The organism is Pseudomonas sp. SW-3 (assembly GCF_016615645.1).
Lineage (GTDB): Bacteria > Pseudomonadota > Gammaproteobacteria > Pseudomonadales > Pseudomonadaceae > Aquipseudomonas > Aquipseudomonas mandelii.
In genome coordinates, this window is the sequence record NZ_CP067098.1 from 3,488,782 (window position 1) to 3,545,173 (window position 56,392).

54 protein-coding genes and 3 pseudogenes (1 of these 57 cut by a window edge) are annotated in these 56,392 nt (G+C 58.4%); 38 read left to right on the plus strand and 19 right to left on the minus strand.

Features of this window, described 5'->3' with window-relative positions; genetic code table 11:
• Nucleotides 1-141: 141 nt before the first annotated feature.
• The gene (locus JIO00_RS15555; RefSeq protein ID WP_200666213.1) at nt 142-1,194 is read left to right on the plus strand and encodes a phosphotransferase; all 1,053 of its coding nucleotides are present in this window, start codon (nt 142-144) and stop codon (nt 1,192-1,194) included.
• Between the two features lie 20 nt (nt 1,195-1,214).
• Here JIO00_RS15555 and groL read toward each other — a convergent pair whose 3' ends face one another.
• Nucleotides 1,215-2,831 (minus strand): chaperonin GroEL, encoded by a 1,617-nt coding sequence (groL, locus tag JIO00_RS15560; RefSeq protein ID WP_145307753.1) that lies wholly within the window; start codon nt 2,829-2,831, stop codon nt 1,215-1,217.
• Between the two features lie 318 nt (nt 2,832-3,149).
• Between groL and JIO00_RS15565 the strand changes: the two genes are divergently transcribed.
• The 3 genes and pseudogenes from JIO00_RS15565 to JIO00_RS15575 form a co-directional block, all read left to right on the plus strand.
• Complete coding sequence (locus tag JIO00_RS15565) at nt 3,150-3,647, plus strand: BCAM0308 family protein (protein ID WP_010460640.1); 498 nt, start codon at nt 3,150-3,152, stop codon at nt 3,645-3,647.
• Between the two features lie 88 nt (nt 3,648-3,735).
• Nucleotides 3,736-3,969 carry a hypothetical protein gene (locus tag JIO00_RS15570; protein ID WP_200666215.1) on the plus strand — a complete coding sequence of 78 codons (234 nt, stop codon included), beginning with the start codon at nt 3,736-3,738 and terminating at the stop codon, nt 3,967-3,969.
• 44 nt (nt 3,970-4,013) lie between these two features.
• Nucleotides 4,014-4,259, plus strand: a pseudogene (locus JIO00_RS15575) (LEA type 2 family protein); the annotation flags it as partial.
• 124 nt (nt 4,260-4,383) lie between these two features.
• Here JIO00_RS15575 and JIO00_RS15580 read toward each other — a convergent pair.
• Complete coding sequence (locus JIO00_RS15580) at nt 4,384-5,307, minus strand: carbon-nitrogen hydrolase family protein (RefSeq protein WP_145307757.1); 924 nt, start codon at nt 5,305-5,307, stop codon at nt 4,384-4,386.
• Nucleotides 5,308-5,392: 85 nt separating this feature from the next.
• On the opposite strand from JIO00_RS15580, the gene JIO00_RS15585 reads away from it, so the two are divergent.
• The gene (locus JIO00_RS15585) at nt 5,393-6,301 is read left to right on the plus strand and encodes a LysR family transcriptional regulator (protein ID WP_077747761.1); all 909 of its coding nucleotides are present in this window, start codon (nt 5,393-5,395) and stop codon (nt 6,299-6,301) included.
• A gap of 9 nt (nt 6,302-6,310) precedes the next feature.
• Here the strand turns inward: JIO00_RS15585 and JIO00_RS15590 are convergent, their stop codons facing one another.
• Complete coding sequence (locus tag JIO00_RS15590; protein ID WP_010460650.1) at nt 6,311-6,562, minus strand: hypothetical protein; 252 nt, start codon at nt 6,560-6,562, stop codon at nt 6,311-6,313.
• Between the two features lie 164 nt (nt 6,563-6,726).
• Between JIO00_RS15590 and JIO00_RS15595 the strand changes: the two genes are divergently transcribed.
• Nucleotides 6,727-7,044, plus strand: coding sequence for a DUF883 family protein (locus JIO00_RS15595; protein WP_010460652.1), 318 nt, complete (start codon nt 6,727-6,729; stop codon nt 7,042-7,044).
• A gap of 96 nt (nt 7,045-7,140) precedes the next feature.
• On the opposite strand, the gene JIO00_RS15600 is transcribed toward JIO00_RS15595, so the two are convergent.
• Complete coding sequence (locus JIO00_RS15600; protein ID WP_200666217.1) at nt 7,141-8,181, minus strand: Ldh family oxidoreductase; 1,041 nt, start codon at nt 8,179-8,181, stop codon at nt 7,141-7,143.
• Between the two features lie 227 nt (nt 8,182-8,408).
• Between JIO00_RS15600 and JIO00_RS15605 the strand changes: the two genes are divergently transcribed.
• On the plus strand, nt 8,409-13,247 hold the full coding sequence (locus JIO00_RS15605) for a dermonecrotic toxin domain-containing protein (RefSeq protein WP_200666219.1): 4,839 nt from the start codon (nt 8,409-8,411) through the stop codon (nt 13,245-13,247).
• A 96-nt stretch (nt 13,248-13,343) separates the two neighbouring features.
• Nucleotides 13,344-14,345 (plus strand): FecR family protein, encoded by a 1,002-nt coding sequence (locus tag JIO00_RS15610; protein ID WP_169857689.1) that lies wholly within the window; start codon nt 13,344-13,346, stop codon nt 14,343-14,345.
• 54 nt (nt 14,346-14,399) lie between these two features.
• Here JIO00_RS15610 and pvdQ read toward each other — a convergent pair whose 3' ends face one another.
• Nucleotides 14,400-16,745, minus strand: a complete 2,346-nt coding sequence (pvdQ, locus tag JIO00_RS15615) for a bifunctional acylase PvdQ (protein WP_200666221.1) — start codon at nt 16,743-16,745, stop codon at nt 14,400-14,402.
• A 244-nt stretch (nt 16,746-16,989) separates the two neighbouring features.
• On the opposite strand from pvdQ, the gene JIO00_RS15620 reads away from it, so the two are divergent.
• On the plus strand, nt 16,990-17,361 hold the full coding sequence (locus JIO00_RS15620) for a hypothetical protein (RefSeq protein WP_010460662.1): 372 nt from the start codon (nt 16,990-16,992) through the stop codon (nt 17,359-17,361).
• Nucleotides 17,362-17,380: 19 nt separating this feature from the next.
• On the opposite strand, the gene JIO00_RS15625 is transcribed toward JIO00_RS15620, so the two are convergent.
• On the minus strand, nt 17,381-17,569 hold the full coding sequence (locus tag JIO00_RS15625; RefSeq protein WP_010460665.1) for a hypothetical protein: 189 nt from the start codon (nt 17,567-17,569) through the stop codon (nt 17,381-17,383).
• A gap of 157 nt (nt 17,570-17,726) precedes the next feature.
• On the opposite strand from JIO00_RS15625, the gene JIO00_RS15630 reads away from it, so the two are divergent.
• The 6 genes from JIO00_RS15630 to JIO00_RS15655 all read left to right on the plus strand — a co-directional run bounded on the left by JIO00_RS15630 (nt 17,727) and on the right by JIO00_RS15655 (nt 25,207).
• Nucleotides 17,727-17,864, plus strand: a complete 138-nt coding sequence (locus JIO00_RS15630) for a hypothetical protein (protein WP_010460667.1) — start codon at nt 17,727-17,729, stop codon at nt 17,862-17,864.
• 267 nt (nt 17,865-18,131) lie between these two features.
• The gene (locus JIO00_RS15635; protein ID WP_200666223.1) at nt 18,132-19,373 is read left to right on the plus strand and encodes an MFS transporter; all 1,242 of its coding nucleotides are present in this window, start codon (nt 18,132-18,134) and stop codon (nt 19,371-19,373) included.
• Between the two features lie 21 nt (nt 19,374-19,394).
• A complete protein-coding gene (locus tag JIO00_RS15640) occupies nt 19,395-20,525 on the plus strand; it encodes a LuxE/PaaK family acyltransferase (RefSeq protein WP_200666225.1) in 1,131 nt (376 codons plus the stop codon).
• Between the two features lies 1 nt (nt 20,526).
• A complete protein-coding gene (locus JIO00_RS15645) occupies nt 20,527-22,929 on the plus strand; it encodes an aldehyde dehydrogenase family protein (RefSeq protein ID WP_200666227.1) in 2,403 nt (800 codons plus the stop codon).
• Nucleotides 22,930-22,982: 53 nt separating this feature from the next.
• Nucleotides 22,983-24,272, plus strand: a complete 1,290-nt coding sequence (locus JIO00_RS15650; RefSeq protein ID WP_083376644.1) for an AMP-binding protein — start codon at nt 22,983-22,985, stop codon at nt 24,270-24,272.
• Complete coding sequence (locus JIO00_RS15655; RefSeq protein WP_200666229.1) at nt 24,272-25,207, plus strand: GNAT family N-acetyltransferase; 936 nt, start codon at nt 24,272-24,274, stop codon at nt 25,205-25,207. The genes JIO00_RS15650 and JIO00_RS15655 overlap by 1 nt, the downstream gene beginning before the upstream one ends.
• Here JIO00_RS15655 and JIO00_RS15660 read toward each other — a convergent pair.
• The gene (locus tag JIO00_RS15660) at nt 25,196-26,122 is read right to left on the minus strand and encodes a LysR family transcriptional regulator (protein WP_200666231.1); all 927 of its coding nucleotides are present in this window, start codon (nt 26,120-26,122) and stop codon (nt 25,196-25,198) included. The two genes, JIO00_RS15655 and JIO00_RS15660, sit on opposite strands and share 12 nt — an antisense overlap.
• A gap of 117 nt (nt 26,123-26,239) precedes the next feature.
• On the opposite strand from JIO00_RS15660, the gene JIO00_RS15665 reads away from it, so the two are divergent.
• Nucleotides 26,240-27,235, plus strand: a complete 996-nt coding sequence (locus JIO00_RS15665; RefSeq protein WP_077747752.1) for an aldo/keto reductase — start codon at nt 26,240-26,242, stop codon at nt 27,233-27,235.
• Between the two features lie 45 nt (nt 27,236-27,280).
• Here the strand turns inward: JIO00_RS15665 and JIO00_RS15670 are convergent, their stop codons facing one another.
• A complete protein-coding gene (locus JIO00_RS15670; RefSeq protein ID WP_010460681.1) occupies nt 27,281-27,814 on the minus strand; it encodes a hypothetical protein in 534 nt (177 codons plus the stop codon).
• Nucleotides 27,815-28,204: 390 nt separating this feature from the next.
• Here JIO00_RS15670 and JIO00_RS30170 point away from each other — a divergent pair.
• The 7 genes and pseudogenes from JIO00_RS30170 to rarD all read left to right on the plus strand — a co-directional run.
• Nucleotides 28,205-29,284, plus strand: a pseudogene (locus tag JIO00_RS30170) (cache domain-containing protein); the annotation flags it as partial.
• A gap of 387 nt (nt 29,285-29,671) precedes the next feature.
• Nucleotides 29,672-30,196 (plus strand): annotated as a pseudogene (locus tag JIO00_RS30175) (methyl-accepting chemotaxis protein); the annotation flags it as partial.
• 192 nt (nt 30,197-30,388) lie between these two features.
• Nucleotides 30,389-30,835: a DUF411 domain-containing protein gene (locus JIO00_RS15680; protein WP_010460685.1), complete on the plus strand. Its 447-nt coding sequence runs from the start codon at nt 30,389-30,391 to the stop codon at nt 30,833-30,835.
• Nucleotides 30,835-31,269 (plus strand): YqaA family protein, encoded by a 435-nt coding sequence (locus JIO00_RS15685; RefSeq protein ID WP_200666232.1) that lies wholly within the window; start codon nt 30,835-30,837, stop codon nt 31,267-31,269. Before JIO00_RS15680 ends, JIO00_RS15685 begins: the two co-directional genes overlap by 1 nt.
• Nucleotides 31,270-31,354: 85 nt before the next feature.
• Nucleotides 31,355-32,380 carry an alpha/beta fold hydrolase gene (locus JIO00_RS15690; RefSeq protein ID WP_083376640.1) on the plus strand — a complete coding sequence of 342 codons (1,026 nt, stop codon included), beginning with the start codon at nt 31,355-31,357 and terminating at the stop codon, nt 32,378-32,380.
• A 13-nt stretch (nt 32,381-32,393) separates the two neighbouring features.
• Nucleotides 32,394-33,347: a D-2-hydroxyacid dehydrogenase family protein gene (locus tag JIO00_RS15695; protein ID WP_200666234.1), complete on the plus strand. Its 954-nt coding sequence runs from the start codon at nt 32,394-32,396 to the stop codon at nt 33,345-33,347.
• Nucleotides 33,348-33,449: 102 nt separating this feature from the next.
• Nucleotides 33,450-34,331 carry an EamA family transporter RarD gene (rarD, locus tag JIO00_RS15700; RefSeq protein WP_010460694.1) on the plus strand — a complete coding sequence of 294 codons (882 nt, stop codon included), beginning with the start codon at nt 33,450-33,452 and terminating at the stop codon, nt 34,329-34,331.
• A 127-nt stretch (nt 34,332-34,458) separates the two neighbouring features.
• On the opposite strand, the gene hppD is transcribed toward rarD, so the two are convergent.
• Nucleotides 34,459-35,535 carry a 4-hydroxyphenylpyruvate dioxygenase gene (gene hppD / locus JIO00_RS15705; protein WP_010460695.1) on the minus strand — a complete coding sequence of 359 codons (1,077 nt, stop codon included), beginning with the start codon at nt 35,533-35,535 and terminating at the stop codon, nt 34,459-34,461.
• A gap of 249 nt (nt 35,536-35,784) precedes the next feature.
• Complete coding sequence (locus JIO00_RS15710) at nt 35,785-36,723, minus strand: DMT family transporter (RefSeq protein ID WP_154912163.1); 939 nt, start codon at nt 36,721-36,723, stop codon at nt 35,785-35,787.
• Nucleotides 36,724-36,801: 78 nt separating this feature from the next.
• On the opposite strand from JIO00_RS15710, the gene JIO00_RS15715 reads away from it, so the two are divergent.
• The 3 genes from JIO00_RS15715 to JIO00_RS15725 all read left to right on the plus strand — a co-directional run bounded on the left by JIO00_RS15715 (nt 36,802) and on the right by JIO00_RS15725 (nt 39,918).
• A complete protein-coding gene (locus JIO00_RS15715; protein ID WP_010460697.1) occupies nt 36,802-37,674 on the plus strand; it encodes a LysR family transcriptional regulator in 873 nt (290 codons plus the stop codon).
• Nucleotides 37,675-37,790: 116 nt separating this feature from the next.
• Nucleotides 37,791-39,323, plus strand: coding sequence for an EAL domain-containing protein (locus JIO00_RS15720; RefSeq protein WP_200666236.1), 1,533 nt, complete (start codon nt 37,791-37,793; stop codon nt 39,321-39,323).
• 232 nt (nt 39,324-39,555) lie between these two features.
• Nucleotides 39,556-39,918, plus strand: a complete 363-nt coding sequence (locus JIO00_RS15725) for a histone-like nucleoid-structuring protein, MvaT/MvaU family (RefSeq protein ID WP_077747869.1) — start codon at nt 39,556-39,558, stop codon at nt 39,916-39,918.
• 176 nt (nt 39,919-40,094) lie between these two features.
• Here JIO00_RS15725 and JIO00_RS15730 read toward each other — a convergent pair whose 3' ends face one another.
• Complete coding sequence (locus JIO00_RS15730) at nt 40,095-40,619, minus strand: DUF4946 domain-containing protein (protein ID WP_077747746.1); 525 nt, start codon at nt 40,617-40,619, stop codon at nt 40,095-40,097.
• A 145-nt stretch (nt 40,620-40,764) separates the two neighbouring features.
• Between JIO00_RS15730 and gloA the strand changes: the two genes are divergently transcribed.
• The gene (gene gloA / locus JIO00_RS15735) at nt 40,765-41,286 is read left to right on the plus strand and encodes a lactoylglutathione lyase (RefSeq protein WP_010460703.1); all 522 of its coding nucleotides are present in this window, start codon (nt 40,765-40,767) and stop codon (nt 41,284-41,286) included.
• A 130-nt stretch (nt 41,287-41,416) separates the two neighbouring features.
• Here the strand turns inward: gloA and ahpF are convergent, their stop codons facing one another.
• The 3 genes from ahpF to JIO00_RS15750 form a co-directional block, all read right to left on the minus strand.
• Entirely contained in the window at nt 41,417-42,979 is a 1,563-nt protein-coding gene (gene ahpF, locus JIO00_RS15740; RefSeq protein ID WP_010460705.1) for an alkyl hydroperoxide reductase subunit F, read from the minus strand.
• A 123-nt stretch (nt 42,980-43,102) separates the two neighbouring features.
• Nucleotides 43,103-43,666 carry an alkyl hydroperoxide reductase subunit C gene (gene ahpC, locus JIO00_RS15745; RefSeq protein WP_010460707.1) on the minus strand — a complete coding sequence of 188 codons (564 nt, stop codon included), beginning with the start codon at nt 43,664-43,666 and terminating at the stop codon, nt 43,103-43,105.
• 150 nt (nt 43,667-43,816) lie between these two features.
• On the minus strand, nt 43,817-44,755 hold the full coding sequence (locus JIO00_RS15750) for a site-specific integrase (RefSeq protein ID WP_154504837.1): 939 nt from the start codon (nt 44,753-44,755) through the stop codon (nt 43,817-43,819).
• Nucleotides 44,756-44,932: 177 nt separating this feature from the next.
• Here JIO00_RS15750 and JIO00_RS15755 point away from each other — a divergent pair, with 177 nt between their 5' ends.
• Nucleotides 44,933-45,952, plus strand: a complete 1,020-nt coding sequence (locus JIO00_RS15755; protein ID WP_200666238.1) for a DNA-binding protein — start codon at nt 44,933-44,935, stop codon at nt 45,950-45,952.
• Here JIO00_RS15755 and gorA read toward each other — a convergent pair.
• Nucleotides 45,949-47,307, minus strand: coding sequence for a glutathione-disulfide reductase (gene gorA, locus JIO00_RS15760; RefSeq protein WP_102594163.1), 1,359 nt, complete (start codon nt 47,305-47,307; stop codon nt 45,949-45,951). The two genes, JIO00_RS15755 and gorA, sit on opposite strands and share 4 nt — an antisense overlap.
• 132 nt (nt 47,308-47,439) lie before the next feature.
• Nucleotides 47,440-48,279 (minus strand): UTP--glucose-1-phosphate uridylyltransferase GalU, encoded by an 840-nt coding sequence (galU, locus tag JIO00_RS15765; RefSeq protein WP_010460715.1) that lies wholly within the window; start codon nt 48,277-48,279, stop codon nt 47,440-47,442.
• 258 nt (nt 48,280-48,537) lie between these two features.
• On the opposite strand from galU, the gene JIO00_RS15770 reads away from it, so the two are divergent.
• Nucleotides 48,538-48,726 carry a hypothetical protein gene (locus JIO00_RS15770; protein WP_102594162.1) on the plus strand — a complete coding sequence of 63 codons (189 nt, stop codon included), beginning with the start codon at nt 48,538-48,540 and terminating at the stop codon, nt 48,724-48,726.
• A 139-nt stretch (nt 48,727-48,865) separates the two neighbouring features.
• On the plus strand, nt 48,866-49,147 hold the full coding sequence (locus JIO00_RS15775; RefSeq protein WP_010460719.1) for a hypothetical protein: 282 nt from the start codon (nt 48,866-48,868) through the stop codon (nt 49,145-49,147).
• An 11-nt stretch (nt 49,148-49,158) separates the two neighbouring features.
• On the opposite strand, the gene JIO00_RS15780 is transcribed toward JIO00_RS15775, so the two are convergent.
• Nucleotides 49,159-49,389 (minus strand): hypothetical protein, encoded by a 231-nt coding sequence (locus JIO00_RS15780; RefSeq protein ID WP_010460721.1) that lies wholly within the window; start codon nt 49,387-49,389, stop codon nt 49,159-49,161.
• Between the two features lie 72 nt (nt 49,390-49,461).
• Nucleotides 49,462-49,818 carry a hypothetical protein gene (locus JIO00_RS15785; RefSeq protein WP_083376633.1) on the minus strand — a complete coding sequence of 119 codons (357 nt, stop codon included), beginning with the start codon at nt 49,816-49,818 and terminating at the stop codon, nt 49,462-49,464.
• A gap of 212 nt (nt 49,819-50,030) precedes the next feature.
• Here JIO00_RS15785 and JIO00_RS15790 point away from each other — a divergent pair, with 212 nt between their 5' ends.
• The 6 genes from JIO00_RS15790 to ada all read left to right on the plus strand — a co-directional run bounded on the left by JIO00_RS15790 (nt 50,031) and on the right by ada (nt 53,706).
• The gene (locus tag JIO00_RS15790) at nt 50,031-50,333 is read left to right on the plus strand and encodes a DUF1883 domain-containing protein (protein ID WP_007946189.1); all 303 of its coding nucleotides are present in this window, start codon (nt 50,031-50,033) and stop codon (nt 50,331-50,333) included.
• A 29-nt stretch (nt 50,334-50,362) separates the two neighbouring features.
• Nucleotides 50,363-50,539: a hypothetical protein gene (locus tag JIO00_RS15795; RefSeq protein ID WP_010460725.1), complete on the plus strand. Its 177-nt coding sequence runs from the start codon at nt 50,363-50,365 to the stop codon at nt 50,537-50,539.
• A gap of 137 nt (nt 50,540-50,676) precedes the next feature.
• Nucleotides 50,677-51,183 carry a methylated-DNA--[protein]-cysteine S-methyltransferase gene (locus JIO00_RS15800; protein ID WP_077747740.1) on the plus strand — a complete coding sequence of 169 codons (507 nt, stop codon included), beginning with the start codon at nt 50,677-50,679 and terminating at the stop codon, nt 51,181-51,183.
• Nucleotides 51,180-51,884, plus strand: coding sequence for a 2OG-Fe(II) oxygenase (locus JIO00_RS15805; RefSeq protein ID WP_077747739.1), 705 nt, complete (start codon nt 51,180-51,182; stop codon nt 51,882-51,884). The genes JIO00_RS15800 and JIO00_RS15805 overlap by 4 nt, the downstream gene beginning before the upstream one ends.
• Nucleotides 51,874-52,554: a DNA oxidative demethylase AlkB gene (alkB, locus tag JIO00_RS15810; protein WP_077747738.1), complete on the plus strand. Its 681-nt coding sequence runs from the start codon at nt 51,874-51,876 to the stop codon at nt 52,552-52,554. The genes JIO00_RS15805 and alkB overlap by 11 nt, the downstream gene beginning before the upstream one ends.
• An 87-nt stretch (nt 52,555-52,641) precedes the next feature.
• Nucleotides 52,642-53,706 (plus strand): bifunctional DNA-binding transcriptional regulator/O6-methylguanine-DNA methyltransferase Ada, encoded by a 1,065-nt coding sequence (ada, locus tag JIO00_RS15815; RefSeq protein ID WP_083376632.1) that lies wholly within the window; start codon nt 52,642-52,644, stop codon nt 53,704-53,706.
• Here the strand turns inward: ada and acuI are convergent, their stop codons facing one another.
• Nucleotides 53,707-54,690 carry an acrylyl-CoA reductase (NADPH) gene (gene acuI, locus JIO00_RS15820; protein WP_200666240.1) on the minus strand — a complete coding sequence of 328 codons (984 nt, stop codon included), beginning with the start codon at nt 54,688-54,690 and terminating at the stop codon, nt 53,707-53,709.
• 237 nt (nt 54,691-54,927) lie between these two features.
• Here acuI and JIO00_RS15825 point away from each other — a divergent pair, with 237 nt between their 5' ends.
• Together JIO00_RS15825 and modA are read left to right on the plus strand one after the other, a co-directional pair.
• The gene (locus JIO00_RS15825; RefSeq protein ID WP_083376631.1) at nt 54,928-55,992 is read left to right on the plus strand and encodes an NAD(P)H-dependent flavin oxidoreductase; all 1,065 of its coding nucleotides are present in this window, start codon (nt 54,928-54,930) and stop codon (nt 55,990-55,992) included.
• A 145-nt stretch (nt 55,993-56,137) separates the two neighbouring features.
• Nucleotides 56,138-56,392 carry the beginning of a molybdate ABC transporter substrate-binding protein gene (modA, locus tag JIO00_RS15830; RefSeq protein ID WP_234452890.1) on the plus strand. Its footprint extends 513 nt past the window's final position, so only the first 255 of its 768 coding nucleotides appear in the window; the start codon lies at nt 56,138-56,140; its stop codon lies beyond the right edge, outside the window.

A 56,392-nucleotide genomic window follows, 5' to 3' on the forward strand; every position in this document is an offset into this window, starting at 1 on the left:
ACGTTGATAAATATCAACTACCGGCGTGAGCCCCCATAAGAGGAGCAGCCTTTCATTCCACCGTACTTGATCAATATCAATCGGAGCGGGCCTTCCCTTCTTCACACTGCCGAAAAGTCCGCAGGCGACGTGGAGGCGAGAATGCACACCCTGCAAGACGAGGTCATAGCCTTTCTCTCCAGGCCGTCCAGCTACGGCACGTCAAACCAGCCCGTGGAGCGTATCGAGACCCATGGTTCGGTGATTTTTCTGCATGCCAACCGCGCCTACAAACTCAAACGCGCCGTGGCGTTTGCCGAGCTGGATTTCCTCAGCCTGGAAAGCCGCAAAAACGCCTGTGAGGCAGAGTTACTGCTCAATCGACGGACTGCGCCGACGCTGTATTTGAGCCTGTGTCCGATCAATCGCCAGGCGAATGGCCAGTTGGCGCTCAACGGTTGCGGACCAGCGGTTGACTGGCTCGTGGTGATGCGCCGCTTCGCTCAGGATCGGCTGTTTGACCGTATGGCCGTTGAAGGACGTCTGACTGAACCGATGATGGAACAGTTGGGGGCTGAGATCGCCCGCTTTCATGCCAATGCACCCATCACTCCTTCTTACGGTCACATCCCGGACCTGTATGAAGAAATCGAGAAAAACCATCGGGAAATGTCTCGCTACCCACCCATCCTCGATTTCGCGACAGTCACCGCGATTGCTCATACCTCCCGGACCCTGTTGGAGTCGTTGACCGGCTGCCTCGAAGATCGCCGCCGTGAGGGCCGCGTTCGCCGTTGCCATGGTGATATGCGCTTGGCCAATATCTGCCTGCTCGACGGTCAGCCCACCCTCTTCGATGGCATCGAGTTCAGTGACCGGCTTTCCTGCATCGATGTGCTCTACGACCTGGCTTTTGTGCTGATGGACCTGCAACACCATGGCCTGAACAGGTTAGGTGCTCGGCTGTTGTCCAGTTACCTCAACCACAGTGATGTGCAGGAGGACTGCAAACCCTTGGCGTTTTTCCTTTCTTTGCGGGCCGCCACGCGCAGCTTCTCCCTTGCGGGTGCAGCGCTACGTCATGCCGATCCGGCCAAGCGATACGAGAAAAAAGAAAAAGCTGTCCAGTTGATGCACCAGGCACTGAGTTACTTGCACGGCGAAAACCCGATTCTCAATCACCTGGCGATGTCTGAGGCGGCCTCCTATACATGACGTTATCCACGATGGGCGTTTCACTCAGGGAAAGGAGCCTGGGCCGGTGATTCCTTTTCCGGAATATCCGTCATGGTCGCCTCGGTCAGCAGCAAGATACTGGCGACTGAAACAGCATTTTCGAGGGCAATACGCACCACCTTGGTCGGGTCAATGATGCCGGCTTCGTACATGTCGACATAGCAATTGGCAGACGCATCGAAGCCAATGTTCCCAGGTTCGGCGAGCATGCGCGCAACCACGACGCCGGCATCCACTGCCGAATTTTCAGCGATGAGTCTGGCCGGAGCTTCCAGCGCCCGGCGAAGAATCTGCAAGCCGGTCCTGGCATCGCCCTCATATCGGGCCTCTTCGGCCGCGATAATCGGGACGGCCTTGAGCAACGCAAGACCACCCCCCGGCACAATGCCTTCGGCGATCGCCGCCCGGGTCGCTGAGATGGCATCATCCAGCGCATCCTTGCGCGCCTTCATTTCTGCTTCGGAAGGCGCCCCGACCCGGATCACCGCAACACCGCCAGACAGCCTTGCCAGTCGTTCCTGAAGCTTTTCACGGTCGTAATCGCTGGTGGTACTGTCTAGTTGCGCACGGATCTGCTGCAAACGCGCCTCGATGGCCTCGCGCGTACCGGCGCCCCCTATCAGCGCCGTGCTGTCTTTTTGCACCACGACTCGATGTGCACGTCCCAACTGGTTCAGTTCCACCTGTTCCAGAGTGACGCCCAGTTCGCTGGAAACCACCGTTGCCCCCGTCAGAACGGCCATGTCCTGCAGCATTTCCTTGCGCCGATCACCAAAGCCCGGAGCCTTGATCGCCACCGCTCGCAGAACACCGCGTATCTGGTTGACGACTAGCGTGGTCAACGCCTCACCCTCGATATCATCCGCGATCAAAACCAGTGGTTGCCCGCTTTTAGCCACGAGTTCAAGCAAGGGCAGCAAGTCTTTGAGTGCACCGATCTTATGGTCACAGAGCAGCAAGTAGGCATCATCGAGTTCGACCTGCATCTTCTCGGCATCGGTGACGAAATAGGGTGAGACATAACCCCGGTCAAACCGCATGCCTTCCATGACTTCGACCACTGTTTCGGTGGTCTTGGATTCCTCGACACTGACGACGCCTTCAACGCCGACCTTTTCCAGGGCGTCTGCCACCAGCTGACCGATGACGGCATCGTTATGCGCCGACAGCGTGGCGACCTGGGCCTTTTCCTTGGGGGTGCTGACCGGACGCGACTGGGCGGCCAGGGATTCGACGACCAACAACAGCCCGCGATCCAGGCCGCGCTTGAGGTCGATTGCACTGGCGCCCGCGACGACGTTACGGATGCCATCGGCCAGGATTGCATGGGCCAGCACCGTTGACGTACTGGTTCCGTCCCCTACCGCATCGCCTGTGCGTTCGGCCGCCTGACGCAGCATTTGCGCGCCCAGGTTTTCCTCGGGGTCGAGCAAGTCAATGCGTTTGGCGATCGTGACGCCATCATTGCAGACCGTCGGATTGCCCCATTTACTCTGGATCAGTACCGATTTTGATTTTGGCCCCAACGTCACTCGCACGGCGTCTGCCAACTGTGTGGCGCCACTCAGGATTTTCTCGCGGGCTGCAGCACGAAACACGATTTTAGTGTGAGCCATCAGGGTGTTCTCCTGGCCAGTTTTACAACAAGTGCGTTTTGGCAGCTTCTATGAACTGGCCCGGGCGACGTTGACTTTTATCAACAAACTCACAACGCCACCGCGCCCCAGACGGCCCGAACAATGCGCGCACCGTCGGGATGACCGACTGTCAGTTCACGTCCCGGAATTGACAAAGATCAATTCGCGCAGCAAGAAACAGAGTCCAAATGAAGGTGTGTGTTCAGCAGGCTGAAAGGAGAAGGGATCTGTTTTTCGGTCACGGTTTCACGGTTACAGGTGAGATCTTTTCCCATTTTATGCGCGAGGAGAAAAGCCATGGACAAGTTTCAGCAGAGTCAAAAAAGCAAGCTGTTCAAAACATCCACTCATGACCCCTATTGCTCGCAGCGGGTTGAAGGTTCAGCCATCTGCCCGCAGTGTGACGCGGTCTATCAAGCCGGGAACTGGACTTGGAAACACCCTGAAAACACGGTCATTCATGATGCGCAAACAGTGACGTGCCCAGCCTGCCGACGCATCGATGACAACATGCCAGCGGGGACGCTCACGTTATCGGGCAGCTTCTTGCTCAAGCATCGAAATGAAATCATCAACCTGATCAAAAACACCGAAAAAAAGGAAAAAGCCGAGCATGCCCTGGAGCGCATCATCGGCCTTACCGACTCAGCGGCTGCTCTAATCGTGACCACGACCGGCATCCATCTCGCGAATCGCCTGGGCCATGCACTGGAAGCCGCGTTCAAAGGGAACTCTGATTACCGGTACGGCGATGATAAGTATGGCTTGAGCGTCAACTGGACACGTGACGAATAGAACCGGGCGCGGTTGTCTCAATATGGAAAGTTGAGGGGGGATCAGGACATCGAGCTCACCTTCTTGTGCTTCCAGAAGGAGTACGACCATGGCCATCAATGAATCAGCCTCGCCGCATGCAACCAACCTTAAATCGATCAGCCATAGCAGGGCGTTGTTTTTTGAAGCCGACCGTTTGAACGATCAAGCCTACGCATTTTTGAACGAGCCCGTTTCGGCGCAGACCATCCATAAATTTTCTGACGCAAAAAAACGGGCGGATGAAAAATACCGACAAGCCTGGCAGGAATGGTTGCATACCAGGGACAAGAACAACCGATGACAGCACGTGAATGCTGTTGGGTCAGCAGCGTGGCCAGCCATGGCATGGCGTCCGGCGTCAGCGATCAATCGGGCTCGATTGCACGCTTTTCCGAAACCGTGCTGAGCGTTTCGGCGTTCTCGGTGTTGCGCCAGACGTTGGGGCTGAGCCAGACGCAGACACTGAATAATCTTCCCTACGTGTTACGCGGCAAACTGGCGGGCGGCTTGTTTGGAACGGTGCGCTTCGTCGACACCGGAAAACTGAGCTTGCCGGGGTCGACAGCCGGAACTCGGTCATACCGACAATGAATATCCCCTGTGGGAGCGAGCCTGCTCGCGAATGCGGAGTGTCAGTCAATACACGGTTTTCCGACACACTGCCTTCGCGAGCAGGCTCGCTCCTACAGGGATGATGCTGTTCAACCAGTGACGGTTATGCGGTGAAACGGACGCCGGGCCTGGCGCGCTCGTCGACGCTCAATTCGAACACATCCGGGCGCGCGTAGTGACCGACCACGTCGTAGTCATAACGCGCGCGGACCAGGTCGTCGGTGTCGATTTCGGCGGTGAGCAACCCGGCCCCGTCACGCAACGGCCCCGCCAGAATGTCGCCCATGGGCCCGACGATCACACTGCCGCCCGCAATCAGCGGCCGATCCGCCGGCCAGTTGGCAATCTCCACGCCCAGGGCTTGCGGTGAATCCTGAACCTGGCAAGCGCTGACCACAAAACAACGGCCTTCATGAGCGATGTGGCGCATGCTGACCTGCCACATCTCGCGCTCATCCACGGTCGGCGCGCACCAGACCTCGATGCCTTTGGCGTACATCGCCGTGCGCAGCAGCGGCATCATGTTTTCCCAGCACACCACCGCGCCGATTCGCCCGACCTGGCTGTCGATCACCGGCAACGTCGAGCCATCGCCCTTGCCCCAGATCAATCGCTCAATGCCCGTGGGCATCAGTTTGCGGTGCTTGGCGACCAGGCCGGCCTGCGGATCGAAATACAGCGCCGTGCAATGCAACGTGCTCCCGGCGCGCTCGATCACGCCAATGACCAGGTTGGCCCCGGTGCGCGCCGACAACCCGGCCAGGGCGTCGGTTTCGGCCCCGGGCACGTCGATGGCGTTGGCAAAATAGCGGGCAAACGCTTCGCGACCTTCCGGCAGTCGGTAGCCCAGCTGAGTGCCGAACGTCTCGCCTTTGGGATAACCCCCGAGCAACGCTTCGGGCATCACCACCAGCGCGGCGCCGGATTCGATAATCGCGTTTTCCCAGGCAAGAATCTGTTCCAGGGTCTCGGTCTTGCCGCCGGGCAAGGCGCCGATTTGCAACGCTGCGACAATGGATTTTGGCATGGCGATATCTCCGAAAGCGTTGAGGTGTTGCCCATTCTCATGCGCCACGGGATCATGAATAAAGCCCGACTCACTGCTTAATGATATGAGCCAAATGAATATCGCCACTGTTGACCTCAATCTGCTCAAAGTTTTCGAAGCGCTGCATGAAGAGTCCAGCGCCAGCCGAGCGGCGTTGCGCCTGGGCGTGACGCAATCGGCCGTCAGCGCGGCGTTGCGGCGACTGCGCGAGCTGTATGGCGATCAATTGTTCGTGCGCACCGGCCGTGGCCTGGCACCGACGCTCAAGGCCAATCAGTTAAAACCGGTGGTGAGCGATGCGCTGAACAAATGCCGTCAGAGCCTGGCAATGGTCGATCCGGCAGCCAATCATTACGACGGGCGCTCGGTCACGGTGGGGTTATCGGATGATTTCGAGGTGGCCTACGGCCGGCGATTGATCGAGGCCATTGCGCGCAGCGCGCCGAAGTTGCGCCTGATTTTTCGGCAAACCCACAGCCAGATCGTCGCCCAGGCATTGATGGAGCGCAGCATTGATCTGGCGATCACCGCGGGCGGGTTCAGCGAGCGGTTGCTCAGTCGTCAGGTGCTGGGTGAAGGCAGTTATTCGTGCCTGGTGGATCCGCTCAGCCTGGCCCCGGGGCAACAGACTCTCACGCTTGAGGAGTTCGTCGCCCGCGAGCACATTCTGGTGTCGTCCGGCGGCTTTATCGGGATCACCGATGAGGGGTTGGCGGCGCTGGGGCTGAGTCGGCGGGTATGCGCCTCGACCACCCACTTTGCGGCGTTGCCACACTTGCTCAAGGGCAGTCAGGCGGTGGCGACCATTCCGGCCCACGCCGCTCAAAGCATCGCGACGCTCTGCGGTCTGGCGCTGCTGCCCTGCCCTTTGGCGTTACCGCGCTACCCGATTGAACTGGGCTGGCGCACCAGCACGCAGCTCGATCCGGTGGTGTTGAAAGTGCGCGAGGCCATTGTCGCGAGTTTTGCGTGAAGGCAGGCCTTACTTGGCGGCCATCAAGCGATTCACTTCACTGCGCACCATATTGGCGAATTCCGGGGGCGACATGGCGTCAAGTTCGGCACGAACCCATTCAGCCCATTTGCCTTTGCGCTTGGCGCGTTCGCCAAACAACCGCGCGGCCTCGCCCTTGGATTTGCCAAGGTTGCTTTGCCAGAGGTCGAACAGACGGGATTTCTCATCTTCAAGCGCTGCGCGCTCAGCCAGGGGTTTGTCGGCCAGATTGAAGCTCATGGGAGTTACCTGCTGCGTAAAATAGGCGACATCTTACACTGTAGGACGAAATATCCGACTCGGGATTTTTCCTTGGCGTACAGTCAATACGCAAAGTCGCTGCAACTTTTTCAGTTGCCGCAGACTCCATTGTTCACTGCCCATTTACCTGCAAGGAGTACCCAATGGCCCGGAAAACCGCCGCACAAACCGCCGAAGACCAGATCAAGGATCAGGCATTCAGCGAACTTCAGGCACTGATCGAAGAATCGGAAAAACTGCTCAAAAGCAGCGCTTCTCTGGTGGGTGAGGAAGCCGAGACCCTTCGCGGGCAAATCTCTCAGAAACTCCAGCAGGCCCGGGACTCGGTCACCAGTGTTCGTGACCGCACCAAACCGGTGGTCGACGCGACAGAGACCTACATCGGTGGCCATCCATGGCAAACCGTGGCCATCTCCGCCGGGTTCGGCCTGGTGGTCGGGTTGCTGCTGGGCCGCCGTTAAACAGAAACACATCGAACCTGTAGGAGCCAGGCTTGCTGGCGAAGGCGATTTCAAATGCGCCTTCGCCGGCAAGCCTGGCTCCTACAAAAAAAAGTTTCAGAGCCCTGCCAGTTCTCGCAGGTTTGCCAACGTCTGAGCGTTCAGCTGAATGCCTTGAGCGTTGGACTGAGCTCGCTGGTGGTGACGTCGATCACCCGGCAGGCGCTTGAGCCCTACGCTGTGCATCTGACGCACCAGTTCCTGGCTGCGTTCGGCGAAATTCTGCCCGGCGGCCTTGCTCGGATCGATCACGATCAGCAGTTGGCCGGTCCATGGAGTTTTGGCTCCCGGATGGTTCTTCCAGTCAAACTCGAAGGAGAAATTGCCGCCGGTCAGGGCCGCCGCCAACAATTCGACCATCATCGACAGCGCTGAACCCTTGTGGCCACCAAACGGCAGCAGCGCGCCCCCCTCCAGAATCGCCTTCGGATCCTCAGTCGGCTGGCCAAGGCTGTCCACGCCCATGCCTGCCGGCAAGCGTTCACCTTTTTGTGCGGCAATCTGCACATCGCCATGGGCGATGGCGCTGGTGGCCAGGTCAAAGACAATCGGCTCACCGTCAGCCCGGGGTGCGGCGAAGGCGATCGGGTTGGTGCCGAACAGCGGCCGGTCGGCGCCGTGGGGCACCACGCACGTCATGCTGTTCACTACGCTCAGCGCCACCAGCCCTTCATAGGCAAACGGCTCGACATCCGGCCACAGTGCCGCGAAATGATGGGAGTTGCGGATCGCCAACACCGCAATCCCGGCGCTGCGGGCCTTTTCCACCAGCAGAGCCCGGGCGGCCGCCAGCGCGGGTTGGGCAAAACCGTTAGCCGCGTCGACCCGGACAAACCCCGAGGCGACGTCCTCGACCACGGGCACGGCCTGGCCGTTGACCCAGCCGCTCTTGAGTGTCGAGACATAACCTGGAATACGAAACACGCCATGGCTGTGGGCGCCACCGCGTTCAGCGCCGGCGCAGTTCAACGCCAGGGTCTTGGCGACATCGGCGGAGGTGCCATGGCGCAGGAAAATTTGCTCAAGCAATACAACAAGCGCGTCGAAATCGAGCGATGGGGTGGTCGAACTGACGGCCACTTCGGGCGTTGCGGTCATCTGAAGCTCCAGTTTTATTATTGAATACGGGCACCAGGGGAAACGAGGTTGCTCGGCAACCAACAGCAGACGTCGATTAAGCGCTGTTGTACCGGCGTCCTGTCAAGTCTCGAGCACCTGATCGGCTCAAGCAATATGTACCGCACCGAAGCACTCCGCTGACCTTAATGTTTTTCCTCAACCAATAGCCTGCGATGGCCACTGATCGCAGCCAATGAGGAACATCCATGACCACCCCCGCTGAGCCCTATTTTTTCGACGAGGCTGAACGCGCATCCAATGCCAGACAACCCGGTGAGCGCGAAAACACGCTGAACTTCACCCTCGACGACCTGAAATGGCTGAAGCACGTGTATTTGGCCACCCACGCTGCTCGCGTCGCGCAAAAAGAGCCCATGCAAGCCTGCCAACTGTTGTTGAAAGTAACCGGCAAAACAGACATTCCATTGGCCGGAGCCTTTGCCCTGAGCCGGTCCGAAAATGGAGAGGTCATCCTTTACACACCGTGGAAAGGCTTGATCAAGTTTGCCGATATGGCCGACCTCAAAAGCAAACTCAAGGAGTGGCTGACGCAGGCCGAAGGCAAACGCGAGCTGTTGCGCTTTCTCTCCATCGAACAACGCAGCGCTTTACCCGTCGCCACCGTTCCCGACATTGCCACGAAAGACATCGAAGGCGCGGTGTTCCAGGACCAGCAACTGACCCTCGATCACAATCAGGAACAGAACATCAAAGCGATGAAGGCTGAGCTGCTGAAGACGCCAACCCTGCAATCGATGCTCGATGACACCCTCAAGCACGCGTTGCACAAGGCATTTCCCGCGCTGGACCAGCGTCTGACCCGGCTCAAGAGTTTCGTGAAGACCGTTTCAGCCTTCGACGGCAACGAAGACCTGCACACAATTTCCTCGATCCCTTTGAGCGATGCACTTCTGCACTTCTATCTGACCAACCAGTGGCCCACCGGCGATTCAAGAGTCTTCGCCAATCCCGAGCACAGCGTCAGCAACGACGCGGATAACCTGACGTGGGAAAGCGCGGTGAAAGAAATCGCGCAGAGCTTCACGCCGCACTTGCACAGCCTGCTCGCCTTGTTCTGGAACACATCCATGAGCACAGGCCTTTCACGCTTGGCGTTTTTCACCGAGGGCCTGCGTGACACCTTTCACCTGAAACTGCTGCACCAGCGCCAGAACGGTGGTTTGACCACGCAGGAATACCTGCGACTGATGAACGTCAGCCTCCCGCCTGACGCGCACGACCCTCTTCGCATCGAGAAAATACGAGTGACCGCACCCTTCAGGCATTTTGCGGAGCTGGCCTCGACCTTGATGATCGGAGGCACCAACACCCTGGGTTTTCTGTACTCCCCTTCCCGAGGCATCGAAGCGACGAACAATCTGCCGGCAGTCAAAAATATCGTGCTGGAGATGATGAAAACCGAAGGGCATGAAGACACCTTGCTCAACTTCATGTCGCTGGACGAACGCGCCACCTTTCTTGCTTTGGAGCCGGTTGAGCGCGTGATTGAGGGCAAACCGATCGTTGGTCCGGTGTTCAATCACTTGATGGCCGACATCCTCGGCAAGCAACGGGACAACCTGTCTCATGCGCTGAGCCGCTTGCGCGAAAGTGAAGGTACGCTCGACCCCCATGCCTTGCTCGACAGCGCACTGGATGTCCGGGGGTTGATCGATGACCGTCTGCTGGCCTCCGACCCTTCAGGACGCTGGAGTACACGCGTGGATCGGCGTCTTGGCGCGCAACCGGCCACCGTCCGCGCCGAGTCGGCCAGGGAGGAGTTGGCGCGGCTCGATTCCGTCGAACAGGCGCTCGATCAGCTTCTGGATAAACACCCGGCTATCTCCACGGCAACCCGCTCGATCACTGACGCTGAGCGCGTCCTGAGTGACTCCGTGGCCAGCTTGCAATCGACGTTTTCTCATACGTTGTCAACGGCATTGCGCAGTGAACTGAAGCTGCGTGCCGTCACCCGCACCTTGAGTACAACGGAGCAGGCAATCATCAAAACCGTGCTCGACAGCCCGATACACCTGCAGCGAGCGGCATTGAACGGCTTTCTGCCGGACGTGTTTTCCCTGGCGCTCAAGGCCGGCGATGCAGCGGATCCGTTGAAGCTGGCCAGCTGTTTTGTCCTGACTGAACGAGGCGGCCAGGATCCGGTGCATTCGGGCAAGGCGATTGTGTGGACACCTGCGTTGGGGTTTGAAGCGTTCAAAGGGCTGACGCCGTTGCTGACCGAACTCGGTCGACGCCTCGCCGACGTCAACCATCGCTCAATGCTGCTGGAGAACCTTGGTCGCAGCGAGCGTTTGCCTGGCCAGACTTACACGTTGGCGCCTCTGCAGCGGGTCTATGGGCATTTTCTTGATTATCTGCAAAAACCTTATGTGCACCTCGATGAGCCGTGCCTGACCGATGCGCTGGCAACAAAACTCTCCGCAACGCCACTTACCCATCTCCTGGATCTTGTCTCGCTGCGTAAACCGATGACAGGGCTTGACCGTCCGATGGACATTGCACAATCCCTGACCACCCGGCAAAAACTGCCGGCATGGCTGGCCCAGGCATCCGTCAAAGAGCTGATTGTGCATGCCGAGCTGCTTCAGCAATACGTCGATAATGTGAAAGACGACCAGGATTACCTGACCGGCCTGCGGTCACTGCAACGCACGGCGCACCATGGCCTTGAGAAACAACTCAAGGCGGACGGCTTCAACATCGACCCTGACACTGTCCGGGTGCAAATCAACGCCCGCCCGACATCGACGGCCCACACCCAAACCCTGACCGACTTTGCCTTGACTCATCTCAAGTCGCTGGACCCACTCCATTTCAAACTGGTATCGCTTGATAGCACCGTGATTCCCGAGGGGATGAACGAGCGCTACATCAAAGAGCTGATCCGCAACCTGAAACCGGGCGACCATCAACAGAAAATAGTGAACGACGCCCTGGCCGACACCCCGGCAAACGCAGAGCGCCGCAAGCGCTTCTACACACAATTGCCCTGGCAATTAATGCATTACGCCCACGCGGAAAAACTTCAGGAGCGCCTGAGCGAGACCGGGTTTGATCTGATCCGGCAAGTCATGGACATGCCCGACGCCCTCGCCCGCGCGGCGGTCGACGGTGCCCACGCAATCATCCGTCCGCTTGAGTTCCTGGGTATCAGGCAGGCCCAATCGATCAAAGTGCCCGGTGTCTATCTGATCGGCTCGACGGCGGATCGCACTGGACCGCAGGTGCTGATTGCGCCTCACAGCCCTGGGCACGGAGTGAAGGAATATGAAAACGAAGCCCAGCTGCTGACAGAACTGGAGACCCGCGGACCGCTGCTCGACTGGCTACTCCTGAATCTGCAGAACCCTGACCGGACGTTACTGGAAACCCGGATGGCGACCCCCCATCACCGCGTTGCCAGAGCCGCGTCGTCGAACATCACCACGCTGGCTTCCCATCCGATCAAGGGGAACCTGTTCAAACACCTGCTCAATGACAACGTCGCCTTGCTGGGCCGATTGCTCGGTTGCCAGTCCGATGAGCGAAAACAAGGCGAATGGGCAACCATCAAGCATGTGCTGGGCGAAGACCTGCACGAGGCCTATACATTTTTCATGGGCAAGCTCGCCTACCCGGAGACGGTGTGGCGCAGTTACCGCGACATCAAGCAATCTGCCGAAGACCTGCAAACCCATCGGTGGGGAGCCGCCGTAAAAGCGTTCATCAGCGGCGTGGCCGAACTTTCCACGCTGCGCCAGACACTGGGGGATTCAACGCTGCTGTCGTCGGCACCGGCCCTACCGGCACCGGAAAAACCCGATACCCGGCTCAAATGGCAGGACATCGATGTCACGGGACCCGAACGCACGAAACTCGCGCGCCACGAAAGCATGAACGTTGATCTGGGTTCGCTGACTTCAGACGCCACGCTTGGGCTCTACACCCACCCAACGACAAAACAACACTACGGGCCGGTTGAAGGAAAGGTGTATCCGGTCATCAAGCGCGGCAGCCGCTGGCGCATCGGCGACACACGCGAGCTGGGCCCTCATCTGCGCCAGAACGAATCGAAGCAATGGTTGCTTGATGGACGAGAGTCGGCGCCTCGCTTCAGTCTGTTCGGACGCCTGGAGACTGCGAGATCGGTGTTTGATGGCATGAACGTCGATGCCTCGGGCATGTCCCGTATCCGACGATTGTTTCCACAGAAGGCCCGTCAGATTGACGAAGCGATGGACCTGGCAACGACCTACGCCTGGAACAGCTACCGAAACCTGCAACAACTCAAATCCTCCGACGACACCGTCACGCCCGTGCATCAGCTCATCATGGATTTCCTCGGTGTGCAGCATGTGCTGCCCGCGCATGTCGAGCAGCTTGAAAAAGTCATTGGCGACGTTTTCGCAGCGCTGCTGGAGCCATCACTGAGAAAACCGAAGTCCAGTCGTTTTGCCGTCGGCAGGCTGACCGAAGACGCCCAAAACACGTTTGCCTTCATTGTCGCCAAAGACAAAAACCGCAGAATTCACCTTGCAGAAAGATTCTTCGACCTTAGATTCGATCACTACCGTCAACACCTGACCGACGCGGCCTTCCCGATCGACACCCATGCACGGGCGGTGACGTTGATACATGAGTTGTCGCACATGGCCTGTCAAACCGAGGACATTTCCTATCTCGATCCCGGCAGGCCGTTCACCGACCTGATTGGAACAGCCACCCCGCTGGCCACAGAGCTCAAACGTGCGTTGACCCACGTGCAGAAAACGGCGCTTTCGATCCAGACCCCTTATACCCGGCTGTTCATGACCCAGGATCCTGATACCGGTGTGTGGGAAGATCTGGGCAGTAACTCCGACAAGGAATCCGATCGGGTGAAGGACCATATCCTGGCGTTGACTGGCGCAGAGAACCTCAGCGGAGCCCGCGAAACGTTCAAGAAAAACCCGCTGGTCAGGCTGACCGTACAGTTGGGCAACGCCGACAGTGTGGCCTGGCTGGTCAGTCATCTGGGTCGTGAACTGCACGTCAGTACGCCCTGATGTCAAAAATAATTCTCATTTGATGGTTAATTGCCATGACGGCTGTTCTCGCAGACTTCCCCTCAAGGTTAGAATGCACGAAATCAGGATGAGTCAATGACCGACAATTCTCTCTCGCAAGCCGAATATGACGCCATCACCGATGCCGCTGCGCACTGGTGCATGCGTCTGCACGCCGTCGACTGCACCGCCGAAGAGCGGATCGCCTTCGAACATTGGCGTGATGTTCATCCGCTGCATGCGTTCGAGTACGAAGCCATGCTCGAGATCTGGGAAGTCGCGGGGGATTTGCCGCGTCCCGAAGCCGTTACATCGGTACCTCGCTTCAAACAGGCCGCACCTTGGCGCACGGTCGGCATCGCCGCCGCCGTGTGCGCCTTGGCGTTGCCGCTGGCGGCGTACAGCGGCTGGAACATGGGCTGGCTACCGAATTCGTATCAGCATTTCGAAGCGAGTGACACGGTCCGTCAGGTCACCCTGAGCGATGGCAGCCAGGTGGAGCTGAACCTCGGCAGCGAACTGATCTTCAGCAACTACAAGGATCAGCGCCGGGTCACGCTGGAAAAAGGCGAGGCCTTCTTCAGCGTCAGCCACGATCTGGCCCACCCTTTTGTTGTCAGGGCAGCGGACGGCAGGATTCGCGTCACCGGGACCAAGTTCAACGTCTGGATGTACGAGGATCAGGTACGCGTGAACCTGATTGAAGGCTCGGTGCTGGTGAGCAGTAACGATGACCTTCCAGGGGATGGCTTGCGCCTGGGGCCGGCGATGCAGGCGCGTTATAAACACGGCGACTTCACGCCGCAGATCAATCAGACCTACCCCAACGACAATTCCCTGGCGTGGCGCAGTGGCAAACTGGTGATCGATGATCTGGCGCTGAACGATGCCCTGCCGTTGATCAACCGTTACCTGAGCAAACCGGTCATGGTCGCTGACCACAGCACCGGCACGATTCGCCTGGGTGGCATCTACAACATCAAGGAATTGAACAACCTGGTGGCGTCCCTGCCCAAGGTGCTGCCGGTCTACCTGACCCGTAACAAGGAAGGTAATCCGGTACTCAATTCGATCCCGCAACAAACCCCTAAAAGCTGAAAAGGCCGCAACCCTCAAGGGGGTGCGGCCTTTTTTACTGCTTGAATCGCCCTCTTACTGAGCGGCGACCTTCCCGGCTTTTTCATCCTGCTCGCGGATCGTCTGCGCCTGATACTGCGGATCTGAGGTTATCTGTTGCTCGGTAAACGGCAGCGTGCTCAACTGCTTCTTCGAAAAGGCAACGGTCTGATCCCGTGAGTACTTCGACGTCGGGTCGCTGGACAACGAGAAAGCCAGCAGGCCTTGGGCGTGCGGCCCCTTGTCATCAAAGGTCACCACTTGCAAATAGCTGGTGCCGCTGATGACTTCAAGTTTGCCGTCGGTTCTCGGAACACTCTGGATGGCGTTGTACACGCCAAGCGTGCCTGGTCCGCCGTGGATCGGTGTCTGTTGCCCACCGCTGCTGACCACCTGAATATCACCCCAACGGCTGTCATCCTTGAGTCCCAGTTTTTCCACCTGTTCCACCGACGCCAGCATCGCCTCGCGAATCGCCTGGGTGACCTGCGAATTATCGAGCGCCAGGCCACGGGGCGTGTGCTGCGGATCTTTCGGATCGAACGCCACTCGCCAGATGTCCGGGACCTGCTGCAACGGTTCCATGACATTCTGGAAGTGTACAAAGCCGAGTCCGCTGTCCAGATTCGCACTGCGGTCCCAGGTCTTCAGGCTCGCGCACATCGGAGCGAGCGTTGCTGCATCGGCACCCAGATCGTTGGCGCAAAATTGCAGCAGGTCCGGCATCACTTGCCCGGCCTGGTACACCTGATCGTCCATCACCATCCGTTGCAGATCCGCCGCCGAGACCGGACCGGCCTTGCTCAGCGTGCTCAACCGGTCCAGAGCGAACCGCGAGCGCAGCCCCAGCGGCTGGCCTTCCTGACTGATCAGGGGCGAGAAGCCGGTGAGCGGTTGCGCCGGATTGGCCATCCACGCCGAATCGTTGGAGTGTTGGACGTAGTCCCTGCGTTGCAGTTGCGGCAACTTGTCCGCCGCATAAATGCCTTTTTGCGCGGCGTTCGGGTCGATGTCCCAGGCACAGGCGCTGTTTGAACCATCGAGCACGATCAACTGCAACCCGACGCGCGGGTCGCTGCACTTGGCGAGTTTGTCTGCACTGACGTTCGGCACCACCGACAGGTTCATGTACAGCGTCTGCCCCTGATCATCCACCGCCAGGGTATTGACCCACGGGATACCCTGAATCTTGTGGACCGAGGCCTGTAGATCCTTGAGGCTGGAGGCCTGGTTCATGGCGTACCACTGCTGCAACACCCGGTCGTTTTCCAGGTTGGCGTCGCGCAGGCTGTAGGCGTACTGATTGTCCCAGTCGAGTTTTCCGGGCCACTGCACGATCGGACCGAACTGCGAGCTGTAGACCACATGGGACACCGCTTTGGTCTGGCCGTCGGGCTGTTTCACGTTTACCGTCACGGTCTGCTTGTTCATCGGCAGCGACTGGCCGTCGAGCAGATAACGGGTCGAATCCTTGGGATCAAGTTGCAGGCGATACAGGGTGAAGTGCTTGGACGTGTCCACCGTATGGGTCCACGCCAGGTGTTGGTTGAAACCGATATTGATCATCGGCAACCCCGGCAACGCCGCGCCCATCACGTCCAGCTTGCCGGGAATGGTCAGGTGCATCTGGTAGAAGCGCATCCCGCCAATCCACGGGAAATGCGGGTTGGCCAGCAACATCCCACGGCCGTTGAACGAACGTTCGCTGCCGACCGCCACCGCGTTGCTGCCGCGATCCAGCGCGAACCGCTGCATGCGCGTGGCCGCCAGCTGAAATGACGACCCTTCGCCCGCGGCCTGAGCAACGGCCTTGGGTGGCGTCGCCCCCGCCAACGCTTCGGCGAACTGCCCTACGCCACCTTCGACCAACAGGCGGCGGGTCAACTTGACCAGGTCCTGCGAGGTGATGTCGCGCACCCATTCGCCCTGGCACTGCTGCGGCAAACCCTGTGCACGACGCTCGGTCAGCGAGCGGTTGTATCCGGCCACATAACCCTCGACCAGATCACGCACTGCCTGAGTTTGCGCCTTCCAGAACCCGGCGACGGCTTCAGGGGTATTGAGCCAGGCGAAGAACAGGTCGCTGACCTGGTTCTCGCGCTCCTCGACCGTCAGCTGATCCGGGCCGAAGTAGCGTGAGCGCTCGCCATTGACGGTGACAATCTCATTGGCCAGCAAGCACAGGTTGTCCTGCGCATAGGCGTAACCGATGCCATAACCGAGTCCACGCTCGTTTTCGGCACGAATATGCGGCACACCAAAACTGGTGCGGCGAATGTCGGCGCTGGCCTGCTCCGGCGCATTGCGTGCATTTGCCGCAAGACTCAGCCCTACCAACATGCCCGCAAGGCTCAACCTGGTAAATTGCCTGGAAATAATCACGCTCGCTCCTGATCGAAAAGACAAACACCCTGCGTCAAACACGCATCGCGCCTTCCCCTAGGAACGAAACCCACGACAAAAATTTAGGCCCTGAAAGGCGCTTTAACCAGCCTGCTCACAGGACGCTGACGTGATGGTGACGAATTTTCTACATTCGATCCTTCATTATTTGCCGTGCTCATACGTCTTATTGAATGAGAGCACCCATCACATTTCCTGGCCGGCTCGGAAAAGGAGTTTTTGCATGTACAACTCGCAACTGCCAACGGACGGTAGTCACGCGCCCAAGCGTTCAGCCATGGACTCCGGGGTCTTCAGTCAACGAGGCGAGCGTAATGGTAACGAGCGGATCAGATTGCTGCTCAAAAGCTTCGGCCTGCGAACCAGCCTGATTCGCCTCAAGGTCATCGACGCCTTGCTGACCGCCGCCGAAAGCGAGCGCAGCCTGGGCGTGCGAGGCGTGCACGGCCATTTGCTGGACCTGGATATTCCCCTGTCCTTTCTGAGTGTGCGAGAAGTGTTGAAACGCTTGTGCAGCGAAGGCGTGATCACCCTCAATGCCGACAAAAGCTACAGCCTGCATCCGCACGCTGTAGCCATGCTCCATCGCGACTGATCAGGTCAAGGTGCGTCGCTCAAGGCTTGACCTTGCGACGCATCACACCATTGACCACCACCACGATCACCGCGACGCCGATGGCGATGTACTGAAACAGCTTCTCACTGATGACGCCTGCGTTTTGCAGATACGAAAGGCCGAACATGATCCCCAACACCACCAGGGAGATCAGAATCGAGTATTTCAAACGTTGCGACTGAGTCATTGCGAATTCCTGAACCTGAAAAATGTGTCCGGTATGTATCCGAAAGCATGCCAAGCCCCTACCTTTGTGCAGGAATGGGACGCTGCAAACGGGGTCTCATGTTACAGCCGATGAAGAGATTTGGCTTTATTACGGCGATAACCATGAGGATTTTCAAATGTTCCGTCGAATCACACGGCTGATTCCCCTGCTCGCGCTGCTGATGCTGAGCGGCTGCATCGTTTTCCCCCACGGTGGCCGGCACGGCGACCACCATTACGATCGCGGTGGACCGGGTTATTACCAGCATCGATAACGTATGACGCGTAAGTAATTGAACACCCGCTTGTAAGAAAAGTGGATATTCCGTGATTGCTGAACCAATGCCCGCCCCGTTGCGGGCATTTTTCGTACATACACTTTCCCTTCTTTTTTTACTGCCCTCCCCCCATCGAAACCTGGCGAAAACTATTGAAGCTTTCAGTCTTAATAGTCCGTTTGAGGTATTCATACCCGCTTGATTAATCTTGGCGCATCGCAATAAGACCCACTATTTAACTTCACGAAGAAGAACAGGGATGCCATGCACAAACCGCTCATAAATATTAGCCCCTATCAGGTGTTCGGCTTTTGCCTTGCCATTACTTTTTTTGAACTTCTGACGTATATGGCCAGCGACATGATCATGCCCGCCATGTTGACCGTCACTCATGATCTGAATGCCAGCGGGAGACATGTCCCCTACGCCTTCAATCTTTATCTGGCGGGCGGCATTCTTCTGCAATGGCTTATTGGTCCGCTGTCGGATCAGTTCGGTCGCCGACCGATGTTGCTCATCGGTTGCGGTTTATTCGCCCTGTCCTGTGCCGCCGCGTTCAGCGTGCACAGCATTTATGCGTTCAACGGCTTGCGGGTGATTCAGGGCATGGGGCTGGGATTTGTCATCGCGGTCAGCTATCCAGCCTTGCAAGAAGTTTTCTGCGAAGCCGACGCGGTAAAAATCATGGCGTTGCTGGGCAACGTTGCATTGCTCTCTCCGCTGCTGGGGCCGTTGCTCGGTAGCCTGCTGCTGGAGTGGTTGTCCTGGCGGCAGCTGTTTTTACTGCTGGGTATCGGCGGCCTGTTGGTCTGGCTCGGGCTTTACCTGTTCATGCCGGAAACCGTGGGTACCTCGCGTCATGACGGTCAGCGACTGGCGGCGGTGCCGTTCGAATGGCGCGGCACCGTGCGCCGTTATGCCGCGTTGCTCGGCAACCCGCGATTCCTCAGCGCCTCGGTCGCGCTGGGGGTCATGAGCCTGCCCTTGATTGCGTGGATCGGGCTGGCTCCGCTCCTGCTGATTCACAATCAGGGACTTTCACCCTTGCAGTACGGCCTGTGGCAGATCCCGGTGTTTGCGGCCGTCATTCTCGGCAACCTGATACTCAATCGATTGATCGCCGACACTGAATTGCCGCAACTGATTCGATACGCGTTGTGGCCGTTTTGCGGCGGACTCCTCACCTTGCTCGCCAGCAGTTTCTACGGGGCGTCTACGCCTTTGCTCATCAGCGCCCTGGCCGTTTACGCCATAGGCCTTGGCATGAGCAACGCCGCCCTGTACCGGCTCGCGCTGTTTTCAAGCGACGACAGCAAAGGCCTGGTCTCGGCCATGATCGGCATGATCTCGATCGCCGTCATGGGCGGCGGCGGCTCGCTGATTGCGGCGGCCGGTGCCGGTGAAAACCACGAATCCTTCGCCCTGATGGCGGCTATTGCAGGGCTCATGTGCCTGCTGCCCTTGCGCCTTTTTCTGCGGCGTTCTCACCTCCCGCTTGCTGCCTGACTCCACCCGAAAGGTCCTTTGATGATCCATTTACCCCACACCGATGCGCTTTGCGCGTTAACGCAACCCTATTGCCTGGATTCCGTGCCTGAAGGCCTGTTCGACCGGGCCATGGGGGAAATCAGCCTGTTTCATTGTCACCACACGCCTGGCTATGAGCGCTGGCTCAACAGCAACGGGCTGGTCGCTCAAGACCTGGCGACACTGGATGACTGGTCAAGACTACCGCCGATTTTCGCTCACTATTTCAAACGTCACCTGTTGTTCGGCCCTACGGGCGAAGGCGCGCTGGAGCTGACATCGTCCGGTACCAGCGGCCAGAAAAGTCGCCTGCGCTATGACCAGCGCAGCATGGCGGCCGCCCAGGGCATGGTGAGCCACATTTTTCGCCATTACGGCTGGGACACTCCGGACAGTCCCTGCAACTACTTGCTGCTGAGCTATGAACCCAAGGCTGCGATCACCTTGGGCACTGCGTACACCGACCAGTTTCTGTGCAGCTATGCGCCGGTCAACCGCATCGCTTATGGATTGCGCCTGACGGGCAACGGTCACGCGTTCGATGTTTTTGGGGTGATCCGCGCCTTGCAGGAATTCGCCGAAGAAGGATTGCCGGTGCGCATTCTCGGCTTCCCGGCGTTCCTCTCCCACGCGTTGCAGCACATGGAAGACACCGGCGTCTCGGATCTGAAGCTACCGGCCGAGTCCCTGGTGTTTCTCGGGGGGGGTTGGAAAACCCAGGCCGCACAGGAAATTCCTTTGTCGCAGTTGTATCAACGCATCCACCGCCAATTGGGCATCGACCTGTCCCGCTGCCGGGACGGTTACGGCGCTGTCGAGCATGCCGTGCCCTACATCCAGTGTGCTCGGCAGCATTTCCATGTGCCGGTTTATTCGAAGGTCTTCGTGCGCAACCCAACCAGTTTCACTGTTCAACCCTACGGTCAGCGCGGCTTGTTGGAGTTCGTGTCGCCGTACATTTCGTCCAGCCCCGCGCACGCCGTTGTCATGGGCGACCTGGCGACGCTGCACTCTGGTGCCAGCTGCGGATGCGGCTTGCAGACCGACTGGTTTGAACTGCACGGACGCGCCGGAACGACCGCCAGCCGAAGCTGCGCAATGGCCGCGTCTGAACTGATTGAAGGAGCCTGACATGTACTTGATCAATGGTGAACTGCGGGACGATATCACCCTCGAGACAGCCCTCGAGCAACTGCATCCACAATTGCCACAGCGGTTGAATGCACCGATCGACAGCGACACCGTCATCGACGCAGCGGCTCGATTTGCCCTGCAATTGCAAGCTGGCCGACTGGATGTGCCCCTCGACAACGATCAACGATTGGGGCTTGTCGACTTCTGCCAACGCAGCCACCTCACCACCAAACTTGAACGTGAGTTGGGTGTGCAACCGCGTTCGTTACGGCGTATTGATTACCGGCAAGCCTGTTTTGAAAGCTGGCATCCGCTGGGGCTGGTGGTGCACATCACGCCGGGCAATGCGCCGATGCTGGCATTCTGCGCGGTCCTGGAAAGCCTGTTGGCCGGCAACATCAACTGGCTGCGCCCCAGCTCCAGCGATCAAGGATTGACCGCCCGGTTACTCGCCGCGCTGGTGCATTGCGACACCAGTGGCCAGTTGGCTGATTTCATCGCGGTGCTGCCGGTCAGCACGGCTCAGATAGCGCAACTCTGCACCCGCGCCGATGGCGTCGCCGCCTGGGGTGGTGAAAACGCGCTAAAAGCGATTCGTCAGCAGATCCCGGCCGGGTGTCGCTGGATCGATTGGGGCCACAGGATCAGCTTCGCTTATCTGTCGCCCGAGGCGGCGAGCGATTCGGCGCTGGACGCGCTGGTGGATGAAGTGTGCAGTCTGGATCAGCAAGCTTGCTCCAGCCCGCAATGGCTGCTGGTAGACAGCAACGATCCGGCGGTTTTGCTGGACCTGGGTGAACGTCTGGCCAAAGCCTTTACACGTCGTTCCTCACATTGGCCGGCGCTGGTTCCTACTGACCAGGAGGCTTCGGAAGTCACCACCCGTACCGCGATGGCGAGGCTGGAACACTGCTTTGCGCAGCAGACTGGTCAGGTCTGGACCGGCCCGGGATGGAGGGTCATCTGGGATCACCATCAGACGCTCGCGCCCTCGCCGCTGTTTCGTACACTGCTGCTCAAACCGGTGCCGCAACACTTGATCGCCGAGACGCTATTGCCTTGGCGCACCGTCCTGCAAAGCTGCGGGCTGATGTGTTCTGCGGTGCAGACGCCCGGGTTGGTGCGCTCGCTGGTCAATGCCGGCGTTACGCGTATTGCCCCGTGCGGGCTGATTCATGACGGCTACCCTGGGGAACCCCATGACGGCGTCTACGCGCTGTCGCGCTTCAGTCGCCGCCTCTCGGTGAGTCTGTCGCCTGAGGCCGTGCCTGGCCGGGCAACACTCGACGCGCTGCCAACCGCTGCGGATACACGTCATGAGCCGATCATGGACAAAAACACATTCATGACCCAGCCGATCAACGCCATGGCCCAGCTGTTTTTCCGCTCTGGGGGCAGCAGCGGCACGCCAGCCCTGGCCGGGTTCAGCTATCAGGACTTTCAACGGCAGATGCGCGCGGCGGCAGACGGCCTGTTCGCCGCCGGTCTCGACCCGTCAACGGATCGGGTGATGAACCTGTTTTACGGCGGGAGCCTGTATGGGGGATTCTCCAGCTTCACCAAGGTTCTGGAATTGATGGGCGTTACACATTTCCCCATGGGGGCGCCGCACGATGATGACTTCAGCGAAATGGCCCGAATGATCGTGGATCATCGCATCACCGTGCTGATCGGCATGCCGAGTACGTTACATCGCTTGTTTTTCAACGAACAAAGCCAGCTTCGCGCGTACTCGGGCATCAGCAAAGTGTTCCTCGGCGGCGAGCACCCTGGCCAGGCCAGCCTGCGCCTGATGGAAAGCTGCGGAGTCTCGACGATTCGCTCCGCGATTTATGGCTCGGTCGATGCCGGTCCGCTGGGGCATGCCTGCTCGGCAACGGCAGACGGCGTCTTTCATTTGATGTGCGATACCCAGCATCTGGAAATCGTGCATCTCGAACACGATTCTCCGGTGCAAGCCGATGAGATCGGCCGGCTGCTGTTCACCTCTCGGGCCCGGCAAGGCCAGGCCGTGCGCCGGTATGACGTGGGGGACACCGGTCGCTGGATATCCGGAGCCTGCCCTTGCGGGCTCGACTCACCGCGATTCGAATTGCTGCAGCGCCACGGCAAGCTGATACGGATGGGCACGGAATTCATTTCACCGTCGGCGCTGCAGGACAGCCTCGGCCTGCCCGTTCAACTTGTGCTGGACCACGCCTGCGATGGCAGCGAGCGGCTGAAGGTTTTAGTGAACCTGGAGGCCGAAAAGGCGTATGAAAAGTTATTGACCCACGCCGCACTGACCAATGCCGTGAATGCCGCGCTGATCACGATAGAAGTTCACGAGTGTGCTGAATCCGAATTCACCAAAAACAAACACAGCGGAAAAACACCGTTGGTTATCGACAACAGACATTAAACATCTCGTTTGTCTTTTAATCTCACAACGCCTGATAAAAAAAAGAGAACCCAGTGAAAACAACTTATTCGCTTGAACAACTCTTGCCTTATATAAGGCAACACTCAAACTTCTATCGCAAACACCTGCAACACTTACCGGCAGAAGGTATTACTTTAAAAGACCTGCCGCTGACCAATGTGGCCGACTATTGGGCTGACAGTAACGACCTGAATCATTGGCCTGTGCTGACCGGCAACATCGAAGACGCGCTGGTGTTTAAAACCGGCGGATCCACCAGTCAGGGCAAACTGACGGTTTACTCGACCCGCGAGTGGCAAGCCTTGGTCAGTACGTTTGGAAACAGTGTTTCCTCTCAACTGAAGGACGGTGACAGGGTCGCCAACCTGTTCTTTTCCGGCGATCTCTACGCCAGTTTTCTGTTCATCCACGACTCGCTGGCGCACGTCAAAAGGTCCATCTGTGAGTTTCCGTTCACCGGCGAAGTCAGCATGGATGTCCTGGCGGATGCGCTGGATCAGCACCGGATCAACGTGCTGGTGGGTGTGCCGGCGCAGTTGTTGAAATTCGCCGCGTACCTGAATCAGCATCAGCGGGTGCTGTGTGGGGTTGATACGTTGCTGTACGGCGGCGAAAGCCTGTTCGGCCCGCAATTGGCCATCCTCACCCAGGTATTTCCCAATGTGCGCATCGCCTCAATCGGCTACGCCAGTGTCGATGCGGGCCTGATCGGCGCGACAAGCCGCGACTGCGCCTTGGGCGAGCATCGGGTATTTGAACCCCAGACCCTGCTGGAAATCGTCGACGAACTGACCGGTGAAGTCATTGAACAATGCGACCACACCGGATTATTGCTGGTGACCAACCTGACCCGCCAACTCATGCCGCTGCTGCGTTATCCGGTAGGCGACCGTGCCTGCTGGCGTGAGCCCGCCAACACCCCGATGCGCAAATTCGCCCTCAAGGGGCGTAGCGCCCATAGTCAGCGGGTTCGTGTGGGGTCGGCGTCGTTGTTGATCGACGAAATGCGACAGATCGTCCAGCGCGTTGCTGGCACCGACCAATGGCAATTGCGCATCGAACATGACGGCTACAAGGACATCGTCAGTGTGACATGGGTGCCTGACGCAAACGCCGTGGCCACCGCCCCACGATGCCTGGCATTGTATGAAGCGCTTATGGCCCATTACCCCGCGCTCGATCATCTGAATCGCGAAGGGCTGCTGGAGTTGCGAGTGCTGTCCTGCAACGTCACCGACCTGAAGCTTCACCCTCGTTCCGGCAAACAGATGCGGGTCCTGGATTTGCGCCCCTATGACGCGCCATCGCTGGAGACTGCGTGATGTCTCATCTGATTTTTCGACGCTACCGCCCTTCCGACGCCCGCGCCGTGAGCCAGTTGTTTCGCGAGGTATATGGCGATCATTACGTTCAACCGGATGTTTACCTGCCGCACATGATCAGCCAGCACACCGCCGAGGGTCGCTGGAAATCGATGCTGGCGGTGGATGATGTACGCGTTCTGGGGCATGCCGCGTTATGCCACGCATCGTCCCCGCAGAGCGCGGAACTGGCTCTCAGCGTGGTGCATCCCGCGGCGCAGGGGCAAAGTATCGCGACACGTCTGGGCCGGGAGTTACTGTTGCAGGCCGGGGCACTGGGTTTTAAGAGCGTCCTGATCAAGCAAGTGACCCACCATCCGTACACGCAACGCATGGCCGCAAACATCGGTTTCCACAGCACGGGAGTGCTGCCCGACTACGTTCCTTCGCCCTTCGCCGAACCGCACCCGGAAACCATTGTGATGGGCTGCCACGTGGTCGAAGGGCAGGCGCGTCCTCTTCCCGACATTCCCTGGCCCGAACGCTACCGGGGGTTTATGCAGCACCTGAGTTCGCTGTTCGGAACCCATCCAGAAATGCCCCCACAACCTTCGATACCCTTGCAGATCAAGCAGCACCATCACCGCTTCGACATGGTCATTCACCGTCTGACCAAACGTCTGCTCGACCAGATCCGGCAATTGCCCGGTCACTGGATGATCTCGACCCGACTTGCGCTGTCGCGACACTTCGCCGAAGACTTGCGCAGTTTGACGACGCTTGGCTTCTCGTTTACCGGGTTGATGCCCGCTCCCGGCAGTCATGGATGGTTTGCCCTCTTTCATCGAGGGGCGCGGCCTCGGTCCCTCAATCTGCATTGCCCCTACATGCAACAGTTGCACGACGATTTGCAGCAAAACACCGAAGCACTGGGCAGCGCTCGCTCAGCCGCTTGAGTCTTTTCGGTAAAACTCATTGCCCGGCTGCGCGCAAAGCTCCACCAGCCAGTCGACAAACACCCTCACCCGCCGGGACAACTGGCGGTGTGGAGGATAGAGCGCCGTCAACGGCATGCCGGGGGGCGGCGTCGCGTTCAATACTTCGCACAAACGCCCTTCCTTCAATTGGCGGGCGACATGGTAGTACGGCGTCTGGATCAGTCCGTAACCCGCCTCACAAGCAGCCAGGTACCCGTCGGCACTGTTGACCGACACGTGCTTGGGCAGGTCAATCAACCGGAGTTGATCATCGACCATGAATTCCAGCCCGAACCGCTTGCCGGTGGTGCCGGAGAAATACTCCACCATCTGATGGCCCTCAAGGTCAGCCAGATTGTGCGGGGTTCCATGGCGCGCCAGGTACTCGGCGCTGGCGCAGGTGATCTGGTCGAGCATGACCAGCGGCCGCGCCACCAGTGACTCATCCAGCGCCGCCCCGCCGCGCAGCACACAATCAACGCCTTCACGAATCAGGTCGACAGGTCGGTCATTCAAACCGATTTCCAGTTCGATCAACGGATAGCGGCGGGTGAACTGCGGCAATGCCGGAATCACGATCAGGCGCCCGATCCCGGACGGCATGTCCACTCGCAGCAGGCCTTTGGGGTTGTGGTGGGCGGCGGAAAACACCGCTTCGGTTTCCTCCAGATCGGCCAGCAACCGCACGCAACGGGGGTAATAGGCTGCGCCGTCGAGGGTCAGGCTGATCTGCCGCGTGGTCCGTTGCAGCAGTTGCACGCCAAGGTGAGCCTCAAGTTGCTTGATCAGGATGGTCACCGACGCGCGGGGCAATTGCAGGCTGTCCGCGGCTTTGGCAAAGCCGCCCAGCTCGACGATTCGGGTGAACACGCGCATGGCGTTAAAACGGTCCATTGTCAGGCGATCCGGTTGATTATTTAGAAATTGCGAACAGTGATAGCAGTTGTAGCCGGTTTATCTTGTTTCTGTCGAGGTCAACACTGGAGGCTTACACCACAGGGAGTTCATTTCATGCAAACACGTCAATTGGGCAAAAACGGCCCACAGGTTTCTGCCATCGGTTTGGGCTGCATGGGCATGACCGATTTCTATACGACCGGTGTCGATACCCGTGAAGCCACCGCCACCCTACATCGGGCGCTGGAGCTGGGGATCAACCTGCTCGACACCGCAGACATGTACGGCCCGCACACCAACGAAGAGTTGATCGGCAAGGCCATCGTCGGCAAACGCGAGCAGGTGTTCCTGGCCAGCAAGTTCGGCATTGTCCGCGATCCGTCCAATCCCGGCGCCCGGGGCGTCAACGGCCGACCGGACTACATTCGCACGTCTATCGACGGCACGCTCAAACGACTGGGCGTTGAAACCCTGGATTTGTACTACCAGCACCGGATCGATCCGCAGGTGGCCATTGAGGAAACCGTCGGCGCCATGGCCGAGTTGGTCAAAGTCGGCAAGGTGCGTTATCTGGGCTTGAGTGAGGCGTCAGTGGCCACGCTGGAACGGGCACACAAGGTTCATCCGATCAGCGCCCTGCAAAGTGAGTATTCGCTGTGGAGCCGTGACCAGGAAGAGAACGGTTGCCTGGCTGCGTGCCAGCGTCTGGGCATTGCGTTCGTCCCTTACAGCCCATTGGGTCGTGGCTTTCTGACGGGGGCACTGAAAAGCCCGGATGACTTTGCCGCCGACGATTACCGGCGCTTCAGCCCGCGCTTTGAAGGGGAAAATTTCGCGAAAAACCTGTTGCTGGTGCAGCAGGTACAAGCCTTGGCAGCCGACAAAGGGGTGACGGCGGGCCAATTGGCGCTGGCCTGGGTGCTGGCGCAAGGTGACTACCTGATCCCGATTCCCGGGACCAAACAGCGTAAATACCTTGAAGAAAACGTTGGCGCACTGGAGGTGAAACTCAGCGACCACGACTTGCATGCCCTGGAAGCGATTTTCCCGGCCAATGCCACCGCAGGCTTGCGCTATCCAGAGGAAGTCATGAAATTACTTGATCGGTAACCAACGCCAGGCCCATTCGGTCTGAGTGGGCCGGCACTGCGAGCATCAAGCCTTGGATCTGACGCCACCGTCGGTAGCAGGCACCGTTGTACCGTTGCCCTTGCCGTAAGCCTGCAGGTTCTGCAGCACATAAATCGCCGTCTTGTATTCCGGAATCAGGCCGGCGGCGTATCTGTCGCCCTTGATGCTGTTGTTCTGGATGGTGTCCAGTTGCGTAGCGAAATACTCCAGCGCATTGAATTTTGCATCCGGGTCTTTCTGAATACCAAACCGGTCGAATTTGTCACCGGCGTTCATCAACGTCATCGACGTGATATCGGAAATCAATCCCTTGCCTCGCAAAAAGGCGCTGAGATTGCCCAGCTGTTTGGCGGAGACATTTTCCGGGTCAAAGCCTTTCACGTTCCGATGGATTTTCTGCTCATCCATTTTCGCCGTGTTCAGCGCGTTTGGATTGGTCCCCACCAGTGCCAGCATCTGCTTGACCCTGGCGCTGTGGGTGACAGGTTTGCCCCCGCCCGTATCCTGAACCAGCAACCCTGCCTTGGGAGTCCAGGCCCCTGTGTAGCCGATAGTCATGAATGAACTCCCGACTGCGTGACCATAAAAAATTCCTTGTTAAGTCCAGTTTTAGAGCCGCCGAGTATCGGCCTGGCAACTAGCCATACCAACAACTTTTTTCCAGTTTTTACAATTTTTGTACATGTTAGATACAAAGCACCAAGCGCCTTGTTTCATTGGTCTACACATTCTTTTCAAAAGAGGTCTAGCCAACTAATCAGCCTCTTGTACGTCTTGGTTAGTTTATTTGTATCAACATCGACACTGTCCGGCCCTTGACCGCTCGTCACCCTGCCCCTTTCTAGCACGCTCGTACCTAAAGCTCGTCCCTTGCAAGCCGATAGCTCTTCGAAGCGCCGATTTTCATTCCGAAAACCACAATAAGAACGCTGCACAAGGACCGGTCCCATGCCCGCATTCCGCACCATCCAGGCTCGTTACACGCTGTTTCTGGTCCTGTTCATCCTTCTGTTATTCGTCCTCACGGTGGTCGGCATCAGCCAGTTGGTCGCCCCCAAGCTTCGTCACACCGAAGAACAGGTGGCCCTCAACCGCATCGCCGAAGTGGCCGAGCAAATCCAGGGCGAACTGAACAAGGTTCAGGCGCAACAGCGCAGCATCACCCAGACCATTCCGTTGCTCGACAGCGCCGCCATCGACACGGTGCTGCCAGGCCTGGTCGATCAATACGGCGAGTTGAAAGTGTTCGGAGGCGGTATCTGGCCGTTACCCGGCCAGCGTGAGGCCGGGCGTAACAAGTTCAGCACCTTCTGGCACCGCGACGCCTCGGGCAAGCTGGCGGTCAATACGTTCTGGAACAGTGACGCCGCTCCCAACTATTACGACCAGACCTGGTACAAGGGCGGCATGCAAACCCCGCGCGGCCAATGCGCCTGGGCCGCGGCCTATAAAGATGACGCCAGCGCCGAGCCACGGACCAACTGCGCCATGGCCATTCAGAAAAATGGCGCGGCGTATGGCGTCTCGACTATCGACGTGACGCTGGGCTTCTTCAATGACTTGATCGCCCGCAAGGAAAAAGACCTCGGCGCCGAAATGCTGATCGTCGAAGCTGACGGCAAGATCATCAGCAACAGCTCGAGGATCAGTGGGCCGATCGTGCTGAAGAACATCAGTGAACTGGCCGGCAACTCGCCGTTCGCCAGTCAAGTGAAGGCCGGCCTGCAAAACCGTGATCAGTCGCAGCGGGTCGAGTTCGACAACAACGGTGAAGCCAACACCTTCTTCATGCGCCCGATCGAAGGCACCCCGTGGTTCCTCGCCACGGCCCTGCCGACCTCGCTGATCACCGCCCAGCGTGACGATGTGCTCAGTACCTTGAGCCTGCTGCAAATCCCGATGGTGATTCTGCTGGTGTTGCTGCAGATCTATGCGATTCGCCAACTGATCCAGCGGATGAAAATCCTCAAAGCCAACATTGATGCCCTGTCCGCGGGCGATGCCGACCTGACCAAGCGCATCACTATCCGCGCCGAAGACGAACTGGGCGCCATCGGGCACTCGGTCAACGCCTTCATCATTTATTTGCAGAACATGATCGGCGAAGTCACCCAGGCCACCGGTGCCATGGCCTCCAGTCTGGACAACCTGCAGCGGACTTCCGCCCACACCAGTCAGATTCTGGTGCGCCATGCGTCTGAAACGGATCAGACGGTCACGGCGATTACCGAGATGAGTTCGACCGCCGAAAGCGTCGCGCAGAATGCCGCTGAAACGGCGGCCTTCACCCAGCGCGCCAACGAGAACGCCGATCGTTCACGGGTCGTGGTCGGTGAAGCGTCCAGCAGCGTGATCGCCTTGATCGACGAGGTGGCGAGCGCCACCCATAAAGTCGAAAGCATGCAGGAAGACGCGCAACGCATCACCGAAATCCTCGGGGTGATTGGCGCGATTGCCGGGCAGACCAACTTACTGGCGCTCAACGCCGCGATCGAAGCGGCCCGGGCCGGTGAGCAAGGTCGCGGTTTCGCGGTCGTCGCCGATGAAGTCCGCGCCCTCGCCGCCCGCACGCAAGCCAGCACTTCGCAAATCAATGAAATGCTCAAGCGCCTGACCCAAGGCGTGAGTTCGTCTGTAACCGCGATGGAAAATACCCAGGCCAGTTGCCAGTCTGCCGCCGATGCCACGGCGCGGGTCAACACGGGCCTGGATGAAATGGCCGGCTCGGTCAGCCACATCAACAGCCTGAGTACGCAGATCGCCACCGCCGCCGAGCAGCAAAGCGCGGTGACCGAAGAGATCAACCGCAGCATGGTGCAGATCCGTCACATGGTGGATGAGCTGGTGAAAAGCGGCCAGGCCAGCGAACTTAATACCCAACAACTGCTGCAAGCCAACGCGCGTGTCAGCTCGATCATGGGGCGGTTCAAGGTTCGTTGATCGCTGCTGAATTACACATGCTCCCTGGGGCCGGGGAGTTGGGTCTGGTGAGGATCTTTGTGGCGAGGGGGCGTGCCCCCTCGCCACGACAGCTTGGCGTACCTGTATTACTTCGAAACAACCTCGTATCTCTTCCCGGCAAAAAATGGTCAAAATGCATCTTTTTGGCCGCAACCCGAGACGAGATCCCCCATGCGAATCCACCTGCGTCTGGTCGCCTTGAGCGCCCTGTTTATCTCCTCCATGGCCCAGGCCGCCGACCTGGTCCCGATCGAAGTCCACCGTGACGCCAACTGCGGCTGCTGCAAAAAATGGATCAGCCACCTCGAGGCCAACGGCTTCAAGGTTGAAGACCACGTCGAATCCAACATGAGCGAATTCAAGCAGCAGCACGGCGTGCCTCCACGCCTGGCGTCCTGCCACACCGGCCTGATCAACGGCAAATTCGTCGAAGGCCATGTGCCTGCGGATCAAGTCCTGGCCTTGAGCAAACGCAATGACCTGCTGGGTGTTGCGGCACCGGGCATGCCTATGGGTTCGCCGGGCATGGAAATGGACGGCATGAGCGATGCCTATCAAGTGATCGGCCTGAAAAAGGACGGCACTGATGTGGTGGTGGCGGACTACCCGGCCCATTGATGGGTGGCGCCTACATCGGGCTGTTCTTCGCGGCGTTCGGTGCCGCGACCTTGCTGCCGTTGCAGTCCGAAGCGCTGCTCGTGGGGCTGTTGCTCAGCGAACAGTATTGGCTATGGTTGCTGCTGGCCGTCGCGACGCTGGGTAATGTCCTCGGTTCGGTGGTGAATTGGTGGCTCGGCTGTCGCATCGAGCGGTTTCGCGACCGGCGCTGGTTTCCGGTCAGCCCGCGCCATCTGGAACAGGCCCGAAAACACTATCAACGCTATGGTCATTGGTCATTGCTGCTGAGTTGGGTGCCAATCATCGGTGACCCGCTGACGTTGGTGGCCGGCGTCATGCGCGAGCCGCTTGGGCGGTTCCTGCTGATCGTGACGCTCGCCAAATGTGCTCGTTATGGCGTGCTGGCCCTGGCCACGCTCGGCTGGATCGGTTGAACGATCGGCGGCGGCGATTGCCTGTCTTTAATGTCGCCCTAATCATGCCGATCCAGCATCGGCGGGTTTTCTATGGAGTTCACCCATGTCCCTTCCCCTCTCCCGTTGGCTGCCCGGCCTGTTTCTGACCGCTGCACTGCCTGTTCTGGCTCACGCCGAAGGCCCGGAATACGGGCCGGAACTGCAAGGGTTCGAGTACCCGTATACGGTCAAGCACTTCTCGTTCGAGTCCCAAGGCAAATCCTTGCAGATGGGTTACATGGACGTCGCCGCCCACGGCAAGGCCAACGGGCGCAGCGTGGTGTTGATGCATGGTAAAAACTTCTGCGGCGCCACTTGGGACAGTTCGATCAAAGCCCTGAGCGAAGCCGGTTACCGGGTGATTGCGCCGGACCAGATTGGTTTCTGCACCTCCAGTAAACCGGATAACTATCAGTACACATTCCAGCAACTGGCGACCAATACCCAGCAACTGCTCAAAGCGCTTGGCATCCAGAAGTCCAGCGTGCTCGGGCACTCCACCGGCGGCATGCTCGCCACACGCTATGCGTTGCAATACCCCGATCAGGTCGAGCAACTGGCGCTGGTCAATCCCATTGGCCTGGAAGACTGGAAAGCCCTTGGCGTGCCCTATCGCACCGTCGATCAGTGGTACGAGCGCGAACTCAAGCTCAGCGCCGACGGCATCCGCACCTATGAACGCAACACCTATTACGGTGGCCGCTGGAAGCCTGAATTCGATCGCTGGGTCGATATGCTTGCCGGCTTGAACAAAGGCCCGGGGCACACACAGGTGGCCTGGAACTCGGCGTTGATCTACGACATGATCTTCACCCAGCCGGTGTACTACGAGTTCAAGGACCTGAAGATGCCGACGCTGTTGCTGATCGGCACGTCCGACACCACGGCCATCGGCAGTGACATTGCCTCCCCGGAGGTCAAGGCCAGGCTCGGTCATTACGACGTGCTCGGCAAGCAAGTGGCAAAGTTGATTCCGCAGTCCACACTGGTTGAATTCCCCGGCATGGGCCACGCGCCGCAGATGGAAGAACCGGCGAAATTCCACCAGGCATTGCTCGACTGGCTGAACAAAACCAATCCCGTGCGTTAATGAGGTAAGGCTGATGGCGGTGCAGATTGCGGTGATCGATGATTGGCAGGACGTGGCCCGTGACGTGGTCGACTGGTCAGTGCTGGACAGCCTCGGCGAGGTGAGTTTCATCCATGATTACCCCGCCGACAACGCAACCCTGGCGGAGCGTCTGGGTAAATTCGAAGTGATCTGCGTAATGCGCGAACGCACCCGCTTCGATGAAGATCTTCTGCGCCAATTGCCGACACTCAAGCTGCTGGTCACCGGTGGTATGCGTAATGCTGCGCTGGATCTCAAGGCCGCTGCGGCACTGGGTATCCAGGTCAGTGGCACCGACAGCTACAAACACGCCGCTCCAGAACTGACCTGGGCGTTGATAATGGCCGCGACCCGCAATCTCGTGGCCGAAGCCAATGCCTTGCGCGCCGGGAAATGGCAGCAAGGCCTGGGCGGTGACTTGCACGGCAAGACACTGGCGATCCTCGGCCTTGGCAGCATCGGCCAACGGGTCGCGCAGTTCGGTCAGGTGTTCGGGATGCGGGTGATCGCGTGGAGCGAAAACCTCACGGCCGAACGTGCCGCTGAAGTGGGCGTGACCTATGTCAGCAAGCAGGAACTGTTCGAGCAGGCCGATGTGCTGTCGGTTCATCTGGTGCTCAGTGATCGCAGCCGCGGATTGGTCGACGCCCAGGCGCTGGACTGGATGAAACCCTCGGCGCTGCTGGTCAACACCGCCCGCGGACCGATTGTCGATGAGGCTGCGCTGATCAAGGCCTTGCAAAAGAATCGACTCGCGGGGGCGGCACTGGATGTGTTCGACATTGAGCCATTGCCAGGGAATCATCCGTTCAGAACGCTGGACAACGTGTTGGCAACGCCGCATGTCGGGTACGTCAGCCAACAGAACTACCATCAGTTCTTTTCGCAAATGATCGAGGACATTCAAGCGTGGTCGGCGGGTGAGCCGATTCGCCTTCTGAGCTAGGACCGAAGCGCCGCTCTCGCACTCGATCGATGTTGGTCAATACTGAACGTGAAAACCACGTATCCTCTGCGCCCGTTTCACGTTCAACCTCGCGAGGGCAGTTTGTCTAAAGGTATCGCTTTATCGGTCTCGGCCTCGGTGCTGTTTGCCGTCATGTATTACTACACCTCGCTGCTCACCCCCTTGAGCGGCGTGGAGATTTTCGGCTGGCGCATGCTGCTGACCGTGCCGTGCATGACCGTGTTCATGATGGTTTCCGGCGAATGGAAACGCGTGGTCGAGATTTTTCGGCGTATCGCCGGGAATCGCAAACTGATCGCCGGCCTGATCGCCTCCTCTGCCCTGCTCGGCGTGCAGCTTTGGCTGTTCATGTGGGCGCCGCTCAACGGCTACAGCCTGGATGTGTCGCTCGGCTATTTTCTGTTGCCGCTGACCATGGTCCTGACCGGGCGGATCGCCTATGGCGAGCGCCTCTCGTATCTGCAAAAAATCGCCGTGGTGCTGGCCTGCCTTGGGGTGATCAACGAGGTGTATCAGGTCGGTGGTTTTTCCTGGGCAACCTTGCTGGTCTGCATCGGCTATCCCTTGTATTTCATCCTGCGCAAGCGCCTGGCCGCCGACAACCTTGGCGGTTTATGGCTGGACATGGCGTTGACGCTGCCGGTGGCATTCTGGTTCGTGCAGAGTGGCGAACAGGGTTTCGGCGTGTTTGATCAACACCCGTGGTTGTCGCTGCTAATCCCGATACTCGGAGTGATCAGCGCGTCGGCGCTGGTGGTCTACATCATCGCCAGCCGGTTGTTGCCGTTCAGTCTGTTCGGGCTGTTGAGTTATGTAGAGCCGGTGTTGCTGCTGGGCGTTGCGTTGCTGCTTGGGGAAAGCATCAAGCCCGGGGAATGGTTGACTTATATTCCGATCTGGCTGGCGGTGGTGGTGCTGGTGTTTGAAGGGTTCAAGCACCTGGTTCGGCATCGCAAACCTTAAGCCCTACACAAAACCAAATGCAGGAGTGAGCCTGCCCTCGATAGCTATCTGTCAGTCAACAATGATGTTGAATTTGACGACGCTATCGCGAGCAGGCTCACTCCTGCAGTTTTAACGGTGAAGCGGCTTAATCGGTGGCGAGTACACCGCGGCGAACCTGATCACGCTCGATCGATTCGAACAGTGCCTTGAAGTTGCCTTCGCCGAAACCGTCGTCGCCTTTACGCTGGATGAATTCGAAGAACACCGGCCCCATCAGGGTTTCCGAGAAAATCTGCAGCAACAGACGCTTGTCGCCCGACTCGGACGAACCGTCCAGCAGGATCCCACGCGATTGCAGCTGATCGACCGGCTCACCGTGGTTCGGCAGGCGGCCTTCGAGCATTTCGTAGTAGGTTTCCGGTGGCGCGGTCATGAAGCGCATGCCGATGCTTTTCAGGTGATCCCAGGTCTTGATCAGGTCATCGCTGAGGAAGGCCACGTGCTGGATGCCCTCACCATTGAACTGCATCAGGAACTCTTCGATCTGCCCGGCGCCCTTGGACGATTCTTCGTTCAGCGGGATGCGGATCATGCCGTCCGGCGCGGTCATGGCCTTGGAGGTCAGGCCGGTGTATTCGCCCTTGATGTCGAAGTAACGGATCTCACGGAAGTTGAACAGCTTCTCGTAGAAGTTGGCCCAATACGCCATGCGACCGCGATACACGTTGTGGGTCAGGTGATCGATGATTTTCAGACCGGCGCCGACCGGGTTGCGGTCAACACCTTCGATGAACACGAAGTCGATGTCGTAGATCGAGCTGCCTTCACCAAAACGGTCGATCAGGTACAGCGGCGCGCCGCCAATGCCTTTGATCGCCGGCAGGTTCAGTTCCATCGGCCCGGTTTCGATGTGGATCGGCTGGGCGCCGATTTCCAGCGCGCGCTTGTAGGCCAGTTGCGAATCCTTGACGCGGAACGCCATGCCGCACACCGATGGGCCGTGCTCGGCCGCGAAGTACGAAGCAACGCTGTGCGGTTCGTTGTTGAGGATCAGGTTGATCTGGCCTTGGCGATACAGGTGCACGTCTTTGGAGCGGTGGGTCGCGACCTTGGTGAAGCCCATGATCTCGAAGATCGGCTCCAGGGTGTTCGGGGTCGGCGATGCGAACTCGATGAACTCAAAGCCCATCAGGCCCATTGGGTTTTCGTATAAATCTGCCATTTTGGCGCCTCATCATTTTTTAGAATTAACGGAACGTTAGTTGCTAAGAATGCTGAAGCCGGCGGGTGGCGCGCAGGAGATGCCCCGCACGCTGCGGGCGAGGAAGTCACCGTAGATCAATTGAAACCCAAAACTTTTCATTGTCGACCCAAGGCTGATGCGGGCGAGGCTTCTGCTGGCAGAAGACGATTATTATTGTATGCGTAACCCGATTCTACACAGCGTAAATAGGTTTGTCCGCCTTCTGTATCAAATCCCCTTTTTCCCTGCTCGCGCAAGGGGTTTGTTGCACAGGAAAATCCCCGCGAGAATCAGCCCGCCTCCCAGGCACATCGTCAGCGTCAACTGCTCGCCCAACAGTAACGCGCCGAGGATCACCGCCGTCAGCGGATTCAGGGCAATGAACACCCCCGAACGTGTCGCGCCGATTTGGCGAATGCCATCGTAATAGCCGATGTAGGCCAGCGCCGAGCCCAATACACCCAGGTACATCAGGCTCATCCATTGCTGCGGACCGAGGCTCATGAGCGCGCTGACACTCAGTTCACCCCGTATCGCACTTGCCACCCACAGCATCAGGGTGCCGAGCAGAATCGAATACGCCACCGTCTGCACCGGCCCCAGCGAGTGGTTCAGTTCTTTGGAGAACAGCGAGTAAATCCCCCAGCCGAGCACGCAGCCGAAAATCAGCAGGTCACCGATCCACGCGTCGGCGTTGTCGACCAGTAACTGCGGGTTGCGACTGACGATCACCAGACTCGCCCCGGCGATACAGATCGCGATCCCGATAACCTTCGCCCGACTCAAGCGCTCCTTGAACAGCAGCCACGACGCCAGTCCGATCACGGCGGGATTCAGCGCCACAATCAATGACGCACGCGATGCATTGATGTAATGCAGTCCATAAAAGAAGCACAGGTTGTAGAAGAAGATGCCGAAGAACCCCAGCAGCGCCAGTTGCAGCCACTGCCCGGGGCTCGGCTTCGCCAGTGGTACGCGGGCCAGCAGCAAAAACAGCAGCAATGCCACGCTGGCCAGGAGGAATCTGAGGCTGGCGGCGAACAATGGACTGAGGCTGTCCGCGAGAAACCGGCCAGCCACGAACGTCCCGCCCCAGATCATGGTGACGGCGGCGAGTTTCAAATAAACCGGCACATCCGATGAGGTTGTTTGCGCGTAAGCATTCATGAGGTGCAAGGACTTCAGTCAGGGAAGATGACGTATCATTCGACTAATGCATGATCATCGTAAAATGAGTAAAGACTCATGACCCTGACACAACTCGAGATTTTTTCGCTGGTCGCCGAACTGCGCGGGTTCACGGCGGCGGCCAATCGGCTGGGGATCTCCCAATCGGCGGTGTCGCATGCCTTGAAGTCGCTGGAACAGGAATTGGGTGTCGAGTTGTTCCGGCGCCACCAGTCCCAAGTCGAGCCGAGCGACATCGGTCTACAGCTCTTGTCGCGCGCCCGGGCCATGCTCGGGTTGGCCGACACCTTGCGCCAGGAAGCCGCCGACGCTCGCGGGATGAAGCGCGGCACCCTGCGCATCGGCTCGTTCGGCCCCACCTCATCGATCAAACTGCTGCCACAGATCCTGGCGCACTACCGCGCCGCTCACCCCGGTATCGAAGTGCACATCGACGAAGGTCCGGACCGGCAGATTATCCAGTGGCTGGAAGAACGACGAATCGATATCGGTTTCGTGGTGCTGCCCGAAGATCGCTTCGATACCTTCAGGCTGATCGAAGACCGGATGGTCGCGCTGTTGCCCTCCGATCACCCGCTGACCGGTCGCGACAGCCTGAGTTTGAGCGACTTGTGTCACGACCCGTTCGTGCTGACCGAAGCCGGGTCTTCGGAGCTGGTTTCACGGCTGTTCACGGCTGCCCGGCTGACACCGAACATCCGTTATCGCTGCTCGCAGCTGCTCAGCACCCTCGACACGGTAGGCCGAGGCGATGCCGTGACCGTGGTCGCCGAAGGTTCGTTGCCCGACGACAACGACAGCCGCTACGTGAAAAAACCGCTGTCTCCATCCGTCAATCGGCAGGTGGGCCTGGCAGTGCTCGACCAACGTCAATCGTCGCCCGCAACGCTGGCGTTTATCCAAATGGCTACAAACCTTGACTATCGTTGACCGGCATAAGTACCGACAGCCATCTATCATGCCCACTACCTGAACTCTTTTTTGGGAGGCGTGCCGTTGTCCTCCCTGCATTTGAGAGCCGTATCCCTTCGTCACAGGCTTTGTGAATGCCACTAAACGCCAAGACCCACAAACGCGGCAAACGAATGGCTGTGACCGTTTTGAGCGGGGTACTCCCGGTGCTGTTGGGGGTTGTCATTCTCTATATGCAGGCCGAGCGTGCGCTCAAGCAGAGCACCGAGCTGACGGCCGAAGAAGCCATCCGCCAATTCGAACTGATGCTCGACCGTAACGCCCAGGCGGCACGAGAACTGCTGCCGCTGGCCGGCCAAAACTGCAAAGACGTCAAATTGGCCCTGCGTGAACAGGTCACCCGCGGTCCATTCGTGCGCGCGACGAATCTGGTGTGGGACGACAGCATTTATTGCAGTTCTTTGTTCGGTGACTACCACGAAAAGCTCAGTGCCGGCGACTACTCCAAAGGCCGGTTGCTACTGATGAAAGGCAACCTGGTCACGCCTGACACTGCGATACTGGTGTATCGACTGGGCGAAGGAAAACAGGGAGCTTTAAGTACGCTGGACGGTTATCACCTGAGCAACGTGCTGCGCATGATTGGTCGCAAGACGATCCTGTTGCTGCAAGTCGGTCCCAACTGGTTATCCGCCGACGGCAAGGCTCACGATGTCGCCCTTCCCGTCCCGCCCGTAGCCGAAAGCAAACTGACGTCCACGCGTTATGGCTTTACGGTCGCAGCCGGTTTCCCCGAGGGTGAAACCTGGCGCTACATGAACAGCGAGTACCCACCGCTGTTCAGTTTGCTGATCTTCTTCGGCGTGGTCTCGGGCGCAATCGGACATGTCCTGCAAAAACGCTCGTCGTCCCCCAGCCATGAAATGCAGCGTGCGCTGGAGGCAGGTGAGTTTGTTCCGTACTTTCAGCCCGTGGTGCATGGCGATACTAAAACCTGGTCCGGCGCCGAAGTGTTGATGCGCTGGAATCACCCGAAGGAAGGCCTGGTACGCCCGGACCTGTTCATTCCTTTTGCCGAGCATTCCGGGTTGATCGTGCCAATGACCCGCTCGTTGATGCGACACACCGCGGCGCTGTTGGCGCCTGCCGCTGCTTCGTTCGATGGGCCATTTCACATTGGCATCAACATCACCGCCAGTCATTGCAAGGACTTGGACCTGGTCGAAGACTGCCGGGAGTTTCTCAGTGCCTTCGCACCAGGGGCCATCCACCTGGTGCTGGAATTGACCGAGCGCGAACTGATTGAACCAACGGCCATTACGCACCTGCTGTTCGAGCGGCTTCGCACCTTGGGCGTAATGATCGCTATCGATGACTTTGGCACAGGTCACTCAAGCCTCGGTTATCTGCGTCAGTTCAATGTGGACTTTCTGAAAATCGATCAGAGTTTTGTCGCGATGATCGGCGTTGACGCGCTTTCCCGGCACATTCTGGACAGCATTATCGAATTGTCGGCCAAGCTTGATCTGGGCATCGTCGCCGAAGGCGTGGAAACCGAGGAGCAAAGTGACTATCTGGCCGCACACGGCGTGAACTTTCTGCAAGGTTATTTGTTCGGTCGACCGATGCCAGGAGCCGAATTCATTAATGCATTAAGGCACCATTAACCTGCGGTTTAAGCGACGAGGAAACGAAGCAGCGCACCAAATTGAATCAAAAGACTACTGTAGTTACATGAAGAAAAAGACAGGATTTACTCTTGGCCAATTAACTACTACAATTTTTCATGCCTGCGCAAGATTGGCAGGTGAGCCACTATCACCGAGTCGCTTCAAGGCTCTTGGCTTATAGCTTTGTTTGCGGTTGGTATCAGCCAAACACACTATTGGAGTAATGAATTTGTCCAGACTCGCTGAATTTCGTGCCGCTGAGAAGGCCCTTCAAGAACAGCTCAAGCAGCTGGAATCGCTGAAGAATGATGCCGGGCTCAAGAAAGAAATCGAATTCGAAGAAAAGCTCCAGGGGCTGATGAAAACCTACGGCAAAAGCCTGCGCGACATCATCGCCATCCTCGATCCGAACCCGGCAAAATCCGGTCTGCAGGCAGCAGCCCCTAAAACCCGTCGCGCCCGTGTGGTCAAGGTTTATCACAACCCGCATACCGGTGAGCTGATTGAAACCAAGGGCGGCAACCACCGTGGCCTGAAAGCCTGGAAGGAACAATACGGTGCCGCCACCGTAGATTCCTGGCTGCGAGGCTAAGCGCTCGCGGTGATAAACAAGCCCTGCCAATGCAGGGCTTTTTTTATGGCCGGCCTCTCAATGCAACGAGGGGAGTCGTTCAACTCGCTACTTGCCGACTAAACTTTATGCTTAATCCGTTTGGGTATCTAAAGATTTCAGATCGCGCTGAAATCTGCAGTCACGCAAACCCGCAACTAAAGTTTCAAGCTGTTACGAGCCGCCGCAATTTCATCCTCACTTGCCTTATAAGCCTCGGCCTGCCCCGCGTAGGAAAGAACATAGGCCTTATCGGCATCCACCGCTGCGACCAATGTTTGCGACAGCACATGTCGACCATTCTGCGTAATCGTGCAGGTAGTTTCCAATCCCGATAAGCGGCTCAAGGTCGCCGGATGAATTTTGTTGCAGACACTTTGATAGCCGCCTTGAAAGAAGTCCTTCTGCACCGACTTGCGCATTTCCAGCAGCACACCCTCCAGATTGACCTGATGACCGCTTTCTACTTGAGTCATGGTCAATTCCATCACCATTACCGGCGTGCCGCCTTGGTCGACTTTCACCGCGCGCTGTCGGGAAACCCCTGGTTTGGCATCATCTTGCGGAACGGCTTCCACCTCCCAGCCCTTCGGCCAAGTCACCACCGGTGCATCCGCTTGAGCGCTGGCGACACCTGACAACAGGAAAATCAGGACCCACGTCGATTTACAGAATCGGATCATTGCAATGAGCACTCACGGATTGAACCGTAAAGTCTGAGCCTCACCCGTCCGTCAGGCAATAGCAGACTCTTAGCGTTTGGTGATGTCCCAGCCCTTGCGTATCATTGTCGCCATTCGTTAGCCCCACTTATTTTCCGGAGGGCCCATGAGCCTGCACGAATTGAACACTTTCCCCGGCGTGACCGCTCAACCTGACACCGCCACCCAGAAGTTCGTCTTCAACCACACCATGCTACGGGTCAAGGACATCACCAAGTCCCTGGATTTCTACACGCGCATCCTGGGTTTTTCACTGGTGGAAAAACGCGACTTCCCGGAAGCCGAGTTCAGTCTGTATTTCCTGGCGCTGGTTGATAAAAACCAGATTCCGGCCGACGCCGCCGCCCGTACCGAATGGATGAAATCGATCCCTGGCATTCTCGAACTGACCCATAACCACGGCACCGAGAACGACGCGGATTTCGCCTACCACAACGGCAACACCGACCCGCGCGGCTTCGGCCATATCTGCATCTCCGTGCCGGACATCCGTGCGGCGTGCGAACGTTTCGAAGCGCTGGGCTGCGATTTCCAGAAACGCCTGAACGACGGGCGCATGAAGAGCCTGGCCTTTATCAAAGACCCGGATGCGTACTGGGTCGAGATCATCCAACCGGCACCGATGTAAAAAATTCGCTGCCACTGATCGTTCCCACGCTCTGCGTGGAATTCAGCCACGCAGAGCGTGGGAACGATCAGTATCACGCACACAAAAACCCCATGATCGCTCATGGGGTTTTGTGTTTCAGCGTTGGTGTTTAAGCCGGCGCGGAGGTGCGGATCAGGTGATCGAATGCGCTCAGCGAAGCCTTGGCGCCCTCGCCCACTGCAATCACGATCTGCTTGTACGGCACGGTGGTGACGTCACCGGCAGCAAACACGCCCGGCATCGACGTTTCACCACGGGCATCGACGATGATCTCGCCGCGAGGCGACAGCTCGATGGTGCCTTTGAGCCAATCGGTGTTGGGCAGCAAACCGATCTGCACGAAGATCCCTTCCAGCTCTACATTACGCAGCTCGTCAGACTGACGATCCTTGTAACGCAGGCCATTGACCTTCTGACCGTCGCCCAACACTTCAGTGGTTTGCGCACTGGTGATCACAGTGACGTTCGGCAGGCTGTGCAACTTGCGCTGCAAGACCGCGTCGGCGCGCAGTTGTACGTCAAACTCCAGCAATGTGACGTGGGACACGATGCCCGCCAGGTCGATGGCCGCTTCGACGCCGGAGTTACCGCCGCCAATCACCGCCACGCGCTTGCCTTTGAACAGCGGACCGTCGCAGTGCGGGCAGTACGCCACGCCTTTGTTGCGGTATTGCTGCTCGCCCGGGACGTTCATTTCACGCCACCGCGCACCGGTCGCGAGGATCACGGTCCTGGCTTTCAGGGTCGCGCCACTGGCGAAGTGGATCTCGTGCAACTCACCGTTCTTGCCCGGCACCAGTTTGTCGGCGCGTTGCAGGTTCATGATGTCGACGTCGTATTGCTTGACGTGTTCTTCCAGCGCTACTGCCAGTTTCGGGCCTTCGGTTTCCTGCACGGAGATGAAGTTCTCGATGGCCATGGTGTCGAGCACCTGCCCACCAAAGCGCTCAGCCGCCACACCGGTGCGAATGCCTTTACGAGCAGCGTAGATCGCTGCCGAAGCACCGGCCGGGCCACCGCCGACGACCAATACGTCAAAGGCTTCCTTGGCGCTGATTTTCTCGGCCTGGCGCTCGATGCCGCTGGTGTCGATCTTGGCGAGGATTTCTTCCAGGCCCATGCGGCCCTGGCCGAAGTTCACGCCGTTGAGGTAAATGCTTGGCACGGCCATGATCTGACGATCATCGACTTCGGCCTGGAACAACGCGCCGTCGATGGCGACGTGGCGGATGTTCGGGTTCAGTACCGCCATCAGGTTCAGCGCCTGGACCACGTCCGGGCAGTTCTGGCAGGACAGCGAGAAGTAGGTCTCGAAGCTGAACTCGCCTTTGAGCGAACGGATCTGTTCGATCACTTCGACACTGGCCTTCGAAGGGTGGCCGCCCACTTGCAGCAAGGCCAACACCAACGAAGTGAATTCATGGCCCATCGGGATGCCGGCAAAACGCAGGCTGATATCGGCACCCGGGCGATTGATCGAGAACGATGGCTTACGTGCATCGTCACCGTTATCTAACAAAGTAATCTGGCTGGAAAGACTGGCAACGTCTTTCAGGAGTTCGAGCATTTCCTGGGATTTCGCACCGTCGTCGAGGGAAGCAATGATCTCGATCGGCTGGGTGACCCGTTCCAGGTACGATTTCAACTGGGCTTTAAGATTGGCGTCCAACATACGGGCGATTTCCTTTTACTTGAGACGAAAAAAAACGCCCGAGCGAATCTCGCCCGGGCGTTTTTGAGGGCGGTTGCAGCTTACTGAGGTGCGGAAACCCGCCCTGATAGTGCTTTCACAGACTTAGATCTTGCCGACCAGGTCCAGGGACGGAGCCAGAGTGGCCTCGCCTTCTTTCCACTTGGCTGGGCAAACCTGGCCTGGGTGAGCAGCGACGTACTGGGCAGCCTTGATTTTGCGCAGCAGCTCGGAAGCGTCACGGCCAACGCCGCCATCGTTCAGTTCAACGATTTTGATCTGGCCTTCAGGGTTGATCACGAAGGTGCCACGGTCAGCCAGGCCAGCGTCTTCGATCAGCACGTCGAAGTTGCGGGAGATAGCGTGAGTCGGGTCGCCGATCATGGTGTACTGGATTTTGCCGATGGCTGGCGAAGTGTTGTGCCAGGCAGCGTGGGCAAAATGGGTGTCGGTGGAAACGCTGTAGATCTCGACGCCCAGTTTCTGGAACGCGTCGTAGTTGTCAGCCAGGTCTTCCAGTTCGGTCGGGCAAACGAAGGTGAAGTCGGCTGGGTAGAAGAACACGACAGACCACTTGCCTTTCAGGTCAGCGTCCGACACTTTTACGAAGTCGCCATTTTTGAAGGCGTCAGCTTTGAACGGTTTAACTTGGCTGTTGATGATAGGCATCGATGACTCTCCGTCAGGGTTGAAAAGTTTGGTTGAGAAGTTGATGGGGTGAATCCTACCCACTCGATCGCCGCCTGGCTCATTGGCAAAGCTCATGCTGCTGATTGGTTTTCGCTATTAGCGGACAGTATTAATAGAAGAAAACGGTATCTAGCTCACCAATGGCTTTTCAGCGACTCGCGCCATCCCGAGAAACGGGCTGACTTCAACATAGCGCATGGCTGACTTCACATCCTTCCAACCCACATAACTCATCAACGATTTCAGATCCCAACCACTCTGATGGGCCCAACTGGCAAAGCCGCGGCGCAGGGAATGGCTGGTGTAGTGGTCCGCCGAAATGCCGGCACGTTCCAAGGCCTGGCGCAACAAAGGGATCACGCTGTTGGCGTGCAAGCCCTCCTCGCTCAAGTGACCCCAGCGGTCGATTCCGCGAAACACCGGCCCGCGGACCAGCGCAGCTTCCGTGATCCATTGAATGTAGGCGTTCACTGGGCAGAGGCGCTGCAGGGCCGGGGTCTGGTAAGTCTTGCCGAGGTTTTCGCGATCGCTTTTGCTGCGCGGCAGGTAGAGGGTGATGCCTGAACTGGCGATCGCCTGCACGTGTTCGATTTGTACGCGGCACAATTCATCACTGCGAAAGCCACGCCAGAAGCCCAGCAAGATCAGCGCGGTGTCACGCTTGGCGCGAAGCAATCCTGGCTGATCGTTTTGCGCCCTGGCGGTTTTGGCCTCCTGTTCCAGCCATGCCACCACTTGCTCCAAATGCTGAAGCTGCAATGGCTCGGCCTGCTTCTCCTGGGCCGGGTGCAGCGCCCGTATGCCCTTGAAGACCTTGCGCACCACCGGCGACTTGGTGGGGTCGGCGAATCCCTGGCTGTTATGCCACTGCGCCAGCGCTGACAAACGCAACTTCAACGTATTGATCGACAGCACGCCCGCATGGGCCACCAGATAACGCGCCACGCTGTCGCTCGTCGCAGGCAGGAAACCACCCCAACTGACTTCGAAATGCTCGATGGCCGCCCGGTAGCTGCGACGCGTGTTGTCGCGGGTGGCGGCTTGCAGGTAGCGATCCAGGTCGGTCATGGGCTATCTCTCGAAAATGTACCGCTTTGGTGAAGTAAAACGTGTAACACGGCGTATCACGCGGGGTAATACCAGTATATCCCGCCTCAACAACTTACATTTTTTATCTTTTTGTTGATGATGGTACACTGCTTACTTTAGTGGCATGTACCACAGTACGAAATCGTAGGAGAAGAAATGGCTCGTGGCGGCGTAAACAAAGCGGTGGTGCAGGCGGCACGTTTGGCAATCCTTGCCCGTGGCGAAAACCCCAGCATCGATGCAGTACGGATCGAGATGGGCAATACCGGCTCAAAAACCACCATTCACCGCTATTTGAAGGAGCTGGACGATGGCAGCGAGCGCGCCGAAACTCCCTCTGAACCCATCGATGATGAGCTCGCAGGCTTGGTCGCGCGTCTGGCGCAGCGCCTCAAGGAGCAGGCGCAAGAGCCCATCGACCAGGCACGCGCGCAATTCGATCAGCAACGGAAGGAACTGGAAATCCAGCTGACTGAAGCCCGGCAAGCCAACACTGAACTGCACCAGCAATACGAAATTCAAAGCCTGGCCCTGACTCAAGAATCCGAAGCGCTGCACGAAACCCGCGCCATGCTGCAGACCGAGCAAACCCGCAACGCCGGATTGAACCAGGCACTGGCCGATTTCGATTTACGCTTGCAAGACAAGGATGTGCAGATCCGCTCACTGGAAGAAAAGCACCTGCACGCACGCGATGCACTGGAACACTACCGCAACGCCATCAAGGAACAGCGCGAGCAGGAACAGAGCCGCCACGAAGGCCAGTTGCAACAGATTCAGATGGAATTGCGCCAGGCCCAGCAAAGCGCATTGGTGCGTCAGGACGAAATCACACAATTGCACCGCGACAACGAGCGCCTGCTCACTGAGAACCGTGGAACGCTACGCGAACTTGGGCTGCTACAGGAGCAACTCAAACACACCCACAGCCGCCAGGATCAACTGCTGGAGCAGGTCAACCGCATCGACAGTGAACGCACCCTCCTCCAGGAACGCTTGCGTGCCGCACTGTTGGAAAGTCAGTCGCTCAAGCAAAGCGTCGACGAGCAGTCGCAGATAAACAAAGTGCTGGAAATCGATTTGCTCAAGACTCGGGCGAGCCTCGACGAAAGCCTGCGCCTGGCCGCTGTCATTGCAACAGCGCCAGACGCATCAGAGAGTGAAAAGAGCGATTAACCGGCAACCGGCGTGCGCATGGTGACGAACTCTTCGGCGGCAGTAGGATGCACGCCGATGGTTTCGTCGAAATCGCGCTTGGTCGCACCAGCCTTCAAGGCAATCGCCAAGCCCTGAACGATCTCACCGGCATCCGGCCCGACCATGTGGCAACCCAAAACCTTGTCGGTCTTGGCATCGACCACCAGCTTCATCAGCGTGCGCTCCTGGCACTCGGTCAGGGTCAGCTTCATCGGCCGGAAACGGCTTTCGAAAATCTGCACCTCGTGGCCAGCTTCGCGCGCATCTTCCTCGCTCAAGCCGACAGTGCCAATGTTTGGCAGGCTGAACACGGCGGTCGGGATCATCTTGTAATCCACCGGACGATATTGCTCAGGCTTGAACAAGCGACGCGCCACGGCCATGCCCTCAGCCAAAGCGACGGGGGTCAGCTGGACACGGCCGATCACATCGCCAAGCGCCAGAATCGACGGCTCCGCAGTCTGATACTGATCATCGACCGCGATGAAACCTTTCTTGTCGAGTTTGACGCCGGTATTTTCCAGCCCGAGGTTGTCGAGCATCGGCCGGCGACCGGTGGCGTAGAACACACAATCCGCTTCCAGCTCGCGACCATCCTTGAGCGTCACCTTCAGGCTGCCATCGGACTGTTTATCGATGCGCTCGATGTCGGCGTTGAATTGCAGGTTCATGCCGCGCTTGGTCAGCTCCTCCTGCAAATGCTTGCGTACCGCACCGTCGAAGCCGCGCAGGAACAGCTCGCCGCGATACAACAACGTAGTGTCGGCGCCCAGCCCGTGGAAGATCCCGGCGAATTCGACAGCGATGTAACCGCCGCCCACCACCAGAACGCGCTTGGGCAACTCTTTGAGGAAAAACGCCTGGTTGGAACTGATCGCGTGTTCATGCCCCGGAATCTCCGGGATCTGCGGCCAGCCACCGGTCGCAATCAGGATGTTTTTAGCGGTGTGACGCTCGCCATTGATTTCGACGGTGTTCGGGTCGACGATTTTGGCGTGGCCTTCATGCAAGGTCACACCGCTGTTGACCAGCAAGTTGCGGTAAATGCCATTCAGGCGATTGATCTCGCGATCCTTGTTGGCGATCAGCGTCGCCCAGTCAAACTTCGCTTCACCCAACGTCCAGCCAAAGCCCGAAGACTGCTCGAAGTCTTCAGCGAAGTGCGCGCCGTAGACCAGCAATTTCTTCGGCACGCAGCCGACGTTCACGCACGTACCACCCAGGTAACGACTTTCAGCCACCGCCACTTTCGCGCCAAAACCAGCAGCGAAACGCGCAGCCCGTACACCGCCGGAACCGGCGCCAATTACATAAAGGTCAAAATCGTAGGCCATTTTCAATCTCCTCGGCAGGCAACCAGCATACCCGCAGACGTCCGTTGGGCAAGCGCTGCAAGCGATATCGGGGGGCGGCAAATGAAAAAGCCACCCGAAGGTGGCTTTTCAATACAAGCAGGTCAAGCGCTATCAGTAAGCCTTGCCAGTCTTGTAGAAGTTCTCGAAGCAGAAGTTGGTCGCGTCGATGTAGCCTTCAGCGCCACCGCAGTCGAAACGCTTGCCTTTGAACTTGTAAGCCATGACGCAGCCGTTCTGGGCTTGCTTCATCAGGGCGTCGGTGATCTGGATTTCACCACCCTTGCCTGGCTCGGTTTGTTCGATCAGGTCGAAGATGTCCGGCGTCAGGATGTAACGACCGATGATCGCCAGGTTCGACGGTGCATCTTCAGGCTTTGGCTTCTCGACCATGCTGTGAACACGGTAGATGTCATCGCGGATCATCTCACCGGCAATCACGCCGTACTTGTGAGTTTCTTGCGGGTCGACTTCCTGGATGGCAACGATCGAGCAGCGGAACTGCTTGTACAGTTTGACCATCTGGGTCAGTACGCCGTCGCCTTCGAGGTTGACGCACAAGTCATCCGCCAGCACCACGGCGAACGGTTCGTCGCCGATCAGTGGGCGACCGGTCAGAATCGCGTGGCCCAGGCCTTTCATTTCGGTCTGGCGGGTGTAGGAGAACGAGCAGTTGTCGAGCAGCTTGCGGATGCCGACCAGGTACTTCTCTTTGTCGGTGCCCTTGATCTGGTTTTCCAGCTCGTAGCTGATGTCGAAGTGGTCTTCCAGGGCGCGTTTGCCACGACCGGTGACGATGGAGATTTCAGTCAAACCAGCGTCCAGTGCTTCTTCGACGCCGTACTGGATCAGTGGCTTGTTTACCACCGGCAGCATTTCTTTGGGCATGGCTTTAGTCGCTGGCAGGAAGCGAGTACCGTAACCGGCTGCTGGGAACAAGCATTTCTTGATCATATAAGTCCTTGAAAGGGCTGTGTGTACGAGTTTCGGCGCAGTCTAATCAGGCGGAGTGCACCTTACAATGCCCCGCGCTGGCTAACCGATGCCATCATAGAGAAATATTCCCGCGGATAGTTCAATCCGCATTTTCACGCGGTCAAATCAGCGTAGCTCAAAGAGGCCGACAAACTCGACCACCATACGCTTATCGTCCCCCAATGCGAGCATTTGCCGGTATCATGGCAACTTTGAACCAGTGAACGAGACAGATAGATGACCGTAGCAAAAATCATCAACGGGTACACGGTCGACAAAGGAAAAGATGGCCAGTGGCGCATTACCGCCGCCAATGGCGAAGATGTTTCCGGGCCGTTACCCAGCGAAGCGATGGCGATTGAAGTGGCGTCGGTGTTCGACTACACCCACCCCGCGCCGAAGCGACGCGGCAAGAGTCAGGACTGATATCCTGCGGCACTCGCAGAGCCCTGCCATTGAGCAGGGCTTTTTTGTGGTCAGGTACAAACAAGTGGCCATTCGCTATAACCTTTTGCTGCCTGCGCTGTCACAGGCTTAGCCCCATCATCCTGACGACGACAACGACATGACTAAATTTTTGCCCCTGATTGCAATCCTGGCCCTGAGCGGCTGCGCCACTTCCGAGAAAATGTACCTGAACAACGGAGAGCAAGGCCTGGCAATCGACTGCTCCGGCGAAGCCAACTCCTGGGCCACGTGCTATGAAAAAGCCGATGCCTCTTGCGCGGGGACCGGCTACCGGATCGTCGGCACCGACGGATCGCCTTCCACCAAGGAAAGCGACAAAACCCTGGGGGTCGATGTCGGCAACTTCAAGAACCGCAGTGTCGTGGTGGTCTGCAAGTAGGGCGCCCTGCCCTACATGTGAATTTCCGCAAATTTGATTCCGAGACCACGCACGGTCTCGATCAAATCGTCGAGACGAGCAAACGACTCGACCTCATCGTTATCATCCACCAGAAAATAGCTGCGCCCGGCGCTCTTCTTGAAAAACACGATCCATTCCCCCGGGTTCGCGGGATTTTGAATGACGTGGGTGGCAGAGATCAGTCCCTCTGCATGGCGTTCCTGTACCTGCTCTCGCTTCATGCTCGACTCCAGAAAAGACAATGCCGCCAAAGCATGACTTTGACGGCATCGGTGTGAACGGTGGCTAGTCTATCAGCCGGAAATGCAGGCGTTGGCGGCTTTCTGCACGTCTTTAGGACGCACCGGCACATTGGACATACGCTCATGCAGCTTTATACCACTGCCACCCGAACGGTCTTCGATGTCGAACACGGCTGCCGGGGCCGATGAAAATTTCGCCGGCACGATGACGCGCATCCCGTCCTTGGTTGACTCCAGTTGCAGGGCGCCACGACTGTCGGCCAGTTTTTCGACCAGGCATTGCGCGTATTCATTGGGCTTTTTGCCTGAGATCACGTTCATGGTAGGCAACGTCTCATTAATCTCCGAGACATTCGCACAGCCACTCATCACCAATGCCAACGGCAAGGCCAACACACCCCACTTCATACAAAACCTCCGATAAAGACCCTCCGACAGCACAAATGCTGATTTTCTCCGAGGCTCGCTGCGTTTATCGCTCATAGAATTCCGAATAACTGTTTTTAATTGTCAAAGCGAACCTCGACGACCGGATAATAACCTGTTCGGGCTGATAAACTGCGCCAATCGCCCATGCTATCGTTTTGATTTTGTAGAAAAAGCCCTTCTGGAGGCGCCTCATGAAATTTATCCACCAGCGCGAGCACCTCAACGAAGACGACATCGTCGTCATCCAGTGCTCCCAAACATGCAACATCCGCTTGATGAACGACGCCAACTTCCGCAGCTTCAAGAACGGCGGCCGTCACACTTACCACGGCGGTGCGTTCGATACTTTCCCGGCCCGGATTACTGCACCGAGCACCGGTTTCTGGAACATCACCATCGACACGGTCAACCGCCGTCCGATCAGCGTGACCCGCAAACCGACCCTGACGCACTCGATCAAGATCATCCGTCGCTCCAGCACGAAACTGAGCTGAGTGACGCTCCCACACGAATAAAAGCAGGTATGACCGTGGCCCAAACGACCAAGTACGTCATCAAATACAAACTCAACGGCGAACGCCGCTTCGAATTTGCCCAGCTCGAAAAAGGCACTGAAGAAGAAGCCAAAGCTGCGCTGGACGCCATTCATGGTTCGAGCGACGACGTCATCAGCGACATTGCCGTCAGCAAAGCACTGTAACGCGACCCGGCACCCGGAGCGACAACATGGACGTCGTGCTCCGCGCCCGTCTTGAATTCGACCGCAAGCGCCGGAGTGTTCACTCCCTTGGCGCCCCCTAGACTGGCCACCTCGACCTTTGGTTAAGGAGTCAGAACATGTCTACCTCCCCGATTCGCTACATCAGCGGCACTTCCAGCCTAGGCGTCTTGTTGCTGGCGTTCAGCGCCGAGGGCCTGTGCGCGTTGCTGCTCGGTGAAGACTTGATCACGCTCGAACGCGATCTGGCGCGGCGTTTCCCTGGCCCGCCACCGCCGCAGCGCGATGAAGGTTTGATGCCGGCCCTGGAGCAAACCCTGCGCCACCTCGAAAACCCACACACCGCACTCGATCTCCCACTGCACCTGAGCGGCAGCGTATTTCAACGGCGAGTCTGGGAAGTCCTGCGGAAAATCCCCGTCGGTGAAACCGCCAGCTACCGTGATATCGCCCAGCGCCTGGGTCAGCCCAGCGCTTCCCGGGCGGTAGCGAATGCCTGTGGGGCCAACCCGGTGGCCGTTATCGTGCCTTGCCATCGGGTGCTGCGCCAGGACGGCAGCCTCGGCGGTTATCGCTGGGGACTGGAGCGCAAACGGCAGTTGCTGGATCGCGAGGCTCAGCGATGAGCGAGCAAACCTTCGATGCGCTGGACTGGGCGGCCCTGGGGCAACAAATCGATCAGGATGGCTGCGCTGTCATCAAGTCGCTGTTGAGTGCGCAGGCGTGCGATGACGTCAGTGCGCTCTATACCCAGTCAGCGCCCTTCCGCTCTCAAGTGATCATGGCGCGACACGGTTTTGGCCGTGGCGAGTACAAGTATTTCAACTACCCCTTGCCGGACACAGTCGCCCGCTTGCGCAGTGCGCTCTACCCTCGACTGGTGCCGATCGCCAACCGCTGGTATGAATGCATGGACTTGCCGTCCCGTTTCCCCGCAACCCACGAAGCGTTCCTGCAACGCTGCCATGCCGCCGGTCAGGAACGCCCGACTCCGTTATTGCTGCAATATGGCCCGCAGGACTACAACTGTTTGCACCAGGATCTGTACGGCGAACACGTGTTCCCGCTGCAGGTGGCGATTCTTCTGTCGGAACCGGACGAAGACTTTACCGGCGGCGAGTTTGTGCTAACCGAACAACGCCCGCGGATGCAGTCACGCCCGCAGGTGATCCGCCTGAAGAAAGGCGATGGTCTGATCTTTGCCGTGAGCCAGCGACCGGTCAAAGGCGTTCGCGGCTATTACCGAGTGACCATGCGTCACGGCGTGAGTCGCCTGCACAGCGGAAAACGGCATACCCTTGGAATCATCTTTCACGATGCGTTATGACCCCATGAGCCCGACCACTTTCGATCTTTTTGCCGATGCCGAACCCGAGCAGGAGCCCAGACGTGAGCAGATCGGTGAACAGTCCTTCGTCTTGCGCGGCTTTGCCCTGCCCCGGCTCGATCGATTGTTGCCAGCACTTGAAGCGGTTCTGGCGGCCGCTCCGTTTCGGCAGATGGTCACCCCCGGCGGCTTTACCATGTCGGTGGCCTTGAGCAGTTGCGGCACCTGGGGCTGGACCACCGACCGCAGCGGCTACCGGTATACGCGCAATGACCCACAGACCGGACGCCCCTGGCCCGAGATGCCTGACGTGTTTTTCGAACTGGCACAAGCGGCGGCACGGGAAGCGGGATTTGCCGGGTTTGTCCCTGACTCCTGCCTGATCAACCGCTATGTCCCCGGGGCCAGGATGTCATTGCACCAAGACAAGAACGAAGGTTCCTACGCCGCACCGATCGTGTCGGTGTCATTGGGATTGCCGGCAATGTTCCTGTTCGGCGGGTTTGAACGAAGCGATAAAAGCCAGCGTGTACCGTTGCTGCATGGCGATATCGTGGTCTGGGGTGGCGTCGATCGTTTGCGTTATCACGGCGTGCTGCCGATCAAGGACGGCCATCACCCGCGCCTGGGTGAACAACGGATCAACTTCACCTTTCGAACCGCCGGATGAAGCCCAAGAATTCAACCGCAAGACTCGGAGTGCTGTGGTGCTGGGGGCTTGTTAATCTGGAAAAAACGGGTCAACGGACATGAAACCATGACAACTCATTCGACCAGGATTGCCACCGAGGACGATCCTCGCTGGGCCGCCGTCGTTGCACGGGATCCCGGTGCCGACGGGCAGTTTGTCTACGCCGTGAAAACCACTGGAATCTATTGCCGCCCCAGCAGCCTGGCACGCTTGCCGAAACCGCAGAATGTCGAATTTTTCGACACGGCAGAACAAGCCCTGGCGGCGGGCTATCGTCCCAGCAAACGGGCCACGAAGGATCAAAGCGATGTAGCCGCACAACACGCAGCAACCGTCGCTGTCGCCTGCCGCCACATCGAATCCGCCGAAAATCCGCCTGCGTTAAATGAGCTGGCGCAGGCAGCAGGCCTGAGCAGCTTCCATTTCCACCGCGTATTCAAAGCCGTGACCGGGCTGACACCCAAGGGGTACGCAACCGCCCATCGTTCCCGCAAAGTGCGCGAACGCCTGGCCGACGGCGGCTCAGTCACCGACGCCCTGTATGACGCCGGTTTCAACTCCAACAGCCGCTTCTATGAATCGGCCGATAAACTGCTGGGCATGAAGCCGGGGGATTACCGCGCGGCGGGCCAGAACAACGACATTCGTTTTGCCGTTGGCCAGTGTTCCCTGGGGGCCATTCTGGTGGCGCAAAGTGAACGCGGTGTTTGCGCGATCCTGCTGGGGGATGATCCGCATCAACTGGTTTGCGACCTGCAGGACAAGTTTCGGCGTGCGAATCTGATTGGCGCCGATCACGCGTTCGAGCAGTTGATTGCCAAGGTTGTCGGTTTTATCGAAGCCCCGGCAATTGGCCTGGATTTGCCGCTGGACGTGCGCGGCACCGCTTTTCAAGAGCGGGTCTGGCAGGCGCTGCGGGAGATTCCTGCAGGCAGCACCGCCAGCTACGCCGATATCGCTCAGCGTATCGGCGCGCCCAAAGCCGTGCGCGCCGTGGCTCAGGCCTGCGGCGCGAACAGTATTGCAGTGGCGATCCCGTGCCACCGCGTGGTACGCAGCGACGGCAACCTCTCGGGCTATCGCTGGGGTGTCGAGCGCAAGCGTCAGTTGCTGGAACGCGAAACCGTGTAATCACCGATTCACATCGACCACCACTCGCCCGCGCAATTGTCCGGCGAGCAAGCGCGGTGCGGCGTCGATAGCTTCGCTCAAGCCGATTTCATGGCTGATCAGTGGCAGCAACGCGAAGTCCAGATCCTTGGCCAGCCGATTCCAGGCTTCCATCCGCTTGGCTTTGGGCTGGGTCACGCTGTTGATCCCGGCCAACGTCACGCCACGCAAAATGAACGGCGCGACGGAGGCCGGGAAATCCATGCCTTGTGCAAGACCACAGGCGGCGACCGTGCCATTGGCCTTGGTGCTGGCGCAGGCGTTGGCCAGCGTGTGGCTGCCGACCGAGTCGATCACCGCCGCCCAGCGTTCCTTGGCCAGCGGCTTGCCCGGCAAGGACAGAGTGGGGCGATCAATGATCTCGCTGGCGCCCAGTTGCTTGAGGTAATCGTGCTCGGCGGTGCGCCCCGTGGACGCTACGACTTTATAGCCAAGCTTGCTCAGCAGCGCGATGGCGAAACTGCCTACGCCGCCGTTGGCCCCGGTGACCAGGACTTCGCCCTGCTCAGGCGTGACACCATTATGCTCCAGCGCCAGGATGCACAGCATCGCCGTGTAACCGGCCGTGCCGATTGCCATGGCTTGAGCCGCGGTGAATTCCTTGGGCAGTGGGATCAGCCAGTCGCCCTTGAGGCGCGCTTTTTGTGCGAGCCCGCCCCAATGCCCTTCGCCTACGCCCCACCCATTGAGCAAGACCTGGTCACCGACCTTGTAGTCCGGATGCTCGCTGACTTCGACCGTACCGGCCAGGTCGATTCCCGGCACCATGGGGAATTTCCTGACCACCGGGCTGCTGCCGGTGATCGCCAGGCCATCCTTGAAGTTCAAGGTGCTGTACGCGACCCGCACCGTCACATCGCCCTCGGGCAGTTGATCGTCATTGATCTCTTGCAGTGTGGCCCGGTAACCGCTGTCGTCTTTGTCGATCAAAATACCTTTGAACATCATTGCCTCTCAATGCAATCGATCCGGTTGTGGGGGCATTGAAATACCACAAAGAAACATCTCGCCGTACAAGACTTTAGCCAAACCTACGATGCACCGAGCGCTACCATGACGTGCGGTTACGCCTTTTTTTAAGGCCCTTGAATAACGGAAAACGTCCCGGATACAAAAGTCGACTGGCTCTGCATCAACCATTGCTGGTAAAAAACCGGTTCTATCCGCCGGAGAATCATTGAAATGAGCCAATGGCCAGACACCCGTATTCTTGACCTGCTCGGCATCGAACTGCCGATCATCCAGGCTCCTATGGCCGGCGCTACCGGCTCGGCCATGGTTATCGCCGCGAGTAACGCTGGCGGCCTGGGCTCGATGCCCGCGGCGATGCTGAGCATCGAGCAGTTGCGCGAAGAGCTGAAGACGATCCGCCAACAGAGCCAGCGTCCGTTCAATATCAACTATTTTTGCCATCAGACCCCGGCCGCCGATGAGCAACGGGCTCGGGAATGGAAAAACCTGCTGGAACCGTATTATCGAGAACTGGGCGTCGATTTCGAGGCACCCACACCGGTATCCAATCGCGCGCCGTTCGATAACGCCGCCTGCGAAGTGCTCGAAGAATTCCGTCCCGAAGTCGTGAGTTTTCACTTCGGCCTGCCGGAACAATCACTGCTGGATCGGGTAAAAGCCACCGGGGCGAAAATTCTTTCCTCGGCGACCACCGTCGAAGAAGCCGTCTGGCTGGAACAACATGGCTGCGACGCGATCATCGCCATGGGCTACGAGGCAGGCGGACATCGGGGAATGTTCCTCAGCGATGACTTGAGCAGTCAGGTCGGCACATTCGCCCTCGTGCCTCAGGTCGTCGATGCGGTGAAAGTGCCGGTGATTGCAGCGGGTGGGATCAGTGATGCGCGGGGGGTGGCGGCAGCTTTTCTGTTGGGCGCTTCGGCGGTGCAGGTGGGGACGGCTTACCTGTTCACGCCAGAGGCCAAGGTCAGCGCGTCTCACCACAAGGCGCTGCGCACGGCCAAGGAAAGCGAGACGGCGGTGACCAATCTTTTCACCGGCCGCCCAGCACGAGGAATCCTCAATCGGGTGATGCGCGAACTCGGCCCCATGAGCGATAAAGCCCCGGCCTTCCCGTTGGCCGGTGGTGCGTTGATGCCGTTGCGGGCCAAGGGCGAAGCGGATTTCAGCAATCTCTGGGCTGGGCAGGCATTCACGTTGGGCGTTGAAGTGAGTACGGCAGAGCTGACTCGGCGTTTGGCGGAGGAAGGTTTGGCCAAGTTGCTCCGTCGCTGAAGCACGCTGCTGTAGCCTGCTGCTCCAGGATCACGCAACTTCACAGATTCGGCTCCAACACATTCCGTTTGCGGGCATTACGCTATATATTTCGATATATAGCGTTTCGCCCCCTCGTTGCATTCGCCTATCACGGAGCCGTTTCATGCCCCTGCGTGCCTCACGTTTTGCCCCGACCTGCCTCGCAAGCCTGCTCGCCGTCTTCGCGTTCGGCTCCGCTCAGGCAGGCGAAGTCCAGGTGGCCGTCGCCGCCAACTTCACCGCGCCGATCCAGGCCATCGCCGCCGATTTCGAAAAAGACACCGGGCATAAACTGGTCACCTCCGTTGGTGCAACCGGTCAGTTCTACGCCCAGATCAAGAATGGCGCGCCGTTCGAAGTATTCCTCTCTGCCGACGAC

Bases quoted from the DNA above. Each gene is read 5' to 3' on its own strand.
- JIO00_RS15730 (WP_077747746.1), bottom strand. From the start codon at position 40,619: ATGATCCGATTCTGTAAATCGACGTGGGTCCTGATTTTCCTGTTGTCA.
- JIO00_RS15670 (WP_010460681.1), bottom strand. From the start codon at position 27,814: ATGACTATCGGCTACACAGGGGCCTGGACTCCCAAGGCAGGGTTGCTG.
- ahpC (WP_010460707.1), bottom strand. From the start codon at position 43,666: ATGCCTATCATCAACAGCCAAGTTAAACCGTTCAAAGCTGACGCCTTC.
- hppD (WP_010460695.1), bottom strand. From the start codon at position 35,535: ATGGCAGATTTATACGAAAACCCAATGGGCCTGATGGGCTTTGAGTTC.
- JIO00_RS15770 (WP_102594162.1), top strand. From the start codon at position 48,538: ATGACCGTAGCAAAAATCATCAACGGGTACACGGTCGACAAAGGAAAA.
- gorA (WP_102594163.1), bottom strand. From the start codon at position 47,307: ATGGCCTACGATTTTGACCTTTATGTAATTGGCGCCGGTTCCGGCGGT.
- JIO00_RS15625 (WP_010460665.1), bottom strand. From the start codon at position 17,569: ATGACTCAGTCGCAACGTTTGAAATACTCGATTCTGATCTCCCTGGTG.
- JIO00_RS15640 (WP_200666225.1), top strand. From the start codon at position 19,395: ATGATCCATTTACCCCACACCGATGCGCTTTGCGCGTTAACGCAACCC.
- JIO00_RS15710 (WP_154912163.1), bottom strand. From the start codon at position 36,723: ATGAATGCTTACGCGCAAACAACCTCATCGGATGTGCCGGTTTATTTG.
- JIO00_RS15595 (WP_010460652.1), top strand. From the start codon at position 6,727: ATGGCCCGGAAAACCGCCGCACAAACCGCCGAAGACCAGATCAAGGAT.
- JIO00_RS15750 (WP_154504837.1), bottom strand. From the start codon at position 44,755: ATGACCGACCTGGATCGCTACCTGCAAGCCGCCACCCGCGACAACACG.
- JIO00_RS15585 (WP_077747761.1), top strand. From the start codon at position 5,393: ATGAGCCAAATGAATATCGCCACTGTTGACCTCAATCTGCTCAAAGTT.
- JIO00_RS15610 (WP_169857689.1), top strand. From the start codon at position 13,344: ATGACCGACAATTCTCTCTCGCAAGCCGAATATGACGCCATCACCGAT.
- JIO00_RS15590 (WP_010460650.1), bottom strand. From the start codon at position 6,562: ATGAGCTTCAATCTGGCCGACAAACCCCTGGCTGAGCGCGCAGCGCTT.
- acuI (WP_200666240.1), bottom strand. From the start codon at position 54,690: ATGTTCAAAGGTATTTTGATCGACAAAGACGACAGCGGTTACCGGGCC.
- JIO00_RS15630 (WP_010460667.1), top strand. From the start codon at position 17,727: ATGTTCCGTCGAATCACACGGCTGATTCCCCTGCTCGCGCTGCTGATG.
- JIO00_RS15825 (WP_083376631.1), top strand. From the start codon at position 54,928: ATGAGCCAATGGCCAGACACCCGTATTCTTGACCTGCTCGGCATCGAA.
- JIO00_RS15695 (WP_200666234.1), top strand. From the start codon at position 32,394: ATGGCGGTGCAGATTGCGGTGATCGATGATTGGCAGGACGTGGCCCGT.
- JIO00_RS15580 (WP_145307757.1), bottom strand. From the start codon at position 5,307: ATGCCAAAATCCATTGTCGCAGCGTTGCAAATCGGCGCCTTGCCCGGC.
- JIO00_RS15805 (WP_077747739.1), top strand. From the start codon at position 51,180: ATGAGCGAGCAAACCTTCGATGCGCTGGACTGGGCGGCCCTGGGGCAA.
- galU (WP_010460715.1), bottom strand. From the start codon at position 48,279: ATGATCAAGAAATGCTTGTTCCCAGCAGCCGGTTACGGTACTCGCTTC.
- JIO00_RS15600 (WP_200666217.1), bottom strand. From the start codon at position 8,181: ATGACCGCAACGCCCGAAGTGGCCGTCAGTTCGACCACCCCATCGCTC.
- JIO00_RS15565 (WP_010460640.1), top strand. From the start codon at position 3,150: ATGGACAAGTTTCAGCAGAGTCAAAAAAGCAAGCTGTTCAAAACATCC.
- JIO00_RS15635 (WP_200666223.1), top strand. From the start codon at position 18,132: ATGCACAAACCGCTCATAAATATTAGCCCCTATCAGGTGTTCGGCTTT.
- JIO00_RS15570 (WP_200666215.1), top strand. From the start codon at position 3,736: ATGGCCATCAATGAATCAGCCTCGCCGCATGCAACCAACCTTAAATCG.
- JIO00_RS15680 (WP_010460685.1), top strand. From the start codon at position 30,389: ATGCGAATCCACCTGCGTCTGGTCGCCTTGAGCGCCCTGTTTATCTCC.
- alkB (WP_077747738.1), top strand. From the start codon at position 51,874: ATGCGTTATGACCCCATGAGCCCGACCACTTTCGATCTTTTTGCCGAT.
- JIO00_RS15655 (WP_200666229.1), top strand. From the start codon at position 24,272: ATGTCTCATCTGATTTTTCGACGCTACCGCCCTTCCGACGCCCGCGCC.
- ada (WP_083376632.1), top strand. From the start codon at position 52,642: ATGACAACTCATTCGACCAGGATTGCCACCGAGGACGATCCTCGCTGG.
- JIO00_RS15755 (WP_200666238.1), top strand. From the start codon at position 44,933: ATGGCTCGTGGCGGCGTAAACAAAGCGGTGGTGCAGGCGGCACGTTTG.
- JIO00_RS15555 (WP_200666213.1), top strand. From the start codon at position 142: ATGCACACCCTGCAAGACGAGGTCATAGCCTTTCTCTCCAGGCCGTCC.
- JIO00_RS15790 (WP_007946189.1), top strand. From the start codon at position 50,031: ATGAAATTTATCCACCAGCGCGAGCACCTCAACGAAGACGACATCGTC.
- groL (WP_145307753.1), bottom strand. From the start codon at position 2,831: ATGGCTCACACTAAAATCGTGTTTCGTGCTGCAGCCCGCGAGAAAATC.
- gloA (WP_010460703.1), top strand. From the start codon at position 40,765: ATGAGCCTGCACGAATTGAACACTTTCCCCGGCGTGACCGCTCAACCT.
- JIO00_RS15780 (WP_010460721.1), bottom strand. From the start codon at position 49,389: ATGAAGCGAGAGCAGGTACAGGAACGCCATGCAGAGGGACTGATCTCT.
- JIO00_RS15795 (WP_010460725.1), top strand. From the start codon at position 50,363: ATGACCGTGGCCCAAACGACCAAGTACGTCATCAAATACAAACTCAAC.
- JIO00_RS15660 (WP_200666231.1), bottom strand. From the start codon at position 26,122: ATGGACCGTTTTAACGCCATGCGCGTGTTCACCCGAATCGTCGAGCTG.
- JIO00_RS15690 (WP_083376640.1), top strand. From the start codon at position 31,355: ATGTCCCTTCCCCTCTCCCGTTGGCTGCCCGGCCTGTTTCTGACCGCT.
- JIO00_RS15620 (WP_010460662.1), top strand. From the start codon at position 16,990: ATGTACAACTCGCAACTGCCAACGGACGGTAGTCACGCGCCCAAGCGT.
- ahpF (WP_010460705.1), bottom strand. From the start codon at position 42,979: ATGTTGGACGCCAATCTTAAAGCCCAGTTGAAATCGTACCTGGAACGG.
- JIO00_RS15685 (WP_200666232.1), top strand. From the start codon at position 30,835: ATGGGTGGCGCCTACATCGGGCTGTTCTTCGCGGCGTTCGGTGCCGCG.
- JIO00_RS15665 (WP_077747752.1), top strand. From the start codon at position 26,240: ATGCAAACACGTCAATTGGGCAAAAACGGCCCACAGGTTTCTGCCATC.
- JIO00_RS15720 (WP_200666236.1), top strand. From the start codon at position 37,791: ATGCCACTAAACGCCAAGACCCACAAACGCGGCAAACGAATGGCTGTG.
- JIO00_RS15800 (WP_077747740.1), top strand. From the start codon at position 50,677: ATGTCTACCTCCCCGATTCGCTACATCAGCGGCACTTCCAGCCTAGGC.
- JIO00_RS15785 (WP_083376633.1), bottom strand. From the start codon at position 49,818: ATGAAGTGGGGTGTGTTGGCCTTGCCGTTGGCATTGGTGATGAGTGGC.
- JIO00_RS15775 (WP_010460719.1), top strand. From the start codon at position 48,866: ATGACTAAATTTTTGCCCCTGATTGCAATCCTGGCCCTGAGCGGCTGC.
- JIO00_RS15605 (WP_200666219.1), top strand. From the start codon at position 8,409: ATGACCACCCCCGCTGAGCCCTATTTTTTCGACGAGGCTGAACGCGCA.
- JIO00_RS15645 (WP_200666227.1), top strand. From the start codon at position 20,527: ATGTACTTGATCAATGGTGAACTGCGGGACGATATCACCCTCGAGACA.
- JIO00_RS15715 (WP_010460697.1), top strand. From the start codon at position 36,802: ATGACCCTGACACAACTCGAGATTTTTTCGCTGGTCGCCGAACTGCGC.